The following is a 57,671-nucleotide window of genomic DNA, read 5'->3' as shown; positions in this document are numbered from 1 at the left end:
GCCCCGTCGAAGTCGCCCTGCCCTTGTTCGTCTCCGGCAACCTCGGCGCCGGCGCGGGGCTGCTCGGTGCCTACTGGGCCGCCTTCGGAATCGGAGCCGTCATCGGCGCTCTCGCGCTGGGTGCGGCCGGACGGCTTCCCCTGTGGCCGACCATGCTCGGCATCATCGCGGGCCACGGCATCGGCATGCTCCCCTTCGCCCTCACGGACACCGCCCTCCCTTCCCTGATCGGGTTCGCTTTCGCCGGACTCGTCTACGGCCCGTACTCCGCGCTCTCCTTCACCCTGATCCAGGAACGCGCACCCGCCGACTCGCTCACCACGGTCCTTGCTGCGCGCAGCGCCGTACTCCTGACAGCGTCCCCCCTCGGAGCCGCGCTCGGAGGCCTCCTCCTCGACCGGAGCAGTGCGCCGACCGTCCTCGTCGGCTGCGGTGTGCTGATGTGCCTCACCGCCCCCACCAGCATCGTCGTACTGAAGGTCCACAGGTGAACTCGTCGATCCCCAGCGCCGCGTACTTCTCGCGGCGAGCTCTCGGATCCGGGTGATCCTCTCGGCTACCTGTGCCGGACGTTCGCCCCGGTGCCGGCTTCGCGACCTCCCGGCAGCGGACCCCGTTGTCGAGGAAGTCGCCGTAGGCGCGCCTGTTCGTGGGCTCGCCTACGGTGACCATGTCGAGCAGGAGCAGGCCTCCGGCCCGCCGCTGGAAGGTGGCGGCCACCTGGTCGGCGAGCGTGGGGGAGACGAAGCCGGGACGGAAGGCGACCGGGAGCTTCAGCCGTTCGGTGTGCTGGGCGACTGTCGCCGTGGTCGGCCACGCTTCCTCGCACCAGGCGCAGTATTGCGACGTGGGCAATCAGGTATCGAGTGGGACAACGGTTCAGCCCGGCACGAGCGTGCGCTGGTGAGTCCTGGTCAGCGGCGGCCGGTGGCCAGGGTGACGAGGAACTGACCGCCGCCCGGCTCGATGGCGGCGGACACCGGCAGTCCCGGTACGAGGCGGGAGAACCGGTCCACCAGCCAATCCGCCGCCTCGTGGGCGTCCCGCCTGGTCGGACAACGGCCCACCATCTCGCGGCCCCCCTTGCGCTCCAGCCTTCCGGCAACGGTGATCAACGGCGCGGGCTCGACCACGTACAGGTGCTCCGGCCAGGCGATGACCACCTTGACCGCGCCCTTGCGGGTGTTGCATCCGCGGTGCGCGAGCCGCTCGGCGACCTTGGCCTTCCGGTCGGCGGTCCGGCTGTCGACGCTGGGCCCTCGCGGGTCGTTCACCGACTCGTCGGGGTCGACCGCTTCGTCACAGACCCAGCATCGCCAGCCGTCGCGCTCGGCCACATCATCAAGGAGACTCATCCGAGCCAAACTAGCCTGCCCGCCCGCTACCCCGCGCACGAGGGCCCCGGCAAAGCCTTGACAGCGGCCAACAACGCTCCAACGCCTGGCAACCAGCATCCCTGATGCTTTGACCTGTGTGAATGCCGATCCCTTGGTATCCCACCGAGGTTGGGGGGCGGTGAGCCCGAGGGCCATGAAGGCACCGACGGGGAACTCCGGTGCGTTCGGGCCGTCACCCGCATCATCATCGACCACCACCAGGCACCCCTGATGACTGCCACCCGCGGCCCGCCCTTCTCGCGGAGTCGCTCATCGGCAGCCAATCACGCACAGGCCCGGCACCCGTGGCCGGCGCCGGGCCTGCGGGGCGTTGTGGCTCGGCGCCGGCCGTTCGAGTGGGTCCGGGCTATCTGCCTCCGCGGTTCACGACTGACTGACCTCGGCTGAGAACCAGTCCACGCTCATCCCCGCGCCGGAGCTGATGTCGGCCGAAGGGGAGGTGCAGCCGCAGACCTTGTCCGGATACGAACCGCCGATCGCCACATCGAAGATGGCGAAGTACCCGTGGTCGACGGCGGCCTTCCAGGTCGCGTCGGACACCTCGTTCTGGTTCACCGCGAAGGTCTGGACACCGTCCAGGTAGAAGCGCAACTGCTCGGCCGCCGTGTCTCTGCGGTCGACGGTCACCGAGTACGTGTGGTAGCCGGACTGGCAGCCGTCACAGGCCTGCAACCCGCTGCTGATCCCGTCGGGGTCGTGGCACTCGCCGGCCCACTGGCCGCAGTGGAAGGTGGTGGAGTGCTGGCTGAGCGCGTTGACGTCTTCCATGATGTCCAGCTCGCCGATGCTGGGCCAGTTCGTGGCCCCGGCAGGGCGGGCGTCGGCGCCCATCGCCCAGAAGGCCGGCCAGTAGCCGAGTCCGCTGGCCGGATCGGGCTGTTTCAGAGAGGCGCTGAGCTGCATCTGACCGCCTGCCGGTGCGGCGAAGTCGGTGCGTTGGGTCTCCACCCGGCCTGACGTCCAGTGCCCAGAGGCATCTCGTACGGGCTTGATCACCAAGTGGCCCGAGCCGTCTTGATAGACGTTTTCCGTCGAGTCCGTGGATGTCTCGATCTCGCCGGTGCCCCAGTTGGCGGCGCCGCCCGGGTAACTGGTGCCCGTGTCGTAGAGCCAGTCGGCTCTGTCGAGGCCCGTGCCACTCGCGCCGTCGAAGTCGTCCCTGAACATGGTGGTCCAGTCGGCGGCTGTACGGGCCTTCGCGGCCGGTTCGACGGCCGCGGCGGCGCCGGAGAGCCCGGCGGGATCCGCCAGACCCGTGAGTCCAGCCAGTGGCAGGCAGAGTGCGAGTGCGGCGAGCGCGACCGGCAGACGCCGTCGGGTGCGGCCTCCGGGGGCGGGAGAGATACCTGGTGACCTGCCGAGGAAAGCGATCCTGTTCATGGGGGCTGCTTTCGTGGGGGTGGGGGGAGAGGAGGCTGAGAGCGCTCTCAGCCGCCGTGCGAACGACTGTCGGGCACGGTGACTGACCCCGTCAAGGCGCCTGCAACATTCACTTTCTGAAGTCAACTGGACATGTGGGCTGACTAGTTGGCACACCTCCTTTCACCTGTCGATGTCGTGAGGGGCGTAGGTGACGACGTGTGTTCAAGCCGCGGTGGCCTCTCAGGCCAGTGCGAGGCGTATCCGATGCCTCTGGAGCCGCCTCGCGGTCCGCATCCTGCGGCTGGAAGCCCGCGCCGGCACCCCCGTGACCCTGGTCCGCGGTATGAGCATCAGCAGTGCCGGCGCCCTACTCATCACCACCGCGATGCCCGACCGGCCGCAATCCCGCTCCCCGTTCTCGCCCGCAGCCGGGTCGGCCCCGTCCGGTCAGGGCAGCCGCGGCGAGTAGTTCACGTGCTTCACGTCGTAGTAGCGGGCCACGCACGCCGTCGACCAGCTTCGCTTCCCGTTACCGAACGGCTCCGTCATCTTGCCGATGGGCGTCGGCGTGTACGGGACGACCCGGGCCCCGTGTGCCACCCGGGCGCGGATCCAGTGGTCCTGCCGTTCCCAGTCGTGCGCCCGCACCCGCATCTGATTGCCCAGGTGGACGAGCGGGGGTACCAGGCCGATACACGTGCCGGCGCACAGCACCGCGGCGACCCAGCGCATGACGGCGAGATGTGACCGGAAGCTCCGGAGTGCCTGCCCGAGGAGCGCGCCGAGGCCGGTCAGCAGCACGATGTACAGGAAGAGGAAGTCGTTCCAGAGCCGGGTGGAGGCGACCACACCGGCCTTGAAGACGGGATACGCGACGAGCGTGGCGAGATAGCCGCTGACGAGGAAGGTGACCACTCCGGCGCCCACCAGCAGGACCGGGCGGCGGGGTGGGCCCGGCGTAGCGCCGCCGGGGCCCCGCAGCACCAGACCGAGCAGGACACCGGCCGCGACCGCGCCCAGGTACGGCCACGCCGAGAGCGTGTCGATCATGATGTGCGCGAAGCTGCGGGCGGCCCCGGCCAGGGAGTCCGGAGCGATCAGCGAGGTGTCCTTCGCGGCGCCGAACCGGCCTCTTCGGCGCCGCGAGCCCGGAGACGTCACCAGGATCAGCGCACCGGCCACTGTTCCGGCCAGGCCGACGGCGACCCAGACCCGCAGCCGACGGCGTTGCTGCCCGCCCGCCGTCCAGAACGTCAGCACGAGCGCGGCGAGCAGTACCACCAGCACGACGACGGTGCTCTGCTCCGACAACGTTCCGATGCAGAGGCCGATGACGACGCTGATGGCCAGCGCGACGGCCCTGGCCCTGCGCGACCGGGCGAGAAGGAACGGGATCACCGCCGCGCAGGCCAGAACCGGGGGCAGCGTGTGCGAGACGGATGCGGCGGGCCAGTAGAACGTCTTGTAGGTGTTGGGCGATCCCAGAAGGAAGACCACCGTCACCATGGACGCCACAAGAAGGGAAACCCCGCGCGGCACCGTAAACGCCGCCCTGCGCAGGGCCAGCGCGGTCACGGCCCACAGGATCCCCAGCACGAGCACGGCGCTGATCGGGGCGAACCACTGCTGCCCCGCCACGCCGAATCTCCCGTAGAGCCAGACCAGTACACCGTTCATGACCCGCCCGTTGTCATGGTCGTAGAACTTGCTGACCATTCCTGAGAATCCGTGGTCGCGGATGACCGGCAGGAAACACCATTCATCGCCGCTCGGCCGCACCCAGCGAGCGAACGTCGAGGCCAGTACGAGGAGGCCCAGGGGGAAGAGGCAGAGGACGTACGCCCACGGCACGGCCCGCGACCTCCGGGAGGCGGGACCGCCCGCACGCGCCGACTGCTCTTCTGCTCCCACTGCGGAATCCGTCCTCGATCGGCCACCGGCGATCCGAAAATCCCCCGCGGCTGCCCATTTCCGTCGTGTCCGCAGTACCTCAAGGGTTCGGCGGCCGGGATTCCGCACACGCGAACTGCGTGGCCAACGCAACGCGAATGGCCGATCCCGGTGCGCTCTTCCGGCGCACTTGGGTGTCGGCCCCGGCCCGGTGGCCAGTGGGAACGGCGGGTGTTGGGGAGCATCTACTACTGCGTAGTCGCGTGACGCTGCGAAGGCGTACGAGCGAGCGAGGTGGTGGAGGCACGATGGATGTGGTGCGTGCGGATGGGAAGGGGAACGCGGCCAGGCGCCGTTCGCTCCTGTTGCGCTGGGCGATGCCGTGCCTGGCGACGGGTCTTCTCCTTCTCCCTCCCTTGCTCGACCGGCCGGCCGGGGTGTCCGCCGACCGGGTCTCCGCGCTCCTCGACGGACCCGGGGACCGAAACCGCTCGCGCGTCTGCGAGCACACGATGGTGGGGGTGGCGCATCAGGACGACGACCTGCTGTTCATCAACCCGGAGATCCAGCAGTCGGTGGGGCCGCGGTGCACTTTCAGCACGGTCTATCTGACCGCCGGGGACGCCGGCCGGCCTTACGACGAGGGCGACTACGTACAGAGCAGGGAAGAAGGCGTACGAGCGGCCTACGCCGAGATGGCGGGCGTCCCGGACCACTGGACGCGGGCCGACCTCCACACGGCCGGCCGCACTATCGCCTCCTACACCCTGAACGGGAAGACCGGGGTAAGGCTCTCCTTTCTCAGGCTTCCGGACGGAAGCCCGGACGGAAGCGGAAACGCGAGGTACTCCCACCAGAGTCTTCTCAAACTCTTCCGCGGCGAGATCCGAACCATCCAGCCGGTGGACGGGACGCGGAGCTACACGGAGCGGCAACTCGTCGATTCACTCACCGTCCTCGCCGGGCGGGACGGAATCAAGCGCGTCCTCACTCTTGACTACGACAATGCGACCTTCGGACACACATATGTGCCGAGTGCCGATCACAGCGACCACGGAGTGGCCGCCAGGTACTTCCGACGCGTCGCGTTCGGCCTGTCGGGCGGATCTCAGGACGCGGCGAGGGGATATCTCGGATACGGCGTGTCCCGGCTTCCCGAAAACCTCGACCCGGTCCGGGCGCGGCAGAAGGACGCGATCTTCCAGTCCTATCGCAGAGGTGCGGGGTGCGAGTCCAGGCCGTGTCCGGCCGGGCATTACATGAGCGGGAAATACCAGGAGTGGGTGCGCAGGGAGTACTCCCTGAAACCCCGGGCAGCGCGCCAGGGAGAGATCGTGTCGGCGATGGGCCTGGCGAATCAAGCAGGGCGGCACGAGCGCTGCCTCGGTTCGGCGGGCCGCCCGAAAGGCTCAGGCGAAGCCCTGGCAGCGAGCACTTTCGACTGCGACGGCAACGTCACCCAGTCCTGGCGCATCCACGCCGGATCTCTCGGGAACCTCGGATCTCTCGGGACTCTCGAATGGAATGCGAATCGGCTCTGCCTCACAGCTGCTTCACGAAGGGCCACCGTATCGAAGTGTGACGGCCGCCCTCACCAGAAATGGCGCCTGGACAAGCACGGGCGGATCGAATCCGGCGGGCACTGCCTGTTCCAGGACGACTTGGCAGCCCAAAACCCACGACTGGTCCTGGGGTCTTGCACTCCGCAACGACCGGAGCTGCGCTGGTACGGGACAGCGGTAATGCCGGGCTCGTAGCTGAAAGCCTCCAATGGATTATCCGTCTGCTGCTGGTAAATGACCTGCACTTCTCTGTCAGCCTCACCGGGCTCGGCGTCCGGCTGGACATGGGTGGCCGCCACCATCGGGGAATGAGCGGCGGCGAAGAGGACGGTGGCCACGTTGCTTGCGGCGCGCTGGAGATCGCGGATGAGAATGTGGCCGCCCGGAGTCCCGCGGTGCTCGACGGCTCAGAGGAGCGCGGATGGCCCGCCTCCCGTTCCTCGGGGCGGGGTTGGCTCCTTGACATCGCGTCGGCTTTTTGGCTTTCCCGGTCCTCGGTCATAGTCGGCGCCATGGACTATGACGTAGTGGTGGCCGGAGGCGGCCCGGTCGGACTGATGCTGGCCTGTGAACTCCGGCTCGGAGGCGCGCGGGTGGCCGTCCTGGAGCGCCTCACCGAAGTGGACCCGACGATCAAGGGCGGGGCGATCACCACGCCCAGCGCCGAGGCGCTCTACCGGCGGGGCATGCTGCCCCCGCTGGCCGAGGTGCAGCGGCAGGCGATGGACCGCTTCCAGGCATTCATACGCGAACGGAACGGCGGGGACGGAGGCGGGGCCGCGGGCCAAGGACTCGGGTTCGTCGGGCACTTCGCCGGAATCATGCTGCGCGCCGACCTGGTCGACCGTACGGAGCCGGGCCTCGGCGACGCCGGACCCGCCGCCGAGATCGCTTTCGTGGCGCAGCAGGACATCGAGCGGCTGCTCGGCGAGCGGGCGGACGAGCTCGGCGTCGACGTGCGCCGGGGAGTGGAGCTGACCGGCTTCGACGCGGACGACGGGGCCGTCACGGTGCGGACCGGCCACGGGACCATACGCGCAGCCTGGCTCGTGGGCTGCGACGGCGGCCGCAGCACGGTCCGCAAGGTCGCGGGGTTCTCATTCCCCGGCACGGACCCGGAGACCACCTGTCATCAGGCGGTCGTGGAGATGACCGGCGCCGAGGGCCTGACGGTCGGCTGGACCACCACGGACACCGGGGTCTACGCCCACGGGCCGATGCCGGGCCGCGTCGTCACCGTGGAGTTCGACGGCCCGCCGGCCGACCGGAACGCGCCGGTCACCGCCGAGGATCTCCAGGCGAGGCTGCGCCGCGTCTCCGGCGTGGACGTCACGATCACCGAAGTGCGGACCGCGACCCGCTTCACCGATCACGCCCGCCAGGTCACCGAGTACCGCAAAGGCCGGGTGCTGCTGGCGGGCGACGCGGCGCACGTGCACTCCGCGTTCGGCAGCCAGGGGCTCAGCCTGGGCATCGGGGACGCGATGAACCTCGGCTGGAAGCTCGCCGCGGTGATCGGCGGCCGGGCGCCGGAAGGGCTGCTGGACACCTACACCGCCGAACGGCACTCGGTCGGCGCGGGGATCCTCGACTGGACCCGTTCCCAGGTCGCGGCCATGCGCCCGGACCCCCAGTCCCGAGCGCTGCGGGCGATCATCAGCGACCTGGCGGAGACGGTCACGGGCACCACGTACCTCACCGCCCGGCTCAACAGCGCCGGAGTGCGCTACGGGCTGCCGGGCGAGCACCCGCTGACCGGCCGCAGCGCTCCGGACCTCGAACTCGCCGACGGCAGCCGCCTCGCGGACCACCTCCACGGCGGCCGGGCCCTCCTGCTCGACCTCACCGACGAACCGGAGCTCCGGGCTCTCGCCGTGGGGTACGCCGGCCGCGTCGACACCCTGACGGTCGGCTGCCCGGCCCGCCCGGAACTGGCGGCGGTCCTCGTCCGGCCGGACGGCTTCACCGCCTGGGCGGCCGACGCGGGGGCGCCGACGTCGACGGCCGGGCTGACGGAGGCGCTGGAGGAGTGGTTCGGAGTGCCGGAGGACGCGGTGACGCCGGGCTGATCCGCCGCTCTGCTGACTGACTTTGGCCACGTCGGTTTGGGTGAAGGTGCCGAGCAGTCCCGGGGAGATGTCGACAGCGGTCGCTGGGGCGCGACGCGGGCCTGGGCCGAGAAGGGGCTGCTCGGCTTCGCGGATGTACCCGCCGCCACGCTCGCGGACGCGACTGCCCTGACGGCACACCGCTGTCGTGCCGGGTCGGCGGGACCAAGCCGAGGACGCCCTGGATCGCTTCACCGTCACACGACATAGTCCCAGGGGTCGCGGTCGGTCTCCTCGCCCAAGCCCGCGCAGCCCTTGTCGGCTGACTGCGCTGCTCGCAACAGGGCCTCCGGTACTCCTGTGACCTCGAAACCGCGCGCGTCGTGGCCGGTGCCGGACGTGATGTTGAACCCGAGGTCCCGCAGGTCGCCGGCGAGCGCGGCCCGGCCCACGGCCCCGCCCTCGCGGGTCAGGGACTGCTCGTACAGATGTCCGTAGTCCGGGCTGCGCAGCGTTCCTGCGCCGTCGAGCACACCGACGAGATAGGCGTGCACGTGCAGCAGGGGAGGCGGAGGCTGTGTCCAGGGCCCTGGACTGCCCACTGCGTGGAGTGTCAACGCGGCGGCGTATCCCCGACCGGGCTCAACGCCGTCGACCAGCGGCCTGGTCCGTACGAGGTGGCCGACACACCGGTCGGCTGCTGCCAGGACCGATCGTTCCAGGTCCACGCGCAGCGCGGGATCCCCCTGAGCCCAGACCCAGGACACCGAATCCGGAGCGCGGAATGCCAGGTCGTACGCGTCTCCCTCCGCGCGAACCCGCACCCGTCTGCGCACGTGCCGCCCCGCTATCGCCGCTTCCAGGTAGGGGGCCGTCACTTCGCCTCCCCGCTGAAGCCCCAGGGCCCCCAGTGCCTCGGCCGAGCCGGACCAGATGGCGTGTTCCCTCTGATCCGGCAGGTCCTCCGGCCGCGCGAACACCGCCGGAGATACCGAGGGCTCCGTGGCACGCTCGGCTTCGCGTCCTGCCACACTGAGCACGCGGATCGTCAACATGCGACACACTTTCGCCGGTTCGGGAACGGTCGATGCTACCGGCCACACTGAACGAGTACGGGACGACTGCCGAATTCGCTGCCGCCGGCGAGCAGAAGGCACCGGCCGAGCACGCCAAGCGCGAGGCTCACCCCGAAGCCGTCGAGCAGGCGCGCAGCGACACGCTGACGCCAAGCCCCCTGCTCAGGCGGCGGTCCGCAGGTGTTCGTGTGCCCACTCTTCGAAGCTGGTCAGGTCGATGCCCAGCGCACGAGCGAACTGTGGCCGGGCCGGCTGGCCGACAACCTCCATGAACTCGTGTGTGGCACCCATGTCTCCCATTCCGGCGGCGCGGGCCTGTTCCTCGGTCATGTCCGGGGCCGTCAGCGGCACGCCCACGGCGCGGGAGAGGATCTCGCGATTTCGGTCATGGTCAGGTAATCGCTGGCGAGCTCCAGTTCCAGTCGGTGGAACTCGGCGGGGGCGGACATGGCAGCCGCCGCGGCTCGGCCCACGTCTTTGGCTGCCACGAGTGCCAGGTGCGTGCGCGGTTTGACGACGGTGACCAGACCCCCTTCGACGCCGCGGGGGAAGTAGAACCGCATGGACGGCTCGAAGTTCTCCATGAAGAACGACGGCTTGAGCAACGTCCAGTAGGGAAAGTCGAGTTCGCGCAGCCGGTCCTGGATCGCAGCCTTCGTGCCGAGCGGGACTTCCATCGCCGCCCACCGTCCTTCGGCCCAGCCCGGGGCCTCGACGTGCTGTCCCACGCCGCTGGTGGAGGACTGGACGAACTGCTCCACACCGGCGGCCCGCGCAGCCGTCATGAGGTTGTCCGCCTGGCTGACCTCGCCGGCGAAGTCGAACCCCTGCCCGGTGTACGCGGGCATCTGCACGGAGAAGACGGCCCGCACACCGTCCAGGGCCGCTTCAAGGGTCGCAGGTTCGGTGAGATCGCCCACGAACAGGCTGGCGCCGAGTTCTTCGACGGCCCGTGCGCGCGGCGTACTCGGGTCGCGGACCAGGGCGCGCACCGGTGTTCCCTGCGCGAGCAGGGCGCGGGCGGTGGCGCCGCCTTGGCGGCCAGTGGCACCGGCGACGAGAACCGGCGTTGCGGCAGTGGTCATGTGTGTACATCTCCTCAGCGGTCACGCACATCACAAACGGCGGGGCGCGCCGTTTCGTGTTCGCTACGATATGGCGGGGCCCGCCACTAATCAATGTCTGGGGAGATCATGACCGGCCAGCGCTCGGACGCCCGCCGCAACTACACGCACATCCTCGCCGTGGCCGAGGCCGAGGTGGCGTCCCAGGGAGCACAGGCGTCCCTGGAGCGGATCGCCCGCATCGCAGGCGTCGGATCAGCTACCGTGAGGCGCCACTTCCCCACCCGCAAAGCCCTGCTCGAAGCGGTCTTCAAGCAGCGCGTCCATGACCTGTGCGATCGCGCTCATACGCTCTGCGGCGAGCACGACAGCCGCTCCGCGCTGGTGGAATGGCTGCGCGAGCTGCTCGCCTACTCACTCGCCGCACGCGGCCTGGCGGACGTCCTCTCCTACCAGCCCCTCCAGGACGAGGCCACCCAGGACTCCTGTGCGCCGGCCATCGGTGCGGCCGGCGCCTTGCTCCTGCGCAAGGCCATTGACGAACAGACTGTCCGGGCGGACATCACCATCGACGATCTGCTCGTACTGATCATCGGAATCGCCCTGGCCACCGAGAATTACAGCGACCCGGCGATGCAGGCGGACCGCGCCTTCCGGCTCGCCGTCGCCGGCTTCGGCGCCCACGGCGCCTGAGTACTCACATACGCCCGTCGCGGGACCGTATGCCGATGCCGTCGGGCCCGTCAGTCGGCGCCCCGCCGCAGTCGGAGCCCATGCCGATATAGATCTGGATGCGCCAACGCCTCCTTCCAGTGGCCGAGTTGCGACGCGAGCTGAGTGGGATTCGTGAAGAGTCCGCGCATGGCTCCTGGAATCCGGTCACGGGAGCGGAAAGCTCCAAGGATTGCTCGGCGCTTCCGAACGAGTCGGGAGCCGGCCCATGCGACGGGAGACTGATCAACGATGCTCACCCAAGTTCGGAGCAGACTGCGGACGGCCGCACTCGCGCTTTCGACAGTCGTGGCTCTCGCCCTCGGCGCGCATGCCGCGACCGGCGCGGTCGCCGCCCCCGCACCGGCGAAGCAGGGGCCGACCTCAGTGGCGTACGTCGAGGTGAACAACAACAGCATGCTGAATGTCGGCAAGTACACCCTTGCCAACGGGGGTGGCAACGTCTTCGACGTCGCCGTGATCTTTGCGGCGAACATCAACTACGACTCGGGCGCGAAGGCGGCGTACCTGTCCTTCAACGAGAACGTTCAGCGCGTCCTCGACGACGCCGCCACGGAGATACGACCGTTGCAGCAGAAGGGCATCAAGGTCGTCCTCTCCGTCCTGGGGAACCACCAGGGTGCTGGCTTCGCCAACTTCTCGTCCCAGCAAGCGGCTTCGGTGTTCGCGAAGCAACTGTCGGACACAGTGGCCAAGTACGGTCTCGACGGCATCGACTTCGACGACGAGTACGCCGAATACGGCAACAATGGCACTGGCCAGCCCAATGACAGCTCGTTCGTCAACCTGGTGACGGCGCTGCGCCTGAACATGCCGGACAAGATCATCAGCCTCTACAACATCGGCCCGGCCGCGTCGCGCCTCTCCTACGGAGGCGTCGACATCTCGACCACGTTCGACTATGCCTGGAACCCTTACTACGGCTCCTGGCAGGTCCCCGGCATCGCACTGCCCAAGTCGAAGCTGTCGCCGGCGGCCGTCGAAATCGGCCGGACCTCGCAGAGCACGGCCGCCGACTTCGCCCGACGCACCGTCAGCGAGGGCTACGGGGTCTATCTGACGTACAACCTCGACGGTGCCGACCGCAGCGCCGATGTCTCCGCCTTCACACGAGAGCTGTACGGCAGCGATGCCGATTTCACGCCGTAGGGCGGTCTCGGACCGGGCGGTGTGGCGGTGTTGACGGCCGCCCGGCGGATCCGTACGGGCTTCAGGACATGCTGCCCCGGCACACCGTCCCCGGGGCCGGGGTGCGGCCCGTGCGGAGGTACTGGTCGACCGTCTCCGTGACGCAGCGGTTCTGCGGGTATGTGCCGTGTCCCTCCTCCTCGGCCGTCAGGAGTACGCCGACACCGTCGCCCAGGGCACGGGCCATGTGGCGGGCGCCGGGGTACGGGGTAGTCGGGTCGCCGGTGCCGCCGACCACCAGGACGGGGGCCGCGCCGTCGGCGTTCACCTGAGGCGTGGCGCGCTCGCCGTCGAACGGCCAGTCGTAACAGAGGTAGACGCCGGTGGACCACGCCGCGCCGAAGACGGGCGAGGCGGCTTTGACGCGGGCCGCGTCCCTGTCCAGGCGTTCGAAGCCGGGGCGCAGGCTGGAGTCCGCGCAGGTGATCGCGGTCCGGGCGACGTGGCTGCCGTCGCGCGGGGTCGCCGCGCCGTCGGCGGAGCCGATGTCGTCCGCGCCCTTGGCCAGCCGACGGCCGTCGTTGTGGTCGATCAGCGCGGTGAGGGCCTTGGCGAGCGGCGACCAGCCGTCAGTACCGAGGTCGAGATGGTCGCTGACGGCGTACGCGAGGTCGTCGGCGTCGAGGTTCCTTCCGCCGCCGGCCGGGGCGGGCTTCTTTTCCAGGCGGTTGGCCAAGCGCGCCATGCGTCGCGCGGCCTCCTCGGGCCCGTCGCCGGTCGGGCAGTGGCGGATACGGGCCGCGCAATGCGCAGCGAACCGGTCGAACGCGGCCTGGACCGCCTTGACCTGCGACACCTGCTCCTCGTCGAGGTCCTCGGTCGGATCGACGGACGCTTCGAGGACGAGCCGTCCGACGTGTGACGGGTACAGGTGGGCGTAGACCGCGCCGAGTGCCGTTCCGTACGAGACGCCGAAGTAGTGCAGCCGCTCGTCGCCGAGCAGGTAGCGCATCAGCTCGAGGTCGCGCGCGGTGTGCGAGGTGCCGATGTGGGGGAGGAGCGCCCCTGAGTGCTTGGCGCAGGCGTCGGCCCCGTCGTATCCGGTGTCGTCCGCGGTCTTCCCGCAGCGCACGGGGATGGTCGCGCCAACGCCGCGCGGGTCGAAGGCGACCAGGTCGTAGCGGTCGAGGAGCGGCTTGTACTGGTTGAGGCGTTCGGGCAGTCCGCTCACGCCGGACACGCCGGGGCCGCCGAAGTTGAGGACGAGCGAGCCGATGCGCCGGGCGTTCGGTCCGGTGGCCTTAAGGCGGATGAGGGCGACGTCGATCGCTCTGCCGTCTGGTTTCCGGTAGTCGAGGGGGGCCTTCATGGCGGCGCAGTCGTAGCCCGTGCGCGCGGTGGGCGGCGAGGTGCAGCGGGACCAGTGGAGGCGCTGGCCGGTGGTGAGCGCGGTGGGCAGCCCGGCGGGCGGGTTGTTCGCGGTGAACTCCGTACGCGGCTCCGCGCTCGGGCCGGGAGTGTCGTGCTGGAGCCAGGCGCCGACGGCCCCGATCGTGGCGAGGACGACCCCGGCGATGATGCGCGCACCGACCGAGAGGCCTGGTCCGCGGCTTCGTATCGGATGTGCGTCACTCATCGAAATCCCTGTGCTCCCGCCCCTGGACGCCCGCCCCTTGCCGGCATGCCCGTACCCGTGATCGTCCGATCGTCGAATGGGTGCAGGGTACAAGCCGCCTCCGCCAGCACGGCTCGCGAGAGTGCTGGCGAACCCGGCGGTGGCTTCCGCTACGGGGTGAGACGGACACCGCCGCTCCGGCACAGGAAACGGCGGGCACTGTGCACCGGTGCTCCGAGTGCCCGCCCGATCAAGCTGAACGACTGCCCCTCGCGCCGGCGTCTCCAGATCTCACTCTGCTGTGGCGGCGATAGCCCGTGGTCGTGCACCTGCGCCTCCACGATCACGTGATCGTCCGTGGGTGGCACGTTGATCACTTGAGGGTGCCATCGTTTGCCGAGAGGCCGCCCGTGCCGGTCCGGGCGGCCGTATCCCGTTGGCAAGAGGTGCCGGTGCGCATGTTGGAAGAGGCACCTGCCATGACGGAGTCGAGCCGGTCCCGGGTGTGAGCGAGGTCCGCGATGCGCTGGTTGAGGTGGTCGCGTTCCTCTGCCAGGCGCTGGAGCAGCTCGGGTGTGGCCCTGCCGTCGATGACGCGGGGCGTGAGCTCGGCGATGGCCTTGCTCGACAGGCCGGCGGCGTACAGCTGACGGATCAGGCGGATCCGGTCGACGGCGGCTTCCGCGTAGTGGCGCTGGCCGCTGCCGCTGCGCTCGGAGGTGAGTAGGTTCTGCTCCTCGTAGTACCGCAGAGCCCGAGTGGTGACGCCCGTGCGGCGGGCGAGTTCCCCGATGCGCATGTCCGGCTCCCTTCTTGTGACGTGCGCCACAGGCTCTTGCCCTTCACGTCGACGTCAAGTTTTAGCGTAGCCACACCGCGGCCGGCCCGCGGGGGGCCTCGGCGGTCTCGACTCCCGCGGTTCGTTCGGCGGCGCCGGGGCGCCCGCGCCTTCGTCGACAGTGTCCCTCTCGTCGAGCAAGGCCGGGCGACGCTCGCTCAGCCCAACGCCGAGCGCGTCCTCACACTCAAGACCGCCCGAACCTGCACCACACCTGAAAGGCGTACGCATGCCCACGTACCAGGCGACCGGTCTCACCGGTCCCGAGCCCACCCCGACCGTATCGGTCAAGCCTGTCGTGCTGCGCAAACCGCAGCGCGATGAGGGCCTGCACGTACGCGTCTCCGCGCCGGCCACCGGCACCGGTCTGCCCCTCGTGCTGTTCGCCCACGGGTTCGGCTCGGACTTGGACGGCTACGCGCCGCTGGTCGACCACTGGGCTTCTCACGGCTTCGTAGTCGTCCAGGCCACCCATCTGGACTCCAAGCGGCTCGGCCTGGCCGACGACGACCCCCGCAGGCCCCGGCTGTGGCGCCATCGGGTGCACGACATGCAGCGCATCCTGGACGAGCTCGTGACTCTGGAGGAGTCCGTGCCGGGCCTGGTCGGCCGAGTTGACCACAGCCGCGCGGTCGCGGCCGGGCACTCCTTCGGCGGCCAGACCGCGGGCATCCTGGTGGGCCAGCGGGTCAAGGACCCTGATACCGGAGCCGCCGAGGACCTGTCGGACTCCCGGATCATGGGCAGCATCCAGCTGGCCACGGCCGGCAAGGGCGGCGACGAACTGACGCCGTTCGCCCACGAGAACCTTCCCTGGCTGCGGGATCAGGACTTCTCCCACATCACCGCCCCCGGACTCGTCGTCGCCGGCGACAAGGACGACCTCCCGCTCTCCACTCGGGGACCGGCCTGGACAACGGACCCCTACACCCTCAGCCGCGGCAACAAGAGCCTTCTCACCGTTCACGGCGGTGAGCACTTCCTCGGCGGTATCTCCGGCTATCGGGCGGCGGAGACCACCGACGAGGATTCCGGCCGCGTCGCTCTCGTCCAGCAGGTCACGCTCGCCTACCTGCGCCACGTCACGGGCATCGACCACGCCGACTGGGAGAAGGCCCGGGGAGTTCTGGCCGACGGCCACCCACTGGGACGACTCGAATCCAAGTGACCCCTGGACCGCAGGCAGGCGCGCTTCTGCGTCCCGGCTCCCCAGTGGGTGACCGGGCGCAGGAGACGGGGGCACGACCGCCTCGGTACCGCAGCCAACCGGATCTCCACATCGCGTCGACCACCGGCCCCAACCGGATGTGCAGTCGCTTCCCGTCTGCGACGAGGGACGGCCGACGCCCGGCCCTCGGGGCTGCGGGGCAGGATCAGCGGGGACGGCACGAGGTGCTGCGCCTGCTCGGTGGCCCCTGAGCGCGAGCGTACGCCCGCGTGGCCGGGGCTCCTTCGGCCGCGGAGGTTCAAGACCGGGCCCCCAGCGCGTCGGCGAGGAAGCGTGCCTCGTTGCGTCCGAGTCGGGTCGCGATCACGGCCTCGCCGCCGGTGAGGCGGCCGATGACGGCGACCTTGGCGAGCAGCCGGTCCTCTCCCTGGACGATCGCCAGGGAGTCCGTGGGGGCAGTCCGGCCCGTCACCCTGCCGGTCAGGGTGGTGAACGCCTTGGCGTCCTTGTCCTCGAACGCCACCCGGACCGACCATCCGCCCGGTCCGCCGTCCCCCGTGTCCTCGAACGCCGAGACCTCCCTGAACCTGGTGACCGTCATGCCGGGAGCGGTGGAGACGACCACACACTGCTGGCGGTCGTCCGAGGTGAAGCCCCGGCCCGAGGGCACCCCGGGCTGCGATGTCGCGAAGGGGGCGGCTTCGGACGCCCCGCCGCCGGGGCAGGCTCCGGGCTGCTCGCGCTCCACTTCGAGGAAGCGCACCGGCTGGTCCGGGGCCCCCGCGGCGTCCCCGTCGCCGGACCCGTCCCAGGGGCTCAGCACCAGCAGTGTGCCGGCCGACGCGGCGACCGCGGCCAGCACGCTGGCGATCAACCACACACGCCGGCCCCGTCCGGACGCCGCGGTGGGCGCCGGTCCGGGCAGGCGTGCCGTCCCGGCGGGCCCCGCCACGGCCTGCGTGGGCTCGTCCGGTCCGGTGCGCCGCGTCGGGACGGCCGGGCCGGCGGCGCCGACGTGGCGGAGCGCGTCGCGCAAGGCATCGGTGCGCTCGGCCCGGTGGCGCTCGATGGCCGCGGTCCACCGGACGTCCAGCACGCTCCCGTCACCGCGGGCCGCCGGGCCGTCACCGAGGTGGTCGGCGCAATGGGCGATCAGCTCCGCCGGCGTGGGCCGCGCCCGCGGGTTCAGATCGAGACAGGGCAGAACGAGGGCTTCCAGAGCGGGCGGAAGACCGGAGACGTCGGTCTCACCGGTTGCCGCGCGCATCAATAGCTCCAGGGCCGAGATCTCCTCGATGTCCAGGTAGGGCGGCCTCGCCGCCGCCAGGTAGTACAGAGTCGCCCCCAGGGAGAACACGTCGGACGCCTCAGTGGTCGGCTCGCCCCGGGCCTGTTCCGGCGACGCGTAGGCCACGGTGCCGAGCGCCGACTGGGTCCGGGTGAGGTCGTGCGCCTGCGAGATGCCGAAGTCGATCACGCGCGGCCCCTCCACGGGCAGCAGCACGTTCGACGGCTTGATGTCCCGGTGCACCAGCCCTGCCGAATGCAGGGAGGCCAGCGCCTCCGCCATACCGGCGGCCACCCAGTGCAGCGCGTCCGCTCCCAGCGTGCCGCAGTCCTCCACCAGCTCCTTCAGCGAGGGCGCGGGCACGTACTCCTGCGCCATCCACGGCACCTGCGCCGTGGGATCGGCGTCCACGACGCTCGCCGTGTAGACACCGCGTACCCGCTGCGCGCACGCGACCTCGCGGGCGAACCGGCGCCGGTCGTCCGCGTTGTTCGTGATCAGCGTCTTCAGCGCGACCGTACGTCCCGCCGGTGACCGCGCCAGGTACACCCGCCCCATCCCGCCGCTCGCCAGTTCGGCCAGTACCGTGAACCGTCCGACCTGCTGCCCCGGACGTACCGTTTCCGCCCCGCCCCACCGCATGCCCGTGCCCACCTGTCTCCCCGTCGTGGGGAAGCCGTAGCCCAAGCGGTCGTGCCGCACTCGACTCGACCACCCTGCATGGTCACGCACGGGACTCGAACTGCGCACGCTTTTGGCCGTGTTCATCGGTGCGAGGCAGCGGACGGCGGACCACCGGGTGCGACCGCCTCGGTGGTGTGCTCGGTGCGCACCGGCGTGATCCGCGGGTGCGCGCGTATCCGGCGGGGCGGCTGTAGTCGCGCAGGGCGGGCCGCTGACCAGTGCGCGGCACGGAGTGGCGCGTCCCTACGTATCGAGCCGTCTCGGAGAGGTGGGCGCACGGCCTGCCGGAACGCGTGCTTCCCGCGCCCTGCTCGCCGACGCCGGGCGTGCTTCCCGCGCCCTGCTCGCCGACGCCGCCGGTGCGGTGTGCGGACATGCATCGGTTGGCGGGTGGTACACGGGGCAAGAGCCGGAGGAGCACTGTTGTTCGACTGAACGGAACGGAGAACGCTCATGCGTGAAGCCACGCAGACGGAGGTACGCCGCGCCTTCGACAGCGGGATGCCGGGTCTACGGCCCCCGCGGTCCGTGATCGTCATCGGGGCCGGCCTCGCAGGCCTGGCCGTGGCCTACGAACTCGCCGCGCGCGACTGCGAGGTCACCGTCCTCGAAGCGGACACCCGGCCCGGCGGACGCGCCTACACGTTACGGGCCCCGTTCGCCGACGGGCTGCACGCGGAGGCGGGTGCGATGACGCTGACGCCGCACTGTCACTACGCGATGCACTACCTGCGCGAACTCGGGGTGGAGACGGAGACCGCCGATCTCTTCGACACCACCTTCTCCTACTTCGCCCGGGGCCGGTTCTTCGACCCCGGTCCGGAGGCGGTGGCGGCAGCGGGACTGGCACTCCACCCGCACGAGGAGAAGCTCGGCGTCGCGGGCATGATCGAGCGGTACGTGACCGCAGTCAGCGACGGCCTCCAGCCGGACCTCAGCGCCCCCGACTGGGAGGCCACCGAACTGCTCGCCCCCTACGACCGGCGATCGGTGCACCAGGTCCTCACGGACCGCGGCGCCTCCCAGGCGGCCATCGACCTCATGGAGCCCATGTTCCTGGAGATGCGCGGAGGCGACCTGAAGACGGCGTCCGCGCTTTCCTGGCTGCGCCACGAGGCGAGCCCGCACTCGCTCAGCAACGCCGACCCCCGCTGGGCGAAGGTGAAGGGCGGCACCGACCGGTTCCCGCAGGCGTTCGCGGAACGGCTCAAGAGCAGGATCAGCTACCGCCGTCCCGTGGTCCGCGTCGAACAGGACGAGGAGCGGGCCCGGGTCACCTACCTCGACCACGGCAGCCTCCAGACCATGGAAGCCGAACGGGTCGTCGTCACCGTCCCGTTCAGCGCGATCCGGCACATCGACTTCACCGACGCGGGTCTCTCCGACGCGAAGCACGACGCGATGCGCCGGGTGAAGTACTCGTCCGTCGTCCGGGTGTACCTCCAGATGCGCCGCCAGTTCTGGCCGCAGCGGAACGCGAGCTTCTCCACCGACCTGGCCATACGCTGGATACGCGACGCGACGCCCCAGCTGCCGGGACCCAGGAAGATCATGGAGTGCCTGATGACGGGGTGGCGTGCCAGGGCGGTCTCCGTCATGACGGAGGAGGAACGCCAGAACTTCGTGCTCACCGAGCTCGACCGGATGCTCCCCGGCGCCCGCGACCACTTCGAGACCGGCGCGTCCGTCTGCTGGGACGAACGGCCTTACGCGGAAGGGGCGTACATCCTTCCCGAGCGCGGACACAGCGCCCTGCTGCCAGTGATCCGCAGGCCGGAGGGGCGCGTCCACTTCGCCGGGGACCATGCCGGGTTCGAGCCCAACGGCGGCTCGATGACCTTCGCTCTGGAGTCCGCGGCCCGCACCGTCCTGGAACTCGGCCTGACCGGTACCCCCTGAGGACGGTCCGGCGGACCCCGTCCGGGTTCAGCGCAGGAGCGAGCGCAGCACGTCGGCCCCGCCGGTGGTCATGACCGACTCCGGGCGGAACTGCACGCCCCGGACGGCCGCGCCGTGCATCGCGACCAGCTCCCGCCCGTCCGGGCCCAGGCACAGGGCGGGCGGATCGCGGCGCCGCGCAGGCGCTGCGCCGGCCGGGCCGGACATGAGCGCATAGGTGTTGCGGAAGGCCGCCGTGACCGGTCGGCCGAAGACCTCGACGTCCCTGCCGAGTCCGGTGCCGGTCCTGGCCGTGACCCGTGCGTCCGGCAGCGCGGCGAGCGCGAGCAACTGGAACCCGAGCCCCACCCCGGCCACCGGGGCGCCCCCGGGCGGCCGCCCCCGCACGAGAGACGCGCTGATCTGCCGGAGCACCGCCATCCGGGGACTGCCGGGGTCGTCGGGCCGGCCCGGTCCGGAGGCCAGCAGCACGGGCCCCCGGTGCCGTGACAGGGTGTCGCACGCGTCGGGATCCTCGTACCGGACCACCTCTGCCGGGCCGTGCACCGAGGTCACCATATGGACCAGGGCGGTCAGGTCCTCCCCGCCCGGGTCGAGCACGAGCACCCGGCCGCCGCGCACCGTCGACGCGCTCACGCCCTTCGTCCAGAACGACGAGAGCGCCGCGTGCCGCCGGACCAGGACGTCATGAACGGGCCCGTGGGCGTCCGTACCGTCGCCGCCCGGCCCGCGGCGCAGGGGGGAGGCCACCAGGGGAGGCTGCGTCGTGAGAGCCGCCAGCAGGGCAGCCGCCTTGGTCCGCGTCTCGGCCGCCTCCGACTCAGGCGACGACCGGCTGCCGACGGTCGCCCCCACCGACAGCCGTGCGCGGCCCAGGTGATCGATGTCCAGGGTGCGTATCACCGCCGCGGAGTCCAGCTCCTCGTCCCCCCGGCCGTCGCGGCCCATCAGCGCGAGGAGCCCGCCGTAGTAGCCCCGGCCGGTCGTCTCGTAACGGTGGATGGCCCGGCACGCCTCGGCGAACGGGCTGCCCACCGCGGTGGAGGCGAACAGTGCCCGCGAGAGGGTCTCGCGGGCACTCGCCACCGAGGGGCCGCTGATCCGGCACTGCGTGTGCAGCAGATGGGCCATCCTCCGCAGGAACGGCCCCTCCACCCGTACACCCGGGCCGGCCAGCGCGCACAGCACCGTCAGCTCCGCGTCCACCGTGGTCGCCAGCTGCTCTGACTCCTTGCGGTCGGCGAGGAAGGCGAGCAGTTCCCCGGTACGCGGCCCGTGGGGCGGATAGCGGTACGTACCGCACAGGGGGTTCATCACCACCCGGCGGCCCTCGATGGCCACGTGGCCCTGCGGGGTCGCTCCCACCAGCGTGGTGGGCCGCTCACCCCCGGTGTGCACCAGGAACGTCCAGTACGCTCCCGACTCGGTGGCCAGCAACCGCCGGAACAGCTCCACCGCGACCGCCGGGCGGAAGCCGGGCAGCCGGGCGGTGTAGTCGCGCCGGAGCAGGACGTTCAACCCCCCGCGGGCCGCGTCAGAGGCGGCGAACTCCCGTACCAGCCTCTCGTAGTGCGCGTCGTCCGTGGTGAAACCCGCGTCCTGCCACCGCACCGGCGCGCCGAGGCGGCGCGTGAGCGCCCCCTCCGGCAGTACGTGGTGCTCGGAGATCCGCAGGACGCGCAGGGGGGTCTGGTCGTCGTGGCATCGCAGGCCGTGCTCGGCCAGCTGCCGGAAGGGCAGCAGGGCCAGGGCGCCGGGCCCCCGGGAGGCGTCGGCCGGTCCGGCCTCGTCCAGCGAGCGGACGGTCTCCATCTTCCCGAACAACACCTCCACCGGGCCCGGTCCGTGCCCATCGGCGCGCTGCCTGCGCAACAGGGCGAAGGGCGGCGGGGCCGCTCCGTACAGCCGCTCCAGTACGCGAACGCCGCTCATGCCGGTGACGTCGAAGTGCGTCGGTCCCATGTCCGGTCCCCTTCCCGGCCCGCCGGACGCCGACCGGTCTGATTCAACTGGTGCCCCAGCGGACAGGAGGTATGGCCTGACGGGCTTCGAATCGCCCATCAGCAGGGCCACTTGCTGCCGCCGGTCCGATTGCGCAGGTCGGCCGCGAGGCCGGTCCGCGCGCCACCGAGTCACTCGACCGAGTCCCCGTGAGGTGTCATGCGTATCGCGATCATCGGAGCCGGCCCCGGCGGTCTCTACACGGCCGCGCTCGTCAAGCGGCTCCGGCCCACGTGCGAGATCGACGTCTGGGAGGCCAACGCCCCCGACGAGACCTTCGGTTTCGGTGTGGTCTTCTCCGAAGGGGCGCTCGGCGGTATCGAGGCGGCCGACCCCCGGCTGTTCGCCCGCCTCGCCGCCGCATGCGAGCAGTGGTCCAGGATCGACGTCCACCACCGCGGCCGGATCGTGCGCAACGGGGGCTACCGCTTCTCCGCGATCGGCCGGCGCGTCCTGCTGAGCATGCTGCGCACGCGCTGCACGGAACTGGGCGTGACCATCCGCTACGGCACGCGCGCCCCCGAAGCGGCCCTGCTGGCCGGGACGTACGACCTGGTGGTGGCGGCCGACGGCGTCAACTCCTCGACGCGTGACGCCCACCGCGAGGAGTTCGGCACCGAAAGGGGCGAGCGCGGATCGCGGTACCTGTGGCTGGGCACCGACCGGACCTTCACCGCCCTGACCTTCGCCGTCGCCGACACGGAGTTCGGCTCGATGCACGCACACGCCTACCCCTACGCCCCCGGACTCGGCACGTTCATCGCCGAGGTCGACGACCACGTCTGGGAGGCCGCCGGGTTCACCGGGCGAGGAGCCGGCACGCCGGGCGGCGGCCGGGCCGACGCCGACCGGATCGCCGGATTCTTCGTCGACGTACTGGAGGGCCACCGGCTGCGGACGAACAAGTCGCGGTGGGGGCGCTTCGCCGTCGTCCGCAACCGGCGCTGGAGCCACGGCACCGTCGCCCTCCTCGGGGACAGCGCGCACACCACGCACTTCTCCATCGGATCGGGGACCAGGCTGGCCATGGAGGACGGCCTGGCCCTCGCCCTGGCCCTCGACGAACACGGGGCGGTGCCCGAGGCGCTCATCGCCTACGAGGCGGAGCGCAGGCCGGACACGGAGTCCATGCAGCGCACCGCACGGATCAGCCAGGAGTGGTTCGGGGAACTGGACCGGTACACGGACCTGGGCCTGGAGGCGTTCAACGCCCACCTGATCACCCGCAGCGGGCGGCTCACCCAGGACGACCTGCCGTCATGGTCCCCGGACCGCGTCGACCTGATCCGCGACCGCTTCGCCCGCGCCGACAGCCGGCCGCGCGGCACCGCCTCCCGCTGACCCGGCGCTCACCTCCGGGTCACGAGGGGGTGGAGCGCCGCTCGGCCACCGACCTGCCGCCCACGAACCAGTGCGTCGGCGACACCTCCTCCACGATCACCCGCACGGCGTCCACCGGGGTGCCGAGGGTCTCGTGCACCGCGGCGGTGAGCGCCCGGCTCAGGGACGCCACCTCCTGCGGCGACCGTCCGTCCAGCAGCGTGACGTGGATGAGAGGCATCCCGAACTCCTTCCGGTGGATGCGTGCCGCGGATGAGGCGTGCTTCAGGACGACGCGTTCTTCCGGTCGCGCAAGTCCGCGGCGAGACTGCGGCCCGTGTGCGAGTCCGCCGTCCGGGCCAGTTCGGCGGGCGTGCCCTCGAACACCACCCGTCCCCCGTGGGCGCCGGCCTCCGGACCGAGATCGACGACCCAGTCGGCGTGCTTGACCACGTCGAGGTCGTGCTCGATGACGATCACGGTGTTGTCGCTGTCCACGAGCCGGTCGAAGAGCTCCAGCAGCCGGCCGATGTCGCTCATGTGCAGGCCGGTGGTCGGCTCGTCGAAGACGTAGACGCTGCCTGTCTCCTTGAGCCGGTGCGCCAGCTTGAGGCGTTGCCGCTCGCCGCCGGAGAGCGTGGACAGCGGCTGGCCCAGGGTCAGGTAGCCGAGTCCGACCTCGGTGAGGAGGGACAGCCGCCGCAGGGCGGGCGCGTCGTCGAAGAAGCCCGCCGCCTCCTCGGCCGTCATGTCCAGGACGTCGACGACGGTCTTGCCGTCCACGGTGTGGCGCAGGGCCTCGTCGTTGAACCGCCGGCCGTCGCAGCGCTCGCACACGGTGGTGACGGGGTCCATGAAGGCCAGGTCCGTCTCGATGACGCCCTTGCCCCCGCACCCCGGGCAGGCGCCTTCCGAGTTGAAGCTGAACAGGCCCGGCTTCTCGCCGGAGGCGCGGGCGAACCGCCGCCGCAGGATGTCCATGATGTCGGTGTACGTGGCCGGGTTGGAACGCGGGGAGATGCCGACCGACGACTGGTCGATCACGATGGCCCCGGGGTGCTGCGCGGTGAATACCTTGGAAATGAGGGTGCTCTTGCCGGAACCGGCCACACCGGTCACCGCGGTCAGCACCCCGGTGGGGATGTCGACCGTGACATCGCGCAGATTGTGCAGGTGGGCGTCGCGAACAGTCAGGGCGCCGGTGGGGGAGCGGTACCGCTTCCTGAGCCCGGGGATGCTCCTCAGCTGCTTGCCGGTAACGGTACGGGACCTGCGCAGACCGGCCGGGGTGCCCTCGAACGTCACCTCGCCGCCGTCGCGGCCGGCCCCGGGGCCCATGTCGATGACGTGGTCGGCGATCGCGATGACGTCCCGGTCGTGCTCCACGACCAGCACGGTGTTCCCCTTGTCGCGCAGCGCGAGCAGGATCTCGTTCATGCGGCGCACGTCGCGCGGGTGGAGGCCGACACTGGGCTCGTCGAAGATGTAGGTGAGACCGGTCAGGCTGCTGCTCAGGTGCCGCACCATCTTGAGCCGTTGGGCCTCGCCGCCGGACAGGGACGTGGTCTGCCGCCCGAGGGACAGATAGCCGAGCCCGACGGACGTGATGCGTTCCAGCGCGGCTCGGGCGCCGGCCAGCACCGGCTTGACGGCCGGCGTGTCCACACGGGCGAGCCGCTCGGTCAGCTCGGTGATCTCCAGCGCGGCGAAGTCCGCGATGTTGTCCCCGTCGATGCGCGACGCGAGGGCCGCCCTGTTGAGCCGGCCGCCGCGGCAGACGGCGCAGGGGCCCCGGGTCACCACCCGTTCGATCGCCTCGCGTTCCCTGCCCTTCGCGTGGTCCAGTCCGGGTGTGACGTACCGGCGGGTGAAGCGCTTGACGATCCCCTCGTACTCGTTCTTGTACACACCGTTGCGGCCGGCCCGGTCGACGGTGAACCCCTGTCCGTACAGCAGCAGTTCGCGGTCCTTCGCGGAGAAGTCGCGTAACGGCAGGTCCGGGTCGAAGAGCCCGGACTCGCCGTAGAGCTGCCACTGGAAGGTGCCGACCGCGAACGACGGGAAGCCGATGGCCCCCTCGTTGAGGCTCCTGCTCTCGTCGAGCAGCCGGTCGAGTTCCAGCCGCACCGTCGTGCCGAGCCCCTGGCACGCCTCGCACATACCGCGCGGGTCGTTGTAGGAGTACAGGTGGGAGGGGCCCGCGCTCGGGCTGCCCGCGCGGGAGAAGAGCACCCGCAGCATGGGCAGGATCTCCGTCATCGTGCCGACCGTCGAGCGTGCGTTGCCGCCGACCTGCCGCTGGTCGATGACGATCGCCGTGGAGAGGTTCTCCATCACCTCGGCGTCCGGCCGCTCGTACTTGGGCATCCGGTTGCGGACGAAAGCCGGCAGGGTCTCGTTGAGCTGCCGCTGGGACTCGACCGCGATGGTGTCGAACACCACCGAGGACTTCCCCGAACCGGAGACCCCGGTGAAGACGGTCAGCTTCCTCTTCGGAATGCGCAGGTCGATGCCCTTGAGATTGTTCTGCCTGGCCTCGCCCAGAACGATGAAGTCTTCCGGGTCGGGCTTCCGGTGAGCCGCCATGTCAGCCCCTTCCATAGCCGGACGGGTGGTTTCCCTGCGGAAATCATTTCATGTGCTCCCCTCCTACCCGGCGACCGCGTAGGCCTGCGCGCCGCGTGGGCTGGCCGCTCCGAGCACCAGGCCGTCGCCCGTCAGACCGGTGGCGCACACCTTGCCCAGCGAGTAGTCGGGCGCTGTCTCCACCTCGTGTCCCCGGCGCCGCAGCAGCTCCAGTTCCTCAGCCGGCCAGCCGCTCTCCAGCACCACGGTTCCGGGGCGGAACCGGCGCGGGGCGAACGACGTGGGTACGTGGTCGGTGTGGAAGGTCCGCGCCTCCACGGCCGCCTGCGGGCTCATGCCGTGGTCCACGTGGTTGAGGAAGAAGCCCAGGGTCCACTGGTCCTGCTGGTCGCCGCCGGGTGTGCCGAACGCCAGGTACGGCTGCCCGTCCCGCAGGACCATGGTCGGGCTGAGCGTGGTCCGCGGGCGCTTTCCCGGCGCCAGTGTGTTGCTGTGACCAGGCATCAGCGTGGCCATCTGGCCGCGGGTCCCGAGGGGGAAGCCCAGCCCCGGTACCACCGGAGAGCTCTTGAGCCAGCCGCCGCTGGGCGTCGCCACCACCATGTTGCCCGCGGCGTCGGTGGCGGTGACGCAGCAGGTGTCCCCGGTGGAGGCGGTCAGCTTCATGATGGCCGGAATGCCCTGCTCCAGCTCACCCAGCCAGGCCGGGTGTGCCGGTGCGGCACTCTCGTCGTGCAGCGGCGGGAGCAGGGGCTCGCGCCGGTCGGGCCGGCCGGGCCGCAGCTCGAGCGAGGCCTCGGACCCGATGAGCGCGCGCCGTTCGGCGGCGTACGCGGGGTCCAGCAGGGCTCGTAGCGGCACGTCCGCGTGGGCCGGGTCGCCGTACCACGCCTCGCGGTCTGCGAACGCGAGCTTGGCGGCCTCGACCACCGTGTGCACGTACGCGGCGCTGCCCGGTCCCATCCCGGTCAGGTCGAAGCCCTCCAGCAGTGCCAGTTGCTGGAGGAAGACCGGGCCCTGCGACCACGGGCCCGCCTTGTGCACGGTGTGGCCCCGGTACTCCAGGCTCAGCGACTGCTCCAGCCCCGGCCGCCAGGCGGCCAGGTCCGCGCCGGTCAGCAATCCGCCGTTGCGCCGTCCGGTGGAGTCCATCTCCTCGGCCTTGGCGAGATACGTGTCGATCGCCTCCGCCACGAAGCCGGTGTGGAACGTCTCCGCCGCCGCGTCCATCCGGCCCTCGCGGTCCCGCCCCGACGCCTGTGCCTCGCTGATGACGCGCCGGAAGGTCCGGGCCAGTACGGGGTTGGTGACCCGCTCCCCGGCGCGCGGGGCGACGCCCCGCCTCAGGTACGTGCGGCCCGACTCCGTCCAGGTGTCGCGGAAGAGTTCCGACAGCGCGCCGATCATGGCCGCCGCCTTGGGCAGCAGGGGGTAGCCCCGTTCCGCGTACCCGATGGCGGGCTCCAGCACGACCTCCAGCGGAAGCGTGCCGTACTCCTTCAGCAGCCGGAGCCAGGCGCTGAAGGCCCCCGGTACCACGGCCGGCAGCAGCCCGGAACCGGGCACCACGGCCAGGCCCCGCCCGGTGAAGGCGTCCACGGTCGCCGCCGCGGGCATCGGTCCCTGACCGCAGATGACGTCGACCCGGCCGGACCCGGAACGGTGGGCGAGGATGGGCACGTCACCGCCCGGCCCGTTGAGGTGCGGTTCCACCACCTGGATGACGAAGGCGGCGGCGGCCGCGGCGTCGAAGGCGTTGCCGCCGCGGTCGAACATAGACATGCCGGCGGTGGAGGCCAGCCAGTGAGTGGACGCCACGGCACCGCGGGTGCCGTGCAGTTCCGGTCGGAAGAGCACGTGGGAAGTCCCTTTCTCTTCGTACGAGATCTCGGCGGGCGGGTCGTCCGGCGGTCAGGGCCGTCTCGGTGCGTTCAGCAGGCCGGACGCGGTGGCGGTGACCCGGCCGTGGACCGTGGCGGCCGCGGCCCGGCCCTCCCGCACGTCCACGGTGCACGAGAGGGTGGCGGGCCGGCCCAGGCCCTCGCCCTGGAGGACCCGGTAGGTGTGGTGGCCGTCGGTGCCGGGCAATGCCTTCTCCCGGGCCAGCCAGGCGCCCAGCCCCAGGGCGGCGGAGGCGCAGGCCGGGTCTTCCGGCATGCCGTATCCGGGCGCGAACACCCGGACACGGGCGGTCCGGCTCTCGTGGTCGTACGCGACGAGCACCGCGTCGGGGCAGTTCTCCCAGACCGGGTCGGTCAGGTCGGCCCCTGCTCCGGCCAGCGCCTCCTCGCGCACCGGCAGAAAGTGGAAGGCCGGTCCGAAGCCGGTCAGGTGCGGCGTCGCGGAGAGGTCGGAGCCGGACAGGCCGCACGCCGCCAGGAGCGGGTGTGGATCCCACTCGGGCCGCAGCAGCGGCGCCCCCTCGACGGCCAGGGCGGAGCCGTCGGCCCCGGCCGTCACGGTGAGCTGCCGGCCGCCGCACTCCTGTACCGCCTCGCCGGGTGCCAGCCGTCCGTTACGGACCAGCACACTGGCCGTGCCCACCGCGCTGTGGCCCCCGAACGGCGACTCCCCGGCCGGTGTCATCACCCGGACCCGGTAGGTGGACCCGGGGAGGCCGGGCGGCAGGACGAACGCCGTCTCTGTCAGGGCGATCTCCCGGGCGACGGCGAGCATGTCCCCTTCCGAGAGCTCCTGCGCGTCGGGTACGACACCGAGGGCACAGCCGTCGAACGGGTTGTCGGTGAACATGTCGACGATCTCGTATCCGATCATCGTCCGCCTCCTGCGGTGGTCTGCGGTGCGGTGGCGCCCGTGGTCCGCGGGCGGGGGAGAAGCACCTCCTCCGCGACGGCCTCCAGCACGCGCTGATCGCCCTGGTACGGGAAGGACGCGCGCGGCCAGTGCACGACCAGGTCGGTGATGCCCAGCTCGCCGAACCGGCCCACCGCGTCCCGGTAGGACTCGACGGAGTCGAGCACTCCGCCGACCAGGGCACCGGTCAGCAGAAGCCGGTTCAGCGTGGCCGGGTCGCGTCCGACCGCGGCGCAGGCGGTGTCCAGGCGGTCCAGTTGGCGAGCGATGTCGGGCAGCGCCTTCTCGTAGGGCAGGGCGTCGAAGCGGCCCGGTGGCCCCGCGGTGACCCAGGTGTCCGCCTGCCGGGCCGCCAGCCACATGCCGCGCGGACCGGTCGCGGCGACGGCGAACGGCGCCCTCGGGCGCGTCAGGCACCCCGGGTTCAGGGGCACGTCGCGGAAGTCGTAGTGGGTGCCCGCGTACGAGGAGACCCGGCCGGTGAGCAGCCGGTCCAGCGCCTCGACGAACTCGGCGAAGCGGTCGGCGCGTTGCCGCGCGGTGCGTTCGGTGGGGTCCACCACCCGGTCGTCCAGGCCGCCCGCCCCGGCACCCAGGCCGCAGACGAACCGGCCCCCGGCGATGTCCTCCAGCGACATCAGTTCCTTCGCTAGCGTCACCGGATGGCGGTAGGTGGGGGTGGCGACCATCGTGCCCAGCGTGATCCGCGAGGTGACGGCGGCAGCGGCGGCCAGTGTGGGCACGCAGGCGAACCAGGGCTCGTCACGCAGCCACCGCCACATCAACTGGTCGTACGTCCAGGCATGGTCGAAGCCGAGGCGCTCGGCCAGGACCCACTGTTCGCGAGCCTGCGACCAGCGCCGTTCGGGCAGGATCACCACTCCGTGACGCATTCGTTCCTCACTCCCTTCCGTGTCGGGCGTCTCCGTGCGGCGACGGCCGGTCAGGGTGCTGTGCTGTGCAGCACCTTCGGTTTGAGCTGCCCGGCCGCGACGTCGATCCGGCTCAGGGCCGCGTGGAAGCCCCTCTCGTAGCGCCGCACCTCCGCGCTCCGCAGTTCGTCGGGCAAGGCCGCGTCCTCCTCCGGCGTGAGGCCCGGGTAGAGCCCGTTGGTCGCGACGTCGAGCGAGATCGCCCGCAGCCGGCTCCGTAACTGGTCGACCAGCTCCACCGCGCCGACCGGCGTCCGCAGGGTCAGGAAGTAGTGGTCGTAGAGCAGCGCCTGCGTCTCGGGGCGCGTCGGCGTGGTCTCCGTGGCGGACTCCTGCAGCAGGGACCGGCCACCGGGCACCAATTTGGCCGCCACCCCCGCGTGCACCGTGTGGTACATCTGCACGGCGCGATTGAACGCCTGGCCCTCGGGCGTGCCGCTCCACTCCGTCTTCTTGCCCCTCAGCAGACCCCGTACGGGCACGAAGTCCGGGGCCCAGGTGCCGCTGAAGCTTCGGTGCTGGAGGTACATGCTGGGCCGGATGACCGTGCCGTACACGTCGGCCGGGCACGAGCTGGTGTAGAGCAGCATCGAGGTGTAGGCGTCGGTGAGGTCCGTCATCACGCGCAGGGACGGGGTGGGATCGGTCCGGACGCGGGCCTGGTACAGGGCGTGTGCGGTCAGCTGCCAGACGGCGAACGTGGCCTGGTGCCCCGTGATCCAGCGGAACCAGAAGAGCTGGTGGGAGAAGTCGGTCGTGGACAGGGGAGCCCCCGTCCGCCGGCAGACCGTGCTCCGGTCCACGAGGGACTCGTCGGCCGGCAGCACGTCGGGTATGCCGTGCCCGGCCCCGGACGTCGGCGGTTCTGCCAGGGTCAGCGGTTCCAGGCCGTACGGGAAGTCCCCGAAGTCCCAGCCGTCGGGTACGGGCAGTTCGGTCACGGTGCGGTGGACACCCCTGTTCATCGGTCTCCTCCCGGCGGGACGTAGGCGAACTCGAATTCCAGCCCGTTGACGTCCAGGACGTAGCAGCTCTGCACGCCGTCCGCGTCGGTGACGATGTCGGTGGGCCGTTCCTCGCCGGCGAAGGTGTAGCGGCCGGACTCGTACAGGTGGAACCAGCGGTCACGCCAGGCTCGGAGCTCCTCGGCCGATCCGGTGGCCAGGCAGATGTGCTGGAACTGGCGGGTGTTGGCGCCGGGGACGGCGTCGTCGTGCCCGGTACGTTCGAAGAGGTGGAAGCGCAGCCCGGCCACCGCCAGCTCGGTCAGCCGGGTGATGCCGGGCAGACGGCTCAGAGTGAGCTCGGAGAAGGTGTCCAGGGTCCAGTTCGGCCGGCAGCCGAAGAACTCCTGGTACCAGGCGACGGAGTTGTCGAGGTCGCCCGTCTGCACCCCCACGTGGTGAAGCTCCGGTACGAGATCGAGGCCCGTCGGTCGCTCGGTCGCGGTCTGGGTTCGAGGCAAGGTACTGCGCTCCTTTCGTTCCGAGAGAGATCGATTATTTTCTTTTTCCATTCAGGCTAGCGATTGCCCGGAAATCCGGTCAGGTAACGAAGAGGAATCCCTGGATTTTTATGATGTGGCGGCCAGGGCTTCATGGGAAAGATGTTCAGGGCAGCCCAAAGCTGCGGGTCGGGCATTGGTGAAGCGTCATCAAGTCTTGTGAAATTTCCTTGATTGCTTGCCCGGTACCGTCCTTTCCGGGGAATACTGGTGTCATGACACAGAATCAGTGGAGTTTGGTGGACGACTACTTCGATTCGGTTCTCGGCGACGAGGACCCCGCACTGGCGGCCGCTGCCCAGGCGCACGTCGCCTTCGATCTCCCCGATATCGGGGTATCCCGGCCCCAGGGCAAACTGCTGCACCTGCTGGCCCGTATCCAGGGTGCCGAGCGCATTCTCGAGATAGGCACCTTCGGCGGGTACAGCACCATCTGGCTCGCCCGTGCGCTGCCCCCCGGCGGGCGGCTGGTCACCATCGAGTGGGAGCGGACGTTCGCCGAGGCCGCCGCCGGCCACCTGGAACAGGCCGGCGTCGCCGCCGTCGTCGACCAGCACGTGGGCCGGGCACTCGACATCCTGCCCGCCCTCGCGGAAGCCGGCGGCCCGCCGTTCGACCTGGTCTTCATCGACGCCAACAAGCCCGACACCCCGGAGTACTTCACCTGGGCGCTCGAACTCTCCCGTCCGGGCGGAGTGATTGTCGTCGACAACGTCGTGCTCGGCGGAGCGGTCGGCGAAGCCGGCAACCCGGACGGAGGTGTCCGGGGAATGCGGCGGTTCCACGAGATGCTGGCCGCCGAGCCCCGGGTCAGCGCCACCTCGATCCAGACGGTCGGAGACAAGGGATACGACGGGTTCACCCTGGCGCTGATCCTGCCCTGACGCGCCGCAGGGCCTTCGGGGGCGGCGGACCGGACACCGGCCGCAAGCCGCCCCCGAAGGCGGTCCGCCCCGGTACTCATGCCTGGTCGGGTCCGATCAGGTCGGGAGCGGTCCAGCCGTCCAGGTCGTACTCCGCCATGCACTCCTCCGCGAAACCCCGGTAGCCGTCGACCAGGCCGGAGGCCGTCTGGGCCATCAGGAGCTCGATGCGCACGTTCTCGTGGTTGCCCGAGTAATTGCGCTCGTACAGTTCGTGCCGCCCCGCGAACTCCGTGCCCACCGAATCCCAGATCAGCTTCATCAGCTTGACCCGTTCCACCGAGTCGTATCCGTTCGAACCGCGCATGTACCGGTCCAGATACGGTCGGATCTCAGGATTCTGGAAATCCTTGGCATGCGAGTTCAGATAGATGAGACCACTGCTGAGATCCTGCAGAATTATCTCGCGTACGCGCGGATATCCGATGGTCATGAACCACCGGTACGCCATGCCGTAGTCCAGGTTCGGGAGCAGCCCGCCGTCGTGCCACGCATTCGGGTTGTGCGCCATCGCGTCACTGAGGCCCCAGAACATGTTGCGCCAGGCGAGTACCTCGCCGACCCGCGTCTGAATTCCCCGGAAATCCTTCGTCCCGGTCACGTCCAGTCCCTTGAGCAGCAGACCGGCCAGGAAGTCCAGCTTGACCGCGAGCCGGGTGACACCGTGGAACGTCAGCCGGTGCGTGAACCCGGACGTGTTCAGGAAGGTGCCGGCCTTCGCCGTGTCCCCGTAGATGAAGACGTTCTCCCAGGGGATCTTCACCTTGTCCAGGATGAAGACGGTGTCGTTCTCGTCCAGCCGGCTAGACAGCGGATAGTCGAACGGGCTGCCCATGCGGCTGGCGGCCAGCTCGTACGACTGACGGCAGATCAGCTTCACCCCCGGCGCCCCCATCGGCAGCGTGGCCACCAGGGCGAACTCCTTCTTCTTCACCGGCAGGCCGTAGTGCGCGACGAAGTTGAAGTGGGTCAGGGCCGACCCCGTGGCCACCACCTTCGCCCCACTGACCACGAGACCGTCGTCGCACTCCTTCTCGACGTGCACGAACACGTCGTCGACCTCGTCCGGCGCCCGGTGGCGGTCCACCGGCGGATTGATCACCGCGTGGTTCCAGAACAGCACCCGCTCCTGCGCCTCGGCGTACCAGCGCCGCGCGTTGTCCGCGAACTCCCCGTAGTACTCAGGGTTCGCACCCAGCGTCACCAGGAAACTCGCCTTGTAGTCCGGGCTCCGCCCCATCCAGCCATAGGTGAGCCGGGCCCACCGGGCGATCGCGTCCCGGTCCCCGACCAGGTCCTCCACACTGCGCGGCACCCGGTAGAACTTGTGGGTGAAGCCGTCGCTGCCCGTGTCGGTGGGCGTGGTCAGCGTGTCGTGGTGCTCCGGGTCGTGCAGGGCGTCGTACAGGCGCGCCGTCATCCGCGCCGTGTTGCGGAACGCCGGGTGCTTGGTGACGTCGTCGACCCGCTCCCCGTACGCCCAGACCTCCCGGCCGTCCCGGATGCTCTCCAGATACTCGTCACCGGTCATCGGCCGGGTCACGCGGCGCGGTGCCGCGTCCGTCCGGTCGCCGGAGTCCGTCGTGCCGCTCACATCGTCCTTCTCCGTCATGTGTGTCAGTCCCTTGTCTCGTCTGTCTCGTCACGGGCGTGGAAGTGCTCCACCGGGTCCATGCCGTCCAGGCACAGCGACCAGGCGCCGGCGGAATCGTCCGGTGCCAGTTCCGGAAAGGCGCCGCGGTGGAACAGCAGCGGCCGTCCCGGACGGCTCTCGAACTCCTCGACGCCGCCGATGTGCAGCGTGTGGTCGCCCGCTTCGTGCACCCGCCAGGGGCGGCAGACGAGGTGGGCCACCGTGCCGGCCAGCCGCGGATGCGGTCCGCTCTCGTCCACCCACGGCACCGGGCCCGGCATGGGACGGCCCGCGAAGTGCATGGCGAGATCGCGCTGCGTCTCGTCGAGGACGTTGACGACGTACCCGCCGTCCTCCAGCAGCAGCGCACCCGCACGGCTGCGCCGGTCCAGGGCCACCAGGGCCAGGGGCGGGTCCAGCGACACCGAGGTGAACGCGTTGACCGTCGTGCCGTGGACGATGTCACCCCGCCGGCAGGTGATCACCGTGACCCCGGTGGCGAACTGGCCCATGCAACTGCGCAGGGCGCGCGGGTCGATCGGGCGGGGCGCGGTACGCACGCCTCCGTCAGGCATGTTCATGGGTCCCCCTGCTCTCGTGAACGGCGGCCCGGTCCGCGCCGGCCCGTGCCAGGGCACCGGTCAGCAGATCGGCCAGGATGCCGGGGCCGTCCTCGGTCAGGAACGACTCCGCGTGGAACTGGATGGTGGCCAGGGCCGGTCCGCGCAGGGCGATGACCTCGTCACCGAGGCGCTGCACCTGGACGGCCGAGCCGGACAGGGGCGGAGACAGCCAGTCGTCGTCCGCGCGCGCGGTGAAGCTGTTGTAGAAGCCGGCCATGCGCGGCCTGCCCCACAGCGGGACCCGCAGCCGTCTGCCCTGCGCCGGGTCGGGCAGCCTGGTGACGGGCAGTCCCAGAAGGGTGCACACCACCTGATGCCCCAGGCAGACCGCGGCGAGCGGCAGACCGTCCGCGAGCCGTTCTGCGGCCACCGACCGCAGGGCGAGCACCCGCGCGTTCGCGGAGTCCCGGGGGTCGCCGGGCCCCGGGCCGAGCAGGACGACGCCCCGGGCGCCGAAGGCGCCACCGGACCCGGCGGGTTCCTCCGCGCGGTACCACGGCACCAGGCGCACCGAGCACCCCAGCGACCGCAACTGGTAGGCGAGCATGGAGGTGAAGCCGTCCTCGGCGTCGACGATCGTGACCTCTGCGCCCACGGCTCGCGCTGGACCGGTGCCGCCGAGCCAGAAGGCCGCCAGCCCGTCGTTGCGCGCGGCCAGTGCGCCGTGCACCGGCGGGACGTCGGCCAGCCCGGCGGCGGGGGCCCGGACGGGAGCCTTCGCCGTCCGTCGGCCGGACAGCGCGTCGAGCAGTCCGGACAGCTTGGCGGTGGTCTCCGCCGTCTCATGTGCGGGCACTGATTCCCGCACCACCGTGGAACCCGCGGTCAACCGGATCGCGCCGTCCGTACCGATGTCCGCCGTGCGCAGCATGATGGCGGCGTCCAGCCGGCGCTGCCCGCTCTCGTGGCCGAGCAGCGCGATGACCCCGCTGTAGTAGCCGCGTCCCTGTGGTTCGTACCGCTCGATCACCCGGCAGGCGTTCTCCACCGGGCTGCCCGTCACGGTCGGCGCCGGCATGGTGGTGCGCAGGATTTCGGTGAGCGGGCGCTCGGAGCGGCCGGAAAGGTAGTACTCGGTGTGCGCGAGCCGGGACATCCACTTCAGGGACGGACCGCTGACCCGCACGTCCCGGTCGCACAGGGACGCCATCATCTTGAGCTCTTCGTCCACGACCATGTAGAGCTCGTCGGTCTCCTTGGGGTCCCGCAGGAAACGCAGCAGCCCCGGCAGATCCGCGCCCGTTCGCGGGTACCGGTAGGTCCCGCTGATCGGGTTCATGTCCACCTGGTCACCGCGGACGCGCACCTGCTGCTCCGGGGTGCCGCCGATCAGGTACCGGTCCCCGGTGAAGACCAGGAACGTCCAGTACGCGCCGGTCTCCGCCGTCACCAGCCCGCGCAGCACCGAGAGCGCGGCGGCCCGGTCGAAGTCGCGGATCCGGCCGTGCAGACTGCGGGCCAGCACGAAGTTGGAGCCCTCGCCGCCGTGGATCTCGCGGTCGACGATGGCGTCCACCGCGTCCGCGTACCCGTCGTCGTCGATGTCGTAGCGGGGGTCCTCCACCCGCGGCGCCCGGTCCGGCAGGCAGTCCAGCAGCCGGTCCAGCGGTACCCGCCGGTGCTCCCGCACCTCCATGGCCAGCAGTGGCTCGCGGTCGTCGGAGTACGCGAAGCCGCGCTCGCGGATCTGCCGGTAGGGGGTCAGCACCAGGGTGCCCGCCCCGTCCGCTCCCCGGGCCGCCGGGCCCGAGTCGTCCAGGCCCAGGGCGTCGAGGTCGTCCGCGCGGCGGACCGGACCGCTCAGGATCTCGACGGGTGCCGCGCGGTCGGCTCCGGTCCGGTGCAGCACCGCGAAGGGCCGGCCCGGCGGCGGCAGCAGCGCGTCGGGGGCCCAGGTCCGTTCGGCGGGCCCGGGGTCCGCGTTCATGCCGCCGCTCCCACGGGAAGACGCCAGTGAGCCGCGGCGGCCACCGCCTGGACGAGGCTGAGCCGGGGGTCGCACAGGCTCCGGTAGCCGGGGCCCGGCACCGGGGAACGGCCCGCTCCCTCGCATTCGGAGATGTCGTCGGGGGACGCCTCCAGATGGAGCCCGGCGCACCGCCCGGAGTTCTCCGACACCACATCGATGCACTGCCGGATCTCGGACATGATCGCGTCGAGCTTGCGCGTCTTGAGTCCGTCGGGCGTCTTGACGGTGTTCCCGTGCATCGGGTCGCACATCCACAGCACGGGGTGCCCGGCCTGCTTCACCGCCCGCACCAGCGGCGCCACCCGGGCGACCTGCCCCGCGCCGAACCGGGCGATGAGGGTGAGCCGGCCGGGCGTGCGGTGCGGGTCGAGCACCGCACACACGGCCAGCACCTCGTCCACCGTGGCTTCCGGTCCGATCTTGCACGCCACCGGGTTGTCCAGTTCGGCCATCAGCCGCACGTGCGCGTTGTCCGCCTGGCGGGTGCGCTCGCCGATCCAGGGCCAGTGCGCGGAGGCCAGGTAGCTGCCGCCCTCCCCGTGCCGCCGGACCTGGGGCAGTTCGTAGTCCAGCAGGAGTGCCTCGTGGCTGGTCCACACCCGGTGCTGCGGCGGCGCGCCCTCGCCGCGCCCGAGCTGGTCGATGGCGGCGACGGCGCGGCGGGCGGCCTTCATCCCCGCCAGGATGCGGGAGGGGTCGGGGGTGCGGGCCGTGCGCCGCGGGTCCGGTGCGTTGACGGCCGGGCCCCGGAACACCGGGAGCCTGTCCTCGTACACGGTTTCCCAGTCCTGGGAACGGGGCTTCGAGAACTGGCCGGCTATCCGGCCGACACGCAGGACGGGCAGCCCGGAACTCGTGCGCATGATGTCCCCGAGCACGTCGAGCATCTCCACCTTGCGGGCGATGTCGCGAGGTTCGCACTCGGTGGTCAACTCCACGCAGTCGCCGGCCTGGAGCAGGCAGAACTCGCCTTCCGCGGCTCGGGCGAGCAGGGCGCCGAGGGTCTTGACGCTGTCGTACGAGACCAGTGGCGGTTCACCGGCCAGGCGTTCGCGCACCTGGGGGAGGAGGGAGGGGTCGGGCCACTGGGGCTGTTGACGGGCGGGCAGCCCGGCCACCATCGAGGCGATCAACGGATCGTGTTCGGCGCCCGGCATGGGATTTCGAGACATGCTGTCGGCCTTTGCTATGAGGCGGCCCGTGGGGTGGACGCCTGCGGATGTCTGGAACGGGAGAGCCGCTGACCGGCTGTCCTACGCGGTCTGCCGCGCGGGGTGCGGGCCGGTCAGCTGCCCGGTCGAGCCGAAGTAGCGGATCATGCGGGAGAGGGAGCGGCGGTCGATGTCGGGGTAGTGCAGCCCCAGGCGTTCGAGCAGCCGCGACGTCTTCTCGTTGCCGTAGGTGTTCTCGCCGAGTTCCAGCGCGCCTTCCCGGAACAGCGGGACGGCCGCCGCGAGGGCGTTGCCCCCGGGAAGGCGGGCCGATTCCTCCAGGCGCGTCAGCCACTCGTCGGCCGGCACCGTGTCCAGCGTGTAGCCGCACTCGCGGACGGCGGCGTGCACCGGGGTGAAGTCGGAGCCGCGCGGGTGGAAGAGGTGGAACGTCGCGCCGTCGGCGGAGGGATCGCGGGAGAGGGCGACGACGGCCCGGCTGACGAAGTCCACCGGCAGCAGGTCCGTCGTCAGCTCCTCTGCGGGCGGGGCCGAACCGAGTTCGATGAAGCTCTTGATCTGGCGCCACAGGAAGTCGTCGGCCTGGCAGGCGCCGCTGACGCTGTCACCGGAGATCCGGCCGATGCGGTAGACGGTCACCGGCATGCCGCGTCCACGCGCCAGCCGTGCGATCCCCTCGGCCACCCACTTGCTCCGGGTGTATCCGATGCCGAGGCCCTCGGAGGTCTCGGGCACCGCCTCCTCGGTGATCGGCCCGGCGCCCTGGCCAGGGGCGAAGACCGCGATGGTCGACATGTGATGCACGGGCTTGAGCCGCCCCGTGGCGGCGAACTCCAGCACGTACCGCAGACCGTCGACGTTGGCCGGTTTCACCGAGGCGTACGGCAGGACGAAGTTGATGTGCGCCGCCGCGTGGTAGACGGCCTGGACCGAACCGGTCAGTTCCGCGTGGGCCGCGTCGGACAGTCCCATGCGCGCGCGGGTGAGGTCTCCGGGTACGGCGCGCACCCGCTCCCAGGCGATGTCGTCCGCGATGCCGTACAAGGTGGCCGTGGCGTGCAGTCGTTGCAGGGCGGCGCGCGAATCGGCGGCGCGTACCAGGCAGTTGACCGTACTGCCTGGTACGGCTGCCAGGTCCCGCAGGAGGTAGCTGCCGAGGAAGCCGGTCGCGCCGGTCAGCAGGACCGAGGTCGCGGCGGCCACCGGGGCCGGTTCGCGGTCGCCGGCCCGTACCGTGTCCGGCAGGGTCACCTCGCCGCGCAGGTCGGCCGCGGGCGCCGTGAACGCCGTGCTGTCACCGGCGCGCCGTTCCTCGATCCGCGCGGCCATGCCGGAGACGGTGGGGTTGTCGAACAGGGTCCGCAGCGGTATGTCGATGTCGAACAGCCGCCGCAGACGGTAGACCAGTTCGGTGGCGATGATGCTGTTGCCGCCCAGCGTGAAGAAGTCGTCGCCCCGCCCCATGGACCCGGTTCCCAGCACGTCCGACCACTGGTCGGCTATCTCGCGCTCGGTTCCGGCCCTCGGCTGTTCCGCCGCTCCCGCGCGGTCGTCCGCGCGCCGGTCGCGCAGTTCGCCGGCCAGCCTGGCGGCCAGTCCACCGCGGTCGGTCTTCCCGCTCGGGGTGGTGGGGAGCCGGTCCAGGCGGACGATGTGCGCGGGCAGCATGTAGTCCGGCAGACGTGTGGCCAGCGCGGCCCGCAGCCGCCCGTCGTCACCGGCGCCGTCCCCCGTGACCGCGGCGACCAGCCGCCGGTCGCCCGCTCCGAACCCGACCGCCACCACCGCCGAGCTCTTCACCCCGTCGAGGGCGTCGAGGGCGGCCTCGACCTCGGTGGGTTCGACGCGGTAGCCGCGGATCTTGATCTGGTCGTCGGCACGGCCCAGGTACTCCAGGTCACCGCGCCCGTTCCACCGCACGAGGTCGCCGGTGCGGTAGAGGAGTTCGCCGGCCCGGCCGTACGGATCGGCGACGAAGCGCAGCGCCGTCTCCTCGGGCCGGTTGTGGTAGCCGGGCGAGAGGTGCGGACCGCCGATGTACAGCTCGCCCGTGACGCCGGGAGGGAGGAGTTCACGGTCGGGGCCGAGGACGAGCAGTCGCATGCCGTCGACCGGACGGCCGATGGCCGGTGCCTCGGGCCACTCGCCGGGGTCACCGGACAGCTCGTGCCAGGTGGCCAGATGGGTCTCGGAGGGGCCGTACATGTTCAGCAGCCGGGCCCGGGGGTGCCGGGCGAAGAACTCCCTGATCTGCGGGGAGACGACCAGGGCCTCGCCCACGGAGGTGACCTCGCGCAGCCCCTCGCACCGCAGTCCCTCCGCGACCGCTATCGCGGCGAACCGCTGGAGCGCGACATAGGGCAGGTACAGGCGCGTGACACCGTGCTCGGCGACGAAAGCGGCCAGCCGGTGCAGGTCCTTCTGAAGCTTCCCGGGTATCAGGGCGAGCGTGCCCCCGACGCCGAGCGTCCCCAGGATCTCCATCACGGAGACGTCGAAGGAGAGCGTCATGTACTGCAGAGTGGTGCCCTCGGCTCCGCACGGAGAGATCCGGTGCTGGGCGCGGACGAGATTGCCCACCGTGCGGTCCCGGATGACCACACCCTTCGGGGCACCGGTCGACCCGGAGGTGTAGACCACGTAGGCCTCGTCGTCGGGTGTCCTGGTCCGGCCCGGCGTCGTGAGGTCGGCCGCAGCCGTTCGGTCCGCTTCCCGGTCGATCTCGAACAACCGCGTTCCGGAGGGGAGTTCCGCGCCGAACGTGCTGTCGGTGAGCACGAGGAGGACACCGGCGTCGTCGAGCATGTACGCCAATCGCTCCGGCGGGTACGACGGGTCCATCGGGACGTAGGAGGCGCCCGACTTCACGACGCCGAGCAGCCCGACGATCATGTCGAACGAGCGGGGCAGGCTGATACCCACCCGGCGGCCCGCCCCCGCCCCCTCCTCGCGCAGGACGTGGGCGAGCCGGTTGGCCCGTTCGTCCAGTTCCCGGTACGTCCACGAGCGGCCGCCGTCCGTCACCGCGACGGCGTCCGGTGTGGCCGACACCTGCCGCTCGAACAGCTCGCCCACCGGCACGGGGCGCGCGGACCGGTCCACCAGGTCGTTGCGGGCCAGCAGATCCCGCTCCTCGCCGTCGGCCAGCAGGCCGAGATCGCGGACGAGGGTGTCCGGCCCGGCCGCCGCGAACCGGCCCACCAGCCGGCCCAGACGCTCGCTCATACTCCTCGCCGTGGCCTCGTCGAAGAGGTGCGAGTCGTATTCGAGCGTGCCGTGCAGCCCGTCCTCCTCGCGGGCGAACACCATGGACAGGTCGTACTTCGCGCCGTGCGCCATGTTGCGCCGGACGGTCAGCGGGGTGCCGTCGTGGACACACTGCGCGGAACCCGGATCGGTCAGCACGAGCATCGTCTGGAGGACGGGGGTGTGAGCGCTGTTGCGCTCGGGCCTCAGGCGCTCGACGACCTTGTCGAAGGGGGCCCACTTCAGCCGCAGCGCGTCGGTGACCTCCTCGCGCGCCTGCCGCAGGGCCTCGCGCACGCTCATCGAGCCCGTGACGTCCTGGCGCAGCACGACCATGTTGACGAAGTAGCCGATGAGGTCCCGGGTCTGCGCGTCGTCGCGCAGCGAGACCGGCGAACCGATGAGCACGCGTTCCTGCTGCGTCAGCTTGCCGAGGAACACGCCGTACACCGCGAGCAGAGCCATGAACAGCGTCACGCCCTCGCGTTCCGCCAGCATCTCCAGCCGCTCGGTCACTTCGGCCGGAACCCGCAGAGGCACGGTGGCTCCCCGGTGTGCCTGGGCCGCGGGCCGGGGGCGGTCCGCCGGCAGATCGAGCACGGGCAGTTCTCCGGCCAGCCGGTCCGCCCACTCGTCGAGCAGCTCCGCGGTCCTCCCCGGCGTCAGGTGCTCGCGGTGCCAGTGCGCGAAGTCCGCGTAGTCCGGACGGCCGGGCACCGCCTCCACGGGCAGACCCCGCCCGTTCCGGTCGTAGGCGTCGAGGAGTTCCCGCAGGAACACGCCGGCCGAGGCGGCGTCCGAGGCGATGTGGTGGATGTTGCAGACGATCGCGCTCTCCTCGCCCGGCCCGAGCGCACAGGTCACCGAGGTGACCGGCCCGTGCTCCAGGTCGAAGCGGATGTTCGCCACCCGCTGGGCGATGGTGTCCAGTTCCTCCTCGCTGCCGTAGTGCTCGACGCGGTAGTGGAAGGCCGTGTCGTCGTCGGAGACGATCTGGAGGAGCCGGGCGTCGCGCAACGTGTAGGTGGTGCGCAGCACTTCCTGTCGGCGCAGCACCCCGGCGACGGAGCGGCGCAGCCGTTCCCCGTCGAGCCGGAACGGCAGCCGGACCAGGAACGGCCCGTTGTACGCCTCCGGCGTGGGGAGGTACTGGTCGATGAGCCAGATTCCGCTCTGGCCGAACGAGGCCTCCGTCGCGTTGCCGGTCCGCGGCGCGGAGCCGGCTTCCACCTCGTGCCCGCGGGTACGAGGGCGTCCACGCGCGGTGCGCTCGGCCACTGTTGCCGCGGTGCCCTCGCGGGCGAGGTCGGCGGACGACAGGTCGATGGCGAACACGGCCCGCAGCACCGCGCTCAGTTCGTCCAGCCGCCCGGGATCGTCGCAGCACCCGGAGAATCTCTGGTCCGGCCCGAGGCCGGGCGACCGGAGCGTTCTCCGCGCCAATTCCAGTATTGCTGAGGTAAGGGGTTCGTTCACGGTTCTGTCGCCCTCCGGAGACGTAACGCGACCGGCGCAGCGCGTGTGCCGGCCGCTGTCGGGAACTCCGTCAGCCGTTGGACGTCGAGGTGCTCCTTTCCTGATCACGGGTCTCTTCGATGAAACGCGCCAGCTGTTCCACCGTGCCGTGCCGGAAAACTGACTCTGTGGTGATTTCGATCCCGAATATCTTCTGTAGACGGGAGGCCAGTTGCACGAAGTGGAGAGAATTCCCGCCATGGCCCAGGAAGGAGTCGGTGGTCGAGAAGTCGTCCATTCCGGAAATCTCGATCCAGGACTGCAGGACGACTGCTTCGAGCGGGTTCTGCATGACTGTTCCGCCTTTCTCTTCGGTGGACTTCTCCTTCGGGGTACCGGATGGCCCGGGAAGGATGAGCGCGGTGCGGTCGATCTTTCCGTTCACGTTCGTCGGCATCTTCTCGAGATGACGGAAGGAGGAGGGGACCATGTAGGAGGGCAACTGCTCCGAGAGCCGGCGGACCAGGTCGGAGGGGTCGGCCGGCGTGCCGTCACGGGTGGTGTAGAAGGCGACGAGACGCTTCTCGCGGGTGTCGTCCTCGAACGCCTTCACCGCCGCGTCCCCGATCCCGTCGAGGGCGCGCATCGCGAGGGTGACGGCACTCGTCTCCACCCGGAACCCGCGGATCTTCACCATGCTGTCCGACCGTCCGACCAGCACCACGTCGCCGTCCGCGGTCCGCCGTGCCAGATCGCCCGTGTGGTAGAGCAGCCCGCCGTCGGGCGTAGGGGTGAACTTCTCGGCGGTCAGCTCCGGCCGATCGGCGTACCCCTGGGCCACGCCGGTCCCGCCCACGCACAGTTCCCCCACCTCGTCGATGGCGCAGGGGCGCATCGCCGGGTCGTACACGTCCAGCGTGACCGTCGGGAGCGGCTTGCCGATCGGCACCATGCTCCGGCCGTCCACCTCGTCGGCCGACGTCAGCGGGTACAGGGCGGTGATCGAGGAGTTCTCCGTGCAGCCGTAGCCGTTGTAGAGGGTCGCGCCGGTGTGCGCCATGGCTCTGCGCAGGTGGGCGGGGGAGGGGAAGTCGCCGCTGAGCAGCACGATCCGGACGTTCCTCAGACACTCCGGCTCGTGGTCGACCAGGGCGTTGAACAGGCCGCACGGAAGACTGAGCACGGTCGCGCCCCGTTCCTCCACGGCCTCGCGCAGTGCGGGGAGCGACGGCAGCCCGGGGGGCATCGGCAGCAGCGTGGCGCCGTGCAGCAGGGCGAGCCAGATCTCGATGGTCGAGGCGGCGAAGGAGAACGCGGCCGACTGGGTCAGGCCGTCCCGCGGGGTGATGTCGAGGGCGCCGTTGTGCGGGCCCAGCCGCGCCAGTCCGCGGTGGGCGATCCGGACGCCCTTGGGCTTGCCCGTGGAACCGGAGGTGTACATGAGGAACGCGGTGTCCTCCGGCCCGATGCCGCGGTCCGCGTCGCCGTCGTCCAGGCCCTCGCTGCGCCGCACCAGGTCGTGCAGTGCGAGTGCGCCTTCGCGAGCGCCGCGGGGAAGGCCGTCCGGGTCGTCGCAGACCACCAGCGACGCGCCGGCCTCGTGCAGGATGCGGCCGACGTACTCCGTGGGATGCCCGGGGTCGAGCGGCACCACGCACCCGCCGGCCTTGAGGGCCGCGAGCACGACGGCGTAGAGATCCGGGGACCGGCCCATGTGCACACCGATGCGGTCGCCTCTTGTCGCCCCTTGGGCGACGAGATGACGTGCCATGCGGTTGGCTCGCCGGTTGAGCTGGTCATACGTGACGCGCAGCGCGCCTTGCGCCAGAGCTACGGCCTCGCTGTTGTCGCGCACCGCTTCTTCGAACAGAGCGGTAAGGACAAGAGGGGGGCCCGGTGGTAAATGGGAGGAATTATTTTCCATTATCGCTGATCTCCTCGACGTGCTGTCCGAAGGAATGGCTTCAGCGATCTCACTGGTGCGGTATGCGAGAAACGCGAGCCGGGGCAGTGGATTCTTCAGCGTGCAGTGCGGAAATATGGTTTCCGTCTGGAAATCGATGTTAACCACAGGTCGGTATCAGTGTCAAATGCCTCTGGTGGGAGGCGGTTTGGGCAAACAATTCCGGTACGTCGCACGCGGTCCCGGCCGGAAGGAATCGAGGCGGGAAGCGCTTTCCGCCTCGTGGCGCAGGCCGGACCGATGCAATTTCTTGCTTCGACGGCTCCCGGCGGAAGCCGGTCAGCCGCTCCTGAAGCGTTGCGGTCGGCCGGTTGCCCACCGGCCCATGGACTCCGGTACCCCCGGTTCGGAGCGGCACGCCCCCCGATGGTGTCCTCAGGGCAACCATTTTTCTTCGGCCACCCGCCGCCGGCCGTGACCACGCCTGCGGCACCGGGGCCGGCCGTGGGCCGTCCGGCGGCGCGGCCCGCAGGCGTGACCCCGTGTCATCGGCGGCGCCCCTTGATATCGTTCAACCTCTCAACACCGGTAATGCCCCCGTACCGGAAAGCCCCCCCATGACTCCACGAGACGGCTCGATGTCCCCCTGGTCCCAGGAACCCAGCGGTCTGGAAGCGGCCCTGACCCATCTGCAGTGCCTTCTGGTCGCACGCCGGTCACGCGCCAACCCCGAAGGCGTCAACTGGCACCAGTACGACGTCCTGGAGCTGCTGCGGGTACGCAGCTCCATGAGGCCCTCCGAACTGAGCGACGCGCTCGATGTCTCCCGGCAGACCACGTCGAAGGCCCTGCGCGTGCTCAAGGACCTGAACCTGGTGACCCAGAGGGCCTTGGGGGAGGACCGGCGCGAACTGAGCACCTCTCTCACCCCCGAGGGGGAGGCGTTCCTCGCCCGGATCGCCCGGGGCCGTCAGGACATCGGGCAGCTCGCCGCGTCCGTCCTGACCGAGGGTGAGGGCGTCCTGTTCGCGGAGTTCTGCGAGAAGGTGGCCGCGGCCATGGAGGCCGAACCCGTACGGTGACTCCCGCCCGGCGCGCCGTTGCGGCCCTGTCCGCCTACGCGCGCGGGCGCAGGCCCAAGCAGGTCAAGCTCGCCCAACGACCTTTCCTGCGCGCCCTGGTGGAGGCCGAGTCGGTTCTGTGCCGGTCTCCCGATGCCTCATAGGGCAGTTGTCAACAGTGCGAAAAGCGTCAGGGGGGAACGGTGGGGTAGCGGGCGCATTGTCGGTGCACGGACAATGCCTCGACCCTTCGCTGTCCGGGTGCCGGTCGGCTCCCGGACCTTCCCGAGAGGATCCATCATGCGCAAGCCTCTCCTCGCCACTCTGACCGCGCTCACCCTCGGCTCAGCTGCCCTGGCCGGAACCACGGGCACGGCCGCCGCCGCGGTCCCGGCCGGGGGCGGCCAGGCGGCCTCTGCCGTCGCGACGCCGGGCGCGCATCCGAACGGTGGAAAGGTGACCCCCACAGGAGTTCGGGCCGCCTCCTTCGCCGGCACGGTCGCGCTCAGCAACTGTTCGGGCTCCCTGGTCCGTATGCCGAACTCGCAGCCGACGGACCCCGCACTGGTCATGACGAACGGTCACTGCCTCGAAACCGGCTTCCCCAGTGCGGGCCAGGTCATCACCGGCAAGTCCTCGACCCGCAGCTTCACGCTGCTCAACGCCTCGGCCGGCAGTGCCGGAACGCTCAAGGCGAGCGAGGTCGTCTACTCGACGATGACCGACACCGACGTGACGCTCTACCGGCTGACCAAGACGTACGCCCAGATACAGCAGACCAGCGGGATCGCCCCGCTGACGCTGGCCGCCACCCACCCGGTGCAGGGCCACGCGGTCAACGTGGTCTCCGCCTATTGGAAAAAGGTCTACTCCTGCTCGGTCGACGGGTTCGCGTACCGGCTGAAGGAGGACCAGTGGACATGGAAGGACGCCGTCCGCTACACCCCGGAGTGCCAGGTCATCGGGGGCACTTCAGGCTCTCCCGTCATCGACACGACGACGGGACAGATCACGGCGATCAACAACACCACGAACGAGAGCGGCGGACACTGCACCCTCGACAACCCCTGCGAGGTGAACGAACAGGGCACCGTCACCATCCGCGAGGGCATCGGCTACGCCGAGGAGACGTACGGCATCCCGGCGTGCTTCACCACGGGCAACAAGCTCAACCTGGCGGCGGCGGGGTGCGAACTGCCGAAGCCGGCAGGGACACGGTGACCTGAAAGCCTCCACCCAACCGTGCCGCCGTCGCACCGCGGCTGCCCGATCACGTCCCCCGTCGCCTCCCGCCGGCCCGGATCGACCCGGTCATGGCCCGTTGAGCAACCGTCGACCATATCCGTACGCTGCCCGCCGCGAGGCGGCGACCACCTGCCCGTCGCCGCCTCGATCACCCTGCGCCGACCGGCACCCCGCGACAGATCACCGAAGGCGGCCGAGGCTTCCTGGGTACAGGTACTTCCGTTCCGGGACGGTGGTGCCGTGTACCCAGGCGTCGAAGAAACCGGTGAGCTCCGGCCGGCCGGAGACCTTCTTCGCGAGCGCTTCGAACTGCGGCCAGGTGGCGTTTCCGTAGCGGTGCTCCTTCTGCCACTGCCGGAGGGTCCCGAAGAAGGCGGCGTCCCCGATGGTCCGCCGCAGGGCGTGCATCATCATCGACCCCTTGTCGTACAGCGCCTGGTCCAACTCCTTTCCCTGGCCCGGGTCGTAGAGCTTCACGAGCCAGAAGCCGGGGTCCTGTTCGCTCTGCTCCACCATGTCGGCGTAGAAGCCGGTGTCGATGTCGGCGCCGCCCTTCTCCTCCCACAGCTGGTTGGTGTACTGGGCGACGCACTCGGCGATGCAGCCGTCACGCCAGTCCGAGAACGAGACGCTGTTGCCGAACCACTGATGGGCGTACTCGTGCACCATCGAGGCGTCGAACATCACTCCGCCGTACGTCGGACGGCTCTGCGTCTCCAGTGCGGGGGGACCGTTGCCGCCCCCGTCGGCTTCGCCGTTGATGACGATGCCGCCGGCCGAGGAGAAGGGGTACGGGCCGAACTTCGAGGCCAGGAAGCCGATGATCTCCGGGAGCAGCGCCTCGGACTCCGGGTCGATCACGGCGCCGGGGCTGTAGGCGTTGACGACCGGGGTGCCGTCGGCCAGCTTCGAGGTGCGAACCGTGAACTTGTCGATGGCGAGGGTGCTGACGTAGGTGGCGAGCGGCTTGTCCTCGTACCAGCGGAAGGTCTTTCTGCCCTTGACCGGGGAGGTGGTCGGGCCGGGGCGGCCGTTGCCGATCACGGTCCAGGTGTCGGGGACCGTCGCCGTGAGCCGGAAGGTCGCCTTGTCGGACGGGTGGTCGTTGGCCGGGTACCAGGCGGTGGCGGAGTGCGGCTCGCCGGTCACGCTCGCCCCGCCGTTGGTGAGCCGGTGCCAGCTCTCGCCGACGGGCTTGCCGGCGTAGCGGACGCGGACCGCGAATGTCGCGCCCTTGGCGATCCGGCCGGCCGGGGTGATGACCAGTTCGTGTGCCCCGCTGCGGGTGAAGCTCCTGACCGGGACGCCGTCAACGGTGACCGAGCTGACCTGGAAGCCCTCCAGGTCCAGGTGGAAGCGGTCGAGTCGGCCGGTGGCCGTGGCGGTGACGGTGGTGTCGCCGTCGAGGCGGTCGGGGCGGGCCGGGTCGTAGGCCACGCGGACGTCGTAGTGGGAGACGTCGTATCCGGGGTTGCCGTCGTCGGGGAAGTAAGGGTCCCCCACACCGGACCCGCCGCCGGTGGTGGTGGCCGCGGAAGGCACGGCGGTCAGCAGCACACTGCCTGCCAGGATGCCCGCCACCGCGGGGTATCGGTGCCGTTTCGTCGTACTGCGCATAGGTCCTGCTCCTGACGGTAGGGGCCGTGGTCGGTGATCAGCGGGTGGCGAGCTGCCAGGTCACGCCGAGAACGGCGTTGGTGCTGACGGTCTCGGTCCCGGGGTCCACGTTGTCGATGCGGTCGCATGCCTCGTGGAGGCAGTCGCCGACGCCGGTGGTGAAGCCGGAGACCGGGATTCCGGCGTCGCCGAAGGACTCGTGGTCCGAGCCGCCGATGCCGATGTCGAAGGTGGGCAGGCCCTTGGCCGCGAAGTACGCCTCGAACGCGTCCGTGGCCCTCGGGTCGTCGTGGACGACGAGCCACTGCTGCACGTTCCTGCTGCCGGTCATGTCGAAGTTGAGGTAGACGTCGATCTTCTCGCGCCCGGCGGCCGAGAGCCCCCGCACGTAGTCCTTGGAGCCGATCAGGCCCTGCTCCTCCGCTCCCCACCACGCGAACCGCAGATGCCGCTTCGGCGCGGCACCCGCCCGCGACATGGCGACGGCGGTGGCGAGCACGGCGGCCGAGCCGGAGCCGTTGTCGTTCATACCGGGCCCGGCCTCGACGCTGTCGAGGTGGGCGCCGACGAGCACGACGTGGTCCGGGTCGCCTCCCGGCCAGTCCGCGATGAGGTTGTGTCCGAGGACGCCGTTGTGCGTGAAGGGCCGCAGGCTGGTGCGGAAGCCCGCCCTGTCCAGCACGCCCTTCACATACGCCAGCGACTGCCGGAAGCCCTTGGTGCCGTGGGCGCGGTTGCCTCCGGTGCGGTCCGCGATCGACTGCAGCGCCCGCAGGTGCGGCATGACCTGCTCCGCGGAGACGACGGGTATCCGTGGCGTCTTCGCCGCGGCGGGTTCGGCCGACGCCGCGGCGGGGACGGCGACCAGTGCGGCACACAGACCGAGTACCGCGGCTGTGCGCCGCATGCGGCTGAGTATCTCCATGCGTGACTCTCTCCTTGAGGGCAAGGGGGTTCTTCCGGCGCGGAGCCGGAAGAAGAGAGTCGCTGGGTGATGTCAGAAGGATGTCAGAAACCTGTGGCCACGCAGTGGTCGTCGTCCGTTGTCGCGGCTCGCTGCCCCGTGCGCTGTACTGGAGTACCCCGCCCAGCACCGTGGTCCGTCTCTCCCGGCGGCTGGGTCCGGAGGTCAGCCTTCCCCGTGGCCACAGTGCGGGTTCCGGCTGTGCCGGGACGCCGGACCGGCCGGATCAGGTATTGATCCGGCCGGCCTCGGCCCGGGACGCCGCCGGTGCCGTCAGTCGCTGTAGACGCCTACCTCTTGGAGCGAGTAGCCCCACTTGGTGCCACGCTCCAGGCCGTGGACCCGTACGTAGCGGGCCTGGGTCCGGGTGAACCGCACTGTGTCCAGGCCGCCTTCGCCAGCGGTCGTGGACCAGGCGGTCTGCCAGTTCTTGCCGTCCTGCGACAGCTCGACGCGGTACGACTTCGCGTACGCCTCCTCCCAGTCGAGGGTGACGCGCTGGACCGGCTTCGCGGATCCGAGGTCGATCTGCAGCCACTGGTCGTTCGTCCACTCGCTGGCCCAGCGAGTGCTCTGGTCTCCGTCCACGGCCCGGCCGGGAGCGAAGCTGACGGCCGGGTTCCACCACTGCGACGTGGACGCCGAGGCGGCCGCACCCGAGGCCAGATTCACCCCGGACCGGTGCTTCTCGGTGTTCCCCCAGGTGCGCAGGTAGGACTCGGCACCGGTGAAGAGGTCGTCCACGACCTCTTGGCCGCCGACGATACGGATGTCCTCGATCCAGTCCGGGACCGTGCCGTAGTGTGCCGCGCCGTCCGTGTTGAAGTTCCATGTGCGCTCGCCGGTGGTCTGCTTGTCGATCACCGAGCCGCCGTCCGTGCTGCGGAAGGGGTACTTCACCGGGTTGGGGGTGTCCCCGCCCCGCGGGGCCGGCCAGCCGCCGACGCCGTTCATGTCGGTGCCGTAGCCGTAGCCGACCTGGTACTTCTCGCGCAGCGCGTCCGTGCGTTTGGCCTCCGCGCTGAACGCCCCGGAGGGGCTCATGTACTGGGCGGCGAACCCGCCGAGCTTGTAGAGCCGCTCGGTCCACCCCAGGTCCATCCAGCTGTGCGAGGAGATGACGCCCGGGTACGACTCGGACTCGAGGACGTCGAAGGCCTGATCCGCGGCCTTGACGCTCATGTGGTCGAGCTCCAGCATCATGTGGCGCTTCATCATCCCGCGCACCGCGTACTCACCCAGGCCGGTCAGCCCGCGGGTGTTGCACTGCGCGTCCGAGGCGTAGGAGGGAACGGCCACACCGCTCGGCAGCAGCTTCTCCGCCTGTGCCGCCTCGGCGTTGCCGATGGGGTTGTCGTGCTGCGGGCCACGGCAGGTCTCCGTCTTCCAGAAGGTGCCGGTCGACAGGAACTGGCCCACGTTGATGGCCGTGCCGAGGGCGCCGGAGTCGTACCGCACGCCGCACAGCGCGTTGTCGAACTTGTGGCAGAGGAACATGCTGCTCACGCCCAGTTCGTGCAGCTCGTCCAGGCCGCGGTCGATGTCCTCCTTGCTGCACTGCGCGATGTCCAGGATCTGCTTGCAGCCGAACGGCTCGGAGGTTTCGACGCCCAGGACGACAGCCAGCTTGCCCTGTTCGACGACCTCGCGGGCCTGCGCGCTGCTGGTGACGATCCGGAACCAGCCCTTACCCGGGCCGCCGTACATCTTGTCGATGAAGGCCTGCATGTCGTACGACTTCTTCGCCTCAAGGCGGATGGCGGTCATCTCGTCGCAGCTGCGGTCCTTGAAGAAGTAGACCGAGCAGATCACGCCGTTGGTGACCAGGTCGTTGACCAGTACCCGCTGTCCGCCGCGCCAGGCCCGCTCGATGTTGGCGTAGTAGTTCTGCTGGTGGGTCAGCGAGTCGTGGGCGGGCCAGTCCTTGAAGGTGGGCCACCCGGTGGGGTCGTGTCTGCCGTCACCGCCCTTGGTGACGAAGTCGAAGACGGCGAGCGAGCCGTCGGGGTAGTGCTCGGGGCAGTCCTTGAGCGCATCGGCGACGCCCTGCTCCGAGAACGGCTTGCCGCAGATCAGCCGGCCGCCGAAGCCCTCGTTGGCCATGATGTGGTTGTGCGCGTCGACGAAGCCTCTTACGCGGCCCTCGGAATCGGTGCCCTTGAAGGGCTCACCCGTGACGTTGATCTGTTCGTCGGGCGCGGGCCGCGAGGTCGGGTTCCACCAGCCGGGGTCGGGCACCGCCGCGGAGCTGGGCATCGGACCGAGTACCAGGGACATCACGGCGAGGAGCAGTGACACCACCGTGAAGGATCTGAATCTGCGGCGTTGAGGTTGAGCCATGGCCATCACTCGCTTCGATTGACATGTCCATTGAAGTTACTGACGAGTTGCCAGAATCGCGACCACTGTCGGCGGAGTCAACGGTCCGGGCGAGGAAACATGAGAATTTCTCATTTTTGGTGAACTCGACTTCACTTGCGTCCGGTTGAGGGCCGAATGATGCGGGCGGCCGGACGGGCCCCGTCCGTCAGGCCACGCTGCGGATGCGGTTGACGAGGAGTCCGCCGACGAGGATGACCAGGGCTGCGGTGGTGTAGAGGCCGGTGTAGCCGCCGAGGTGGGTGATGATCGGCGCGGCGAGGGCGGGGGCGAGGACCTGTGGGCCGGAGTTGGCGATGTTGATGACGCCGAGGTCTTTGGCGCGGTCGGTTGCCTCGGGCAGGACCTGGGTGACCAGGGCCTGGTCGACGGCGAGGTAGATGCCGTAACCCGCGCCGAGGACGGCCGCGGCGATGATGGCGGACGGCCAGGTGTGGAGCAGGGAGAGCAGTACCGCCGCTGCGGCCATGACCAGTGAACAGAGGACGACGAAGACCTTGCGGCGTCCGATGCGGTCGGACAGCGCACCGGCGGGGATGGCCGTGAGCGCGGCGCAGAGAGTGTAGATCACCGTGAGGATCAGTACGCCGGTGCCGGGGTCGCCGTAGTGGACGGCGTCGGCGAGGAAGTAGAACAGGTAGAGGGTGCCGAGGGCGTTGCCGAGGTTGATCAGGAATCGGGTGAGCCAGGCCCAGCCGAAGTCGGGGTGCCGTCGAGGGCTCACCCAGAGCGAGCGGGTGAACGTGCGGGCGTCGAAGGCTGGGCGCAGCGCCCGGGGCAGTGGCGGCTCTGAGTGGCGCAGCGTGAACGGGAGGGCGAGAGCGACGGTGAGCACGGCGAGGGTGACGTAGCCGGAGAGGACACCGGTGACCAGCAGTGTGGTGATCAGTGCGCCGAGGACGAGGCCGAAGGACTGCATGAGGCCGGTCCAGCCGGAGACCTGGGCGCGTTGGGTCAGCGGTACACGGTCGGCGATCGGGGTGGTGACTCCGGCCAGCATCGCGTTCAGACCTGCCTGCGCGAGGCACCAGCCGACGGCGACTCCGGCCACCGTGTGCTGGGTGGCGGTGAACGACAACCCTGCTGCCCCGGCGAGGGCGCCGCCGAGAATCCAGGGCCGGCGGCGGCCGAACCGGCTTGTGGTGCGGTCCGACCACGCGCCGGCGAGCGGGTTGGCGAGCACCGCGACGAGCGCGCCGAGGCCGGTGACGAGCGAGAGCGCATCGTTCTTGTCCTGCGGGTCGATGTGCTCCAACTGGAGTGGCAGCAGGATTTGAATGGGGGTCATGAACGCCATGAAGACGGCCAGCGTGGCCAGTGAGAGGTTCGCCGTCCAGCCGGCCCTGACCGGGACGGTGGGCTCGGCGAATACGGCGGCGTCGTCCGCCGTGGAGGCGTGGGACATGACGGCTCCGTTACTCAGGACCGCTGGGAGGCGATCAGGCCGCGGTACCACTCGAAGCTCGCCCGGGGCGTGCGACGTCGGGTGCTGAAGTCGACCTCGACCAGGCCGAAGCGCTGGTGATAGCCCTCGGCCCACTCGAAGTTGTCGAGCAACGACCAGGTGAAGTAGCCGCGGACGTCCACCCCTCTGGACACCGCCAGGGCGATCGCGTCGATGTGTCCGGCGAGGTAGTCGATGCGCGCCTGGTCGTGCAGTCCGGCCGGCTGCGAGCAGCCGTTCTCGGTGATCCATACCGGTGGAAGTCCGTTGCCGTAACGGGCCTTGAGGTCGGTGAGCAGCTCCGTGAGCCCATCGGGAACCACCGGCCAGCCGAACGCGGTTCGCTCGTACGGCTCCACGGGCTCGGCCAGGTCGAAGGGCAGCGCGGCGGCAGGGTCGGACGGTGCGGTGACCCAGGTGGGGTTGTAGTAGTTGATGCCCAGTCCGTCCAACGGCGCGGCTATCGTGGCGAGATCGCCATCGTGCACCACTCCTCCCCAGCTCGGGTCGGTCATGCCGTAGGCGGACAGATCGGGATAACTTCCCATCAGCAGGGGATCGTTGAAGAGCCGGTTGTGCAGGGTGTCATAGGCGGAGGCCGCCGCCACGTCCTCGTGCCGCTGGGCGTCATGGCGCAGACGGACGGGCGTGCAGTTGTTGGCGATCAAAATCTGCCCCCCTGGAACGGTGTCTCGCAGCGCCGCGGTCGCGAGGCCGTGGGCGAGCAGCTGGTGATGTGCGACGGGCAGCGCGTCCAGCATCAGTGCGCGGCCCGGGGCGTGGACGCCGTAGCCGTAGCCGAAGGACATGTGGATGAAGGGCTCGTTCAGGGTGATCCACCGTTTGACCCGGTCTCCCAGCCGTTCCGCGACCACCGCCGCGTACTCGGCGAACCGGTAGGCGGTCGCGCGGTTCAGCCACCCGCCCTCGTCCTCCAGGGCCTGCGGGAGGTCCCAGTGGAACAGGGTGGGCGTGGGCTCGATCCCGGCGTCGAGCAGCGCGTCGACCAGGCGGTCGTAGAAATCCAGTCCGCGCGGCTCGACCTCGCCCGCGCCGGTCGGCAGGATGCGGGGCCAGGAGACCGAGAAGCGGTACGCGTCGAGCCCGAGCCGGCGCATCAGCGCGACGTCCTCGTCGAACCTGTGGTGGTGGTCGCAGGCTATCTCGCCGGTGTGGCCGTCGCGTACGACGCCGGGGCGCCGTACGAAGGTGTCCCAGATGGACGCCCCCTTGCCGTCCTCGTCGGCGGCGCCCTCGATCTGGTACGCGGCGGTCGAGGCGCCCCAGACGAAGTCGGCCGGGAGCCGAGGGAGTCGGGTGGCATCGGTGGAGCTCGTCGTCACTGGCGCCTGCCTTCATTGGTGATGCGCGAGTTGCCCAGGTTCGGCCGCCCGCGCGACTCCGGAGTCTTGCTGACGGACGCTCTGTGCGCACCAAAAGCCCCATGGTGGAGGGCTGTTGGCGGTTTGGGCACGTAGTCCGAGGTGGGCCGCACCGTAACATGAACTATCGTTCATGTTCTAGGCTGGCGACCAGCGGGCCGCGTAGCTCTCAATCCGGCTGCCGGCCGATGTTCAGGCCGTGACCGCGGTGCTCGCCGGGCGGTCGGACGCGGCTCCACCGGCCCCTGCCGGGCGCAGGTGTCAGGTGCTCGAAGTGCACGGCGCGCGATCCTGCGCCAGTTGCCGGGCAGGGCCTGGCCGGGAAGAGTGCCCGTGCCGCGACGGCCCGGGGTACGGCTGGTCAGCGGCGGGACCGGTCGGCTCCACGGTCCGGGCCGCGCGGCCCGAGGTCAAACGAGCGCCTGAGCGCCCCGGTTCACCCTTCCGCGGCCGTCAGCCGACCGCGCAGGTCCTCCCAGTAGGCGTTTAGCATCCGCCTGAGCTCGTCCACGATTTCCACGTCCGGCTCGCCGTCGCTCTTGAAGACTTCGTGCAGCACGGCGTTGGCTGCCCACACCACCATTCGCGTCGCCCGGTGCGCCCGGTCGCCACCGGGGGCGCCGGTCAGGTGCTCCACGATGCGCTGCAGGCCCTCGGCGATGTGTGTGTTGCTCGCCTCGTCGGCCCGCGCGAGCTCGGGACTGAGGTGCCGCCCGGCCCACAGGGCCATGCCGCCCGACTGGGACCGGAAGAGATCGGCGTAGACGTCCACCATCATGCCGACCGGGTCGGACAGTTCACCATCGACCGCACGTTCGACGAGTTCGTCAATGGCGGCCTTGAAGGAATCTAGGTACCGCTGGCCCAGCGCGTCCACGACGGCGCTCTTGTCCGCGTAGAACTGGTAGATACTGCCGACCGGAGTGCCGGCTTCCTCGGCAATCCGTCGCATCGTCAGCGCCTCGTACCCCTCCTGGGACAGGATCCGGTCGGCCGCGGCGAGGATGGCCTCGACTCGGGCCCGGCTGCGTGCCTGCTGGGGCTGCCTCCGTAGCCGCACCCCCGATGCCGGCTGCGGCTTGTCTGCTTCCGTCACCCTGTGCCCCCGGTCCTCCGATGGCGTGAACGTAGCACGCGGCCACGGGCCCGCCCCTTCTTCCGCCGCTGGTGTGATCACGGACCGGTCGCGGAGTTCCGGAGCGCGACCGCCCCCGACGCACCGCGGTTTCCCAGGAGGAGGCCCGAGACCCGTCGGCCGTCCTGATGAAGGAGGCCGGACGGAACCTTGGGATGCCCCTGCACGCTGTGGCCCGAAGATCGCCAACGGCATCGGTTCCACGATGGCCGAGCCCCCACCAACAACCTCCGCCTCTCGCCGCCAACGATGCGCGAGCCCGGACCGCAGCCGACGAAGGGGCCTGTACCGGCTCGATGACACGGGCCCTGACGTCTTTCGTGCTGCCCCGGCGCACCCGCGCAAGGGCATTCAGGTTCGGCCGGTGGCGGCGGCCGCCCAACGCCTTACCCGCAGCGGTCTGTTCCCGCTTTCCGCGCATGACCCGGGCGAGGGTACGGAAAGCGAGCATGGCCGGGGCACTGCCCCTTGGAGGTGCAGGTTCCTTACGAAGAGGGGGCCCGCCCCGGCCACGCCCTACTCCCTCCCCGGAAGTACCGGGCGAATCGCGCAGCGCCCGGACTCCGGCCATATCCGTGAAGGCCGCCGGAGACGAAACGGGCGGGGGCCGCCAAACCTCGGGTTTACAGGAACCGCCGAATCGGAATGACGGCCACTTCTCGTACCCGCTGGACGGCCGAGCGCCGTCTCCAGCGGCCCGACGCGATCAGCTCACTCACTTCCAGATCCTGCTCGAAGTGCCCATCCAGCACGGCGGTGAAGTCCTCGTCCAGGACGGCGAGCATGACTTCCTCGTCATGGTCCAGGGAGCGGCGGTTGAAGTTCGTCGAGCCGACGAGAGCCGCGACCCGGTCGACGGTGATCACCTTGGCGTGCATCATCGTCGGCTGGTACTGCCAGATCTTCACCCCACACGCCAGCAGATCCTCGTAGAAGTGCTGTCCGGCCAGCTGGCACACCCGCTTGTCGGTATGCGGCCCCGGGAGCAGGATCTCCACCTCAACGCCTCTTCGGGCCGTCGCGCACAGCAGCTCGATGAAGTAGGCGTCGGGCGCGAAGTAAGCCGTGGACAGGCGGAAACGCTCCTGGGAGGATTCCAGCATCACCCGCAGGAGGGTCTGCATGTCCTGCCAGCCGAAGCTGGCCGAACCGCGCACCACCTGCACAACCGCCTCACCCTGCGGGGCATGGTCGATGAAGCGGTCCCGCTCGTCGAAGAGTTCGTCGTGACACTCGGCCCAGTTCTGGGCGAACGCGGCGGCCAGTCCATCCACCGCGGGCCCGCGCACCTGGACATGGGTATCGCGCCACTCGTTCTCGTTGCGGGCATCCCCGCACCACTCCTGGGCGATCCCCACCCCGCCCGTGAAGGCCGTAGCCTCGTCCACAACGAGCACCTTGCGGTGGCAGCGGTGATTCTGCTTGAGGGGCGAGAGCAGCAGCGGCTTGCGGAACCACGCAACTTGCGCGCCGGCCTGCTCCATCAGATCGAGCAGATCCTTCTCGATCAGTCGGCTGCCGAACCCGTCCAGCAGCAGCCGCACACGCACGCCCTGCCCGGCCCGCTCGGCCAGCGCGGTAGCGAGCTCCCGGGCCACCTCGCCCTTCCAGTACACGAACGTCATCATGTCGATCGTGTACTCCGCACTGCGCACGCTCGCCAGCATCGCCGCGAAGATCTCATCACCATTACGCAGTGGGATCAGTGCGTTACCCTCCGTCGCGGCGATCCCGATCAGCCGCTCCAGACGCCGCCGTATCAGCCGACTACGGTCCTCGCCGGACAGTGCCGCCGCCTCCGGTTCCGAAACCGGGCACTCCTGCGTACTCGTCATGAAAATCTCCTTGGCCGGCCGGGAAGCGGGGGACTCTATGTCACCTCGCCCCTCGGCACCTGGGCAAGGCACGCCGACTGTACCCACCGATTTTGCCGGATTCGGCCCACAGCTTCATCGGCAGGGCCCCGGCAGGCCTGCGCGGCCGATGCGTGAGCTGGTCACGTGCCGTGCGCCACCGCGGTAGGTGCGCGGCCGTCCTGGGCCTCCTGGGCGCGTTCCGCCACCATCTGGGTCAGCGCCACCAACGTACTGAGCTGATAACTCGTGTGAGCCTTGAGGTGAGTGATGTTGGAGAACTGATGGTCCAGCCGTTCGGCACGAGTGCTGGCGGGGGACGGAGCTGTGCCAGGACATCTTCGTGGACATGACGCCGGCGTGGGTGGGGGAGTCGTCGCGCAGATCCGGAGGGGGAGCGGCGGCAAGCGTCGCAAGCTGATCCGGCACGGGTTGACCGTCGCGGTGTTCCGGCACTACGAGTCCAGAGCGGCCGAGTCGAGGCCACTGCTTCACGATCATGCGGTGGTGTCGATCCGCGTCCGACGGCCGGACGGCAAAGGGACGTGGGGCGACCTGTCGGCGGACTCGCTGCTGGCCCACATCGGCGTGTCCGACAGCCTCTGCGCGCTGTACTCCATGGAGGAGATGTCCGCCCGGCCCGGGTGGGCCCGGGAGCCGCGCGAACTGGTGGTGCACCCCCTGCCACGCAACAACAGATAAACCACCGCAAGCCGAATCGGCTGCACCTTCCCCCGGCGGTGAGCGACGCTCCACCGC

At 70.3% G+C, this 57,671-nt stretch carries 40 protein-coding genes and 2 pseudogenes (1 of these 42 only partly in view); 12 read left to right on the top strand and 30 right to left on the bottom strand.

What is annotated here, in order from left to right; all coding sequences use genetic code 11:
* Positions 1–491, top strand: partial view of an MFS transporter gene (locus tag ACIO3R_RS10420; protein WP_402105025.1) — the 3' end only. It extends 733 nt beyond the left edge of the window; only the last 491 of its 1,224 coding nucleotides appear in the window; its start codon lies beyond the left edge, outside the window; the stop codon is at positions 489–491.
* Positions 492–588: 97 nt separating this feature from the next.
* On the opposite strand, the pseudogene ACIO3R_RS10415 reads toward ACIO3R_RS10420, so the two are convergent.
* The 4 genes and pseudogenes from ACIO3R_RS10415 to ACIO3R_RS10400 all read right to left on the bottom strand — a co-directional run.
* A pseudogene (locus ACIO3R_RS10415) lies at positions 589–834 on the bottom strand (LLM class flavin-dependent oxidoreductase); the annotation flags it as partial.
* Between the two features lie 80 nt (positions 835–914).
* Complete coding sequence (locus ACIO3R_RS10410) at positions 915–1,355, bottom strand: hypothetical protein (protein WP_402105024.1); 441 nt, start codon at positions 1,353–1,355, stop codon at positions 915–917.
* 405 nt (positions 1,356–1,760) lie between these two features.
* Positions 1,761–2,777, bottom strand: a complete 1,017-nt coding sequence (locus ACIO3R_RS10405) for a glycoside hydrolase family 16 protein (RefSeq protein ID WP_402105022.1) — start codon at positions 2,775–2,777, stop codon at positions 1,761–1,763.
* Between the two features lie 429 nt (positions 2,778–3,206).
* Complete coding sequence (locus tag ACIO3R_RS10400; protein ID WP_402105020.1) at positions 3,207–4,670, bottom strand: DUF6056 family protein; 1,464 nt, start codon at positions 4,668–4,670, stop codon at positions 3,207–3,209.
* A gap of 287 nt (positions 4,671–4,957) precedes the next feature.
* Here ACIO3R_RS10400 and ACIO3R_RS10395 point away from each other — a divergent pair, with 287 nt between their 5' ends.
* Positions 4,958–6,406, top strand: a complete 1,449-nt coding sequence (locus ACIO3R_RS10395) for a ricin-type beta-trefoil lectin domain protein (protein WP_402105018.1) — start codon at positions 4,958–4,960, stop codon at positions 6,404–6,406.
* 317 nt (positions 6,407–6,723) lie between these two features.
* A complete protein-coding gene (locus tag ACIO3R_RS10390) occupies positions 6,724–8,280 on the top strand; it encodes an FAD-dependent monooxygenase (protein ID WP_402105016.1) in 1,557 nt (518 codons plus the stop codon).
* A gap of 236 nt (positions 8,281–8,516) precedes the next feature.
* On the opposite strand, the gene ACIO3R_RS10385 is transcribed toward ACIO3R_RS10390, so the two are convergent.
* Together ACIO3R_RS10385 and ACIO3R_RS10380 are read right to left on the bottom strand one after the other, a co-directional pair.
* Positions 8,517–9,314 (bottom strand): relaxase domain-containing protein, encoded by a 798-nt coding sequence (locus ACIO3R_RS10385; protein WP_402105014.1) that lies wholly within the window; start codon positions 9,312–9,314, stop codon positions 8,517–8,519.
* A 183-nt stretch (positions 9,315–9,497) separates the two neighbouring features.
* A pseudogene (locus ACIO3R_RS10380) lies at positions 9,498–10,420 on the bottom strand (NmrA family NAD(P)-binding protein).
* Between the two features lie 108 nt (positions 10,421–10,528).
* On the opposite strand from ACIO3R_RS10380, the gene ACIO3R_RS10375 reads away from it, so the two are divergent.
* Both ACIO3R_RS10375 and ACIO3R_RS10370 read left to right on the top strand, forming a co-directional pair.
* Positions 10,529–11,092, top strand: a complete 564-nt coding sequence (locus ACIO3R_RS10375) for a TetR/AcrR family transcriptional regulator (RefSeq protein ID WP_385025764.1) — start codon at positions 10,529–10,531, stop codon at positions 11,090–11,092.
* Between the two features lie 270 nt (positions 11,093–11,362).
* Entirely contained in the window at positions 11,363–12,280 is a 918-nt protein-coding gene (locus ACIO3R_RS10370) for an endo-beta-N-acetylglucosaminidase H (protein WP_385025767.1), read from the top strand.
* Positions 12,281–12,341: 61 nt separating this feature from the next.
* On the opposite strand, the gene ACIO3R_RS10365 is transcribed toward ACIO3R_RS10370, so the two are convergent.
* Together ACIO3R_RS10365 and ACIO3R_RS10360 are read right to left on the bottom strand one after the other, a co-directional pair.
* Entirely contained in the window at positions 12,342–13,895 is a 1,554-nt protein-coding gene (locus ACIO3R_RS10365) for an alpha/beta hydrolase (protein ID WP_402105012.1), read from the bottom strand.
* A gap of 352 nt (positions 13,896–14,247) precedes the next feature.
* The gene (locus ACIO3R_RS10360; protein ID WP_402105011.1) at positions 14,248–14,673 is read right to left on the bottom strand and encodes a MerR family transcriptional regulator; all 426 of its coding nucleotides are present in this window, start codon (positions 14,671–14,673) and stop codon (positions 14,248–14,250) included.
* Positions 14,674–14,941: 268 nt separating this feature from the next.
* Between ACIO3R_RS10360 and ACIO3R_RS10355 the strand changes: the two genes are divergently transcribed.
* A complete protein-coding gene (locus ACIO3R_RS10355) occupies positions 14,942–15,880 on the top strand; it encodes an alpha/beta hydrolase family protein (RefSeq protein ID WP_402105009.1) in 939 nt (312 codons plus the stop codon).
* Between the two features lie 298 nt (positions 15,881–16,178).
* Here the strand turns inward: ACIO3R_RS10355 and ACIO3R_RS10350 are convergent, their stop codons facing one another.
* A complete protein-coding gene (locus ACIO3R_RS10350) occupies positions 16,179–17,822 on the bottom strand; it encodes a protein kinase (protein ID WP_402105007.1) in 1,644 nt (547 codons plus the stop codon).
* Between the two features lie 483 nt (positions 17,823–18,305).
* Here ACIO3R_RS10350 and ACIO3R_RS10345 point away from each other — a divergent pair, with 483 nt between their 5' ends.
* Positions 18,306–19,751, top strand: a complete 1,446-nt coding sequence (locus ACIO3R_RS10345; protein ID WP_385025782.1) for a flavin monoamine oxidase family protein — start codon at positions 18,306–18,308, stop codon at positions 19,749–19,751.
* 27 nt (positions 19,752–19,778) lie between these two features.
* Here the strand turns inward: ACIO3R_RS10345 and ACIO3R_RS10340 are convergent, their stop codons facing one another.
* Complete coding sequence (locus tag ACIO3R_RS10340; protein ID WP_402105005.1) at positions 19,779–21,713, bottom strand: chorismate-binding protein; 1,935 nt, start codon at positions 21,711–21,713, stop codon at positions 19,779–19,781.
* Between the two features lie 198 nt (positions 21,714–21,911).
* On the opposite strand from ACIO3R_RS10340, the gene ACIO3R_RS10335 reads away from it, so the two are divergent.
* Entirely contained in the window at positions 21,912–23,093 is a 1,182-nt protein-coding gene (locus tag ACIO3R_RS10335; RefSeq protein WP_402105003.1) for an FAD-dependent monooxygenase, read from the top strand.
* Positions 23,094–23,112: 19 nt separating this feature from the next.
* Here ACIO3R_RS10335 and ACIO3R_RS10330 read toward each other — a convergent pair whose 3' ends face one another.
* The 7 genes from ACIO3R_RS10330 to ACIO3R_RS10300 all read right to left on the bottom strand — a co-directional run bounded on the left by ACIO3R_RS10330 (position 23,113) and on the right by ACIO3R_RS10300 (position 30,869).
* Entirely contained in the window at positions 23,113–23,313 is a 201-nt protein-coding gene (locus ACIO3R_RS10330) for a 2-hydroxymuconate tautomerase (protein ID WP_385025791.1), read from the bottom strand.
* 44 nt (positions 23,314–23,357) lie between these two features.
* Positions 23,358–25,658: an excinuclease ABC subunit UvrA gene (locus ACIO3R_RS10325; protein ID WP_402105001.1), complete on the bottom strand. Its 2,301-nt coding sequence runs from the start codon at positions 25,656–25,658 to the stop codon at positions 23,358–23,360.
* Positions 25,659–25,721: 63 nt separating this feature from the next.
* A complete protein-coding gene (locus ACIO3R_RS10320; RefSeq protein WP_402104999.1) occupies positions 25,722–27,515 on the bottom strand; it encodes a gamma-glutamyltransferase family protein in 1,794 nt (597 codons plus the stop codon).
* A 54-nt stretch (positions 27,516–27,569) separates the two neighbouring features.
* Positions 27,570–28,433, bottom strand: coding sequence for a PhzF family phenazine biosynthesis protein (locus ACIO3R_RS10315; RefSeq protein WP_402104997.1), 864 nt, complete (start codon positions 28,431–28,433; stop codon positions 27,570–27,572).
* Positions 28,430–29,365, bottom strand: coding sequence for an LLM class flavin-dependent oxidoreductase (locus tag ACIO3R_RS10310; protein ID WP_402104996.1), 936 nt, complete (start codon positions 29,363–29,365; stop codon positions 28,430–28,432). Before ACIO3R_RS10310 ends, ACIO3R_RS10315 begins: the two co-directional genes overlap by 4 nt.
* A 50-nt stretch (positions 29,366–29,415) precedes the next feature.
* Entirely contained in the window at positions 29,416–30,369 is a 954-nt protein-coding gene (locus tag ACIO3R_RS10305; protein ID WP_402104994.1) for a hypothetical protein, read from the bottom strand.
* Positions 30,366–30,869 (bottom strand): VOC family protein, encoded by a 504-nt coding sequence (locus tag ACIO3R_RS10300; protein ID WP_385025807.1) that lies wholly within the window; start codon positions 30,867–30,869, stop codon positions 30,366–30,368. The genes ACIO3R_RS10305 and ACIO3R_RS10300 overlap by 4 nt, the downstream gene beginning before the upstream one ends.
* 254 nt (positions 30,870–31,123) lie before the next feature.
* Between ACIO3R_RS10300 and ACIO3R_RS10295 the strand changes: the two genes are divergently transcribed.
* Positions 31,124–31,792 carry an O-methyltransferase gene (locus ACIO3R_RS10295; RefSeq protein WP_402104992.1) on the top strand — a complete coding sequence of 223 codons (669 nt, stop codon included), beginning with the start codon at positions 31,124–31,126 and terminating at the stop codon, positions 31,790–31,792.
* 76 nt (positions 31,793–31,868) lie between these two features.
* On the opposite strand, the gene ACIO3R_RS10290 is transcribed toward ACIO3R_RS10295, so the two are convergent.
* The 6 genes from ACIO3R_RS10290 to ACIO3R_RS10265 all read right to left on the bottom strand — a co-directional run bounded on the left by ACIO3R_RS10290 (position 31,869) and on the right by ACIO3R_RS10265 (position 43,784).
* Positions 31,869–33,443 (bottom strand): 4-hydroxyphenylacetate 3-hydroxylase family protein, encoded by a 1,575-nt coding sequence (locus ACIO3R_RS10290; RefSeq protein WP_385025813.1) that lies wholly within the window; start codon positions 33,441–33,443, stop codon positions 31,869–31,871.
* Positions 33,444–33,448: 5 nt separating this feature from the next.
* Complete coding sequence (locus ACIO3R_RS10285) at positions 33,449–34,045, bottom strand: flavin reductase family protein (RefSeq protein WP_385025816.1); 597 nt, start codon at positions 34,043–34,045, stop codon at positions 33,449–33,451.
* Positions 34,032–36,014: an anthranilate synthase family protein gene (locus ACIO3R_RS10280; RefSeq protein ID WP_402104989.1), complete on the bottom strand. Its 1,983-nt coding sequence runs from the start codon at positions 36,012–36,014 to the stop codon at positions 34,032–34,034. Before ACIO3R_RS10280 ends, ACIO3R_RS10285 begins: the two co-directional genes overlap by 14 nt.
* Complete coding sequence (locus ACIO3R_RS10275) at positions 36,011–37,228, bottom strand: 3-deoxy-7-phosphoheptulonate synthase (RefSeq protein ID WP_385025822.1); 1,218 nt, start codon at positions 37,226–37,228, stop codon at positions 36,011–36,013. The genes ACIO3R_RS10280 and ACIO3R_RS10275 overlap by 4 nt, the downstream gene beginning before the upstream one ends.
* 81 nt (positions 37,229–37,309) lie before the next feature.
* Complete coding sequence (locus ACIO3R_RS10270) at positions 37,310–41,917, bottom strand: amino acid adenylation domain-containing protein (RefSeq protein WP_402104988.1); 4,608 nt, start codon at positions 41,915–41,917, stop codon at positions 37,310–37,312.
* A gap of 103 nt (positions 41,918–42,020) precedes the next feature.
* Complete coding sequence (locus ACIO3R_RS10265) at positions 42,021–43,784, bottom strand: amino acid adenylation domain-containing protein (protein ID WP_402104986.1); 1,764 nt, start codon at positions 43,782–43,784, stop codon at positions 42,021–42,023.
* Positions 43,785–44,449: 665 nt separating this feature from the next.
* On the opposite strand from ACIO3R_RS10265, the gene ACIO3R_RS10260 reads away from it, so the two are divergent.
* Both ACIO3R_RS10260 and ACIO3R_RS10255 read left to right on the top strand, forming a co-directional pair.
* Positions 44,450–44,914 (top strand): MarR family winged helix-turn-helix transcriptional regulator, encoded by a 465-nt coding sequence (locus tag ACIO3R_RS10260; protein WP_385025831.1) that lies wholly within the window; start codon positions 44,450–44,452, stop codon positions 44,912–44,914.
* A 279-nt stretch (positions 44,915–45,193) separates the two neighbouring features.
* Positions 45,194–46,114 (top strand): serine protease, encoded by a 921-nt coding sequence (locus tag ACIO3R_RS10255; RefSeq protein ID WP_402104984.1) that lies wholly within the window; start codon positions 45,194–45,196, stop codon positions 46,112–46,114.
* Between the two features lie 204 nt (positions 46,115–46,318).
* Here the strand turns inward: ACIO3R_RS10255 and ACIO3R_RS10250 are convergent, their stop codons facing one another.
* From ACIO3R_RS10250 to ACIO3R_RS10220, 7 genes are all read right to left on the bottom strand, one after another.
* Entirely contained in the window at positions 46,319–47,755 is a 1,437-nt protein-coding gene (locus tag ACIO3R_RS10250; protein ID WP_402104982.1) for a M1 family metallopeptidase, read from the bottom strand.
* Positions 47,756–47,792: 37 nt separating this feature from the next.
* Positions 47,793–48,680, bottom strand: coding sequence for a M20/M25/M40 family metallo-hydrolase (locus ACIO3R_RS10245; protein ID WP_385025840.1), 888 nt, complete (start codon positions 48,678–48,680; stop codon positions 47,793–47,795).
* 312 nt (positions 48,681–48,992) lie between these two features.
* Positions 48,993–51,065: a discoidin domain-containing protein gene (locus ACIO3R_RS10240; RefSeq protein WP_385025843.1), complete on the bottom strand. Its 2,073-nt coding sequence runs from the start codon at positions 51,063–51,065 to the stop codon at positions 48,993–48,995.
* Positions 51,066–51,246: 181 nt separating this feature from the next.
* Complete coding sequence (locus ACIO3R_RS10235; RefSeq protein WP_385025846.1) at positions 51,247–52,503, bottom strand: MFS transporter; 1,257 nt, start codon at positions 52,501–52,503, stop codon at positions 51,247–51,249.
* A 14-nt stretch (positions 52,504–52,517) separates the two neighbouring features.
* Positions 52,518–53,885 carry a GH1 family beta-glucosidase gene (locus ACIO3R_RS10230; RefSeq protein WP_385025850.1) on the bottom strand — a complete coding sequence of 456 codons (1,368 nt, stop codon included), beginning with the start codon at positions 53,883–53,885 and terminating at the stop codon, positions 52,518–52,520.
* A 475-nt stretch (positions 53,886–54,360) separates the two neighbouring features.
* The gene (locus tag ACIO3R_RS10225) at positions 54,361–55,020 is read right to left on the bottom strand and encodes a TetR/AcrR family transcriptional regulator (RefSeq protein ID WP_402104978.1); all 660 of its coding nucleotides are present in this window, start codon (positions 55,018–55,020) and stop codon (positions 54,361–54,363) included.
* Between the two features lie 662 nt (positions 55,021–55,682).
* Positions 55,683–56,894 (bottom strand): phosphatidylserine/phosphatidylglycerophosphate/cardiolipin synthase family protein, encoded by a 1,212-nt coding sequence (locus ACIO3R_RS10220; RefSeq protein ID WP_402104976.1) that lies wholly within the window; start codon positions 56,892–56,894, stop codon positions 55,683–55,685.
* Between the two features lie 324 nt (positions 56,895–57,218).
* On the opposite strand from ACIO3R_RS10220, the gene ACIO3R_RS10215 reads away from it, so the two are divergent.
* On the top strand, positions 57,219–57,614 hold the full coding sequence (locus ACIO3R_RS10215; RefSeq protein WP_402104974.1) for a relaxase domain-containing protein: 396 nt from the start codon (positions 57,219–57,221) through the stop codon (positions 57,612–57,614).
* Positions 57,615–57,671: the final 57 nt, after the last annotated feature.

Source organism: Streptomyces sp. NPDC087428, assembly GCF_044744085.1.
Classification (GTDB): Bacteria; Actinomycetota; Actinomycetes; order Streptomycetales; family Streptomycetaceae; genus Streptomyces.
Note: the sequence above shows the minus strand (reverse complement) of the source record. Positions and strands in the feature narration are given on the sequence as shown.

Bases quoted from the DNA above. Each gene is read 5' to 3' on its own strand.
- ACIO3R_RS10410 (WP_402105024.1), bottom strand. From the start codon at position 1,355: ATGAGTCTCCTTGATGATGTGGCCGAGCGCGACGGCTGGCGATGCTGG.
- ACIO3R_RS10405 (WP_402105022.1), bottom strand. From the start codon at position 2,777: ATGAACAGGATCGCTTTCCTCGGCAGGTCACCAGGTATCTCTCCCGCC.
- ACIO3R_RS10395 (WP_402105018.1), top strand. From the start codon at position 4,958: ATGGATGTGGTGCGTGCGGATGGGAAGGGGAACGCGGCCAGGCGCCGT.
- ACIO3R_RS10390 (WP_402105016.1), top strand. From the start codon at position 6,724: ATGGACTATGACGTAGTGGTGGCCGGAGGCGGCCCGGTCGGACTGATG.
- ACIO3R_RS10385 (WP_402105014.1), bottom strand. From the start codon at position 9,314: ATGTTGACGATCCGCGTGCTCAGTGTGGCAGGACGCGAAGCCGAGCGT.
- ACIO3R_RS10375 (WP_385025764.1), top strand. From the start codon at position 10,529: ATGACCGGCCAGCGCTCGGACGCCCGCCGCAACTACACGCACATCCTC.
- ACIO3R_RS10370 (WP_385025767.1), top strand. From the start codon at position 11,363: ATGCTCACCCAAGTTCGGAGCAGACTGCGGACGGCCGCACTCGCGCTT.
- ACIO3R_RS10365 (WP_402105012.1), bottom strand. From the start codon at position 13,895: ATGAGTGACGCACATCCGATACGAAGCCGCGGACCAGGCCTCTCGGTC.
- ACIO3R_RS10360 (WP_402105011.1), bottom strand. From the start codon at position 14,673: ATGCGCATCGGGGAACTCGCCCGCCGCACGGGCGTCACCACTCGGGCT.
- ACIO3R_RS10355 (WP_402105009.1), top strand. From the start codon at position 14,942: ATGCCCACGTACCAGGCGACCGGTCTCACCGGTCCCGAGCCCACCCCG.
- ACIO3R_RS10345 (WP_385025782.1), top strand. From the start codon at position 18,306: ATGCGTGAAGCCACGCAGACGGAGGTACGCCGCGCCTTCGACAGCGGG.
- ACIO3R_RS10340 (WP_402105005.1), bottom strand. From the start codon at position 21,713: ATGGGACCGACGCACTTCGACGTCACCGGCATGAGCGGCGTTCGCGTA.
- ACIO3R_RS10335 (WP_402105003.1), top strand. From the start codon at position 21,912: ATGCGTATCGCGATCATCGGAGCCGGCCCCGGCGGTCTCTACACGGCC.
- ACIO3R_RS10330 (WP_385025791.1), bottom strand. From the start codon at position 23,313: ATGCCTCTCATCCACGTCACGCTGCTGGACGGACGGTCGCCGCAGGAG.
- ACIO3R_RS10325 (WP_402105001.1), bottom strand. From the start codon at position 25,658: ATGGCGGCTCACCGGAAGCCCGACCCGGAAGACTTCATCGTTCTGGGC.
- ACIO3R_RS10315 (WP_402104997.1), bottom strand. From the start codon at position 28,433: ATGATCGGATACGAGATCGTCGACATGTTCACCGACAACCCGTTCGAC.
- ACIO3R_RS10310 (WP_402104996.1), bottom strand. From the start codon at position 29,365: ATGCGTCACGGAGTGGTGATCCTGCCCGAACGGCGCTGGTCGCAGGCT.
- ACIO3R_RS10305 (WP_402104994.1), bottom strand. From the start codon at position 30,369: ATGAACAGGGGTGTCCACCGCACCGTGACCGAACTGCCCGTACCCGAC.
- ACIO3R_RS10295 (WP_402104992.1), top strand. From the start codon at position 31,124: ATGACACAGAATCAGTGGAGTTTGGTGGACGACTACTTCGATTCGGTT.
- ACIO3R_RS10290 (WP_385025813.1), bottom strand. From the start codon at position 33,443: ATGACGGAGAAGGACGATGTGAGCGGCACGACGGACTCCGGCGACCGG.
- ACIO3R_RS10285 (WP_385025816.1), bottom strand. From the start codon at position 34,045: ATGAACATGCCTGACGGAGGCGTGCGTACCGCGCCCCGCCCGATCGAC.
- ACIO3R_RS10280 (WP_402104989.1), bottom strand. From the start codon at position 36,014: ATGAACGCGGACCCCGGGCCCGCCGAACGGACCTGGGCCCCCGACGCG.
- ACIO3R_RS10275 (WP_385025822.1), bottom strand. From the start codon at position 37,228: ATGTCTCGAAATCCCATGCCGGGCGCCGAACACGATCCGTTGATCGCC.
- ACIO3R_RS10260 (WP_385025831.1), top strand. From the start codon at position 44,450: ATGACTCCACGAGACGGCTCGATGTCCCCCTGGTCCCAGGAACCCAGC.
- ACIO3R_RS10255 (WP_402104984.1), top strand. From the start codon at position 45,194: ATGCGCAAGCCTCTCCTCGCCACTCTGACCGCGCTCACCCTCGGCTCA.
- ACIO3R_RS10250 (WP_402104982.1), bottom strand. From the start codon at position 47,755: ATGCGCAGTACGACGAAACGGCACCGATACCCCGCGGTGGCGGGCATC.
- ACIO3R_RS10245 (WP_385025840.1), bottom strand. From the start codon at position 48,680: ATGGAGATACTCAGCCGCATGCGGCGCACAGCCGCGGTACTCGGTCTG.
- ACIO3R_RS10240 (WP_385025843.1), bottom strand. From the start codon at position 51,065: ATGGCCATGGCTCAACCTCAACGCCGCAGATTCAGATCCTTCACGGTG.
- ACIO3R_RS10235 (WP_385025846.1), bottom strand. From the start codon at position 52,503: ATGTCCCACGCCTCCACGGCGGACGACGCCGCCGTATTCGCCGAGCCC.
- ACIO3R_RS10220 (WP_402104976.1), bottom strand. From the start codon at position 56,894: ATGACGAGTACGCAGGAGTGCCCGGTTTCGGAACCGGAGGCGGCGGCA.